This is a genomic window from Kribbella sp. NPDC055110 (assembly GCF_053607525.1).
In genome coordinates, this window is sequence record NZ_JBSGTS010000003.1 from 112,421 (window position 1) to 169,499 (window position 57,079).

A 57,079-nucleotide genomic window follows, 5' to 3' on the forward strand; every position below is an offset into this window, starting at 1 on the left:
TCCAGCAGGATCGGAATACTCATCGTGCAGCCTCCAAAGGACCCCAGACACCGCGGGGAACATCCGGTACGCCGAGACCGAGGTGATCGCGCAACGTCGTACCGGCGTACTCGTGGCGGAACAGACCACGCCGCCGCAGCTCCGGGACGACCTGCTCGACGAAGTGGTCGAAACCCGACGGCAGTACGTCGGGCATCACGTTGAAACCGTCCGCGGCGCCGGACAGGAACCAGCGCTCGATGTCGTCGGCGATCTGCTCCGGCGTACCGACCACGATCCGGTGACCACCGCCACCGCTGAGCTTCTTCAGCAACTGCCGCAGCGTCGGGTTCTCGCGGTCGATGATCCCCTTGACCATCCGGTAGAACGTCTGCGAGCCGCCCGCCTCGTCCGGCTCGACCAGCAACTCGGCCGGGATCGGCTTGTCGTCGTCCAGCCCGTCGAGCGAGAACCCGAGCTGCCCGGCCAGCCGGCCACGGGCATAGGCGTCCGGCAGCACCTCGTCCAACTGCTCACGTCGTTGCCGGGCCTCGGCCTCGGTGCTGCCGACGACGGTCGACAGCCCGGGGAGTACGACGACCTCCTCGGGCCGGCGTCCGAAGTCGACGGCACCGGCCCGGATCTCGTCACGGAACGCCCGTGCGTGATCGAGATCCTGGTCCGCGGAGAAGATCACCTCGCCGATCCGCGACGCCAGCCGCCGGCCGTCGCTGGACCCGCCCGCCTGAACAACCACCGGGCGACCCTGTGGCGACCTGTGCACCCTCCGCTCGGCCCACGTTGCGACCACTTGCTCCGCGAAGTCCGCGGCGCGGCGGTACCGCAGTGCGTGGTCGGGCTCGCCGTCCCGCCCGAAGTTGCGCGCGGCAACAGGTCCGGCGGTCGTGACGACGTTCCAGCCCACGCGGCCGCGGGACACGTAGTCGAGGTCGGCGACCCGGCGGGCCAGTTCGACCGGATCGTTGTACGACGACGAGAGCGTGCCGATGAGCCCGATCCGCTCGGTCCGGGCCGCGATCCGCGCGAGCACCGTCGTCGGCTCCAGGTTGTTGCCCGGCCGGTGCCGGACCTGCGGGTCGAGCACCGGCCCGTCGGCGAGGAACACCGCGTCGAGCTGCGCGTCCTCGGCCTTCTTCGCGATCTCGGTGTAGTGGTCGATCGTGTAGCTGGCGGTGGCGTCGGTTCCCGGGAAGCGCCAGGAGCCGCCGAACACACCGGCGTTCAGGATGTTCACGTTCAGATGCAGTTCACGGCTCATGGCTGGACTCCTTCCTCGCTGCGGTCGACGAGTACGCGGTCGAAGGTGCTGTCCGGTGGTGTGCCGTTGACGAGGTACGCACCGATCACCCGCGGCTTGTAGACGACCGGGTTGTGCGACGCGAGGGTGCGCGCGTTGCGCCAGTGGCGGTCGAGGTGCGTCCGCTCCCGGACGGCAGACGAGCCGCCGGCGTTGAACGCGATGGTCGCCGCGTCGAGGACCGCCTCGATGATCGCTACTTGTGCGGCCGACACGTCGGCGAAGTTGGCGGCGTACGCCTCGGGTGTGCCGTCGGCGTTGGCGGCCTCGAGCCCTTCCGCGGCGAGCCGGAGCAGGGTGCCGGCGGTCAGTGCGCGCGTGTGCAGGATGCCGATGACGCCGAGTACTTCCGGGTCTGCGGTCGCCTCGGTCGTGAGTGCGTGCAGGCTTGTCCGGTGCCGGGCGCGGACCACTGCGATGGTGTCTTCGCGGAGGCTGCGGGCGATTCCGGTCAGGTTTGCCAGATGGACGATCTGGAAGAAGGCCGGGAGCGACCGCAGTGCCTCGCGGACCAGTCCCAGCCGCCCGTGCTCGGCGACAGGTACCGCCTCGAAGTGCGTCGTACCGCTGCCGGTCAGACGCTGCCCGATGCCGTCCCAGTCGTCGGCGTGTACGACGCCCTCGTGGCGCGCCGGTACGACGGCGAACGCCCGCTGCCCGTCCTCGTCGAGCACCGCGACCCGGATGAAGTCCGCAAACAGCGAACCGGTCGAGTAGAACTTGGTGCCAGAGACAACCAACCGCCCATCAACCCGATGCAGCTTAGTGGTGATCTCGAACCCGGTGCCGCCGTGCACGGTCCCGGCCGGTTCGGATTGGGCGTTGCCGAAGATTGCTCCGGACGCGATGCGGCGGAGCCAGTAGGCGGCGCTTTCGGGGGCGTCGCTGTTGCGCAGGATCTCCACGGCCGAGAAGTGTCCGCGGAGGATCTGCGGAACGTTCGAGTCGGCCTGCCCGGCCTCGGCCAGCAGGTCGAACAGCGTCGGCAGATCGACGCCGTACCCACCGTTCTCGACCGGCACCCGCAACCTCCCGAAGCCCGCGTCCACGAGCTCCCGCACCAGCTCGTACGGGTGGGTCCGGGTGAGATCCCGCTCCCCGGCTCCCTCCGCCAGCCGCGCGAACACAGCCCGAAACCCGGGCAGTGCCTCGGTGAGCGTCGGCGGGCCCGCAACGCGCGGAAGCGTTGGGATGTTGGGGGTTGGGTTCGTTGAGGTGCTGTGGATGGTCATAGTGCTCCTTTCCCCGTGCCGGTGAGGTGTTTGCCGGCTACGGCGCTGAGCAGTTGGGCGGTGTAGTCGGCGGTTGGCGCGGCGAAGACCTGGGCTGCTGGGCCCTGTTCGACGATTCGGCCGCGGTGCATCACGGCGACCTGGTCGGAGATCGCGCGGACGACCGCCAGGTCGTGGGAGATGAACACGTACGTGAGCCCGAGCCGTTCCTGCAGCTCGCGCAGCAGTTCCAGGATCTGCGCCTGGACGGAGACGTCGAGTGCCGAGATCGGTTCGTCCAGTACGACGATCCGCGGCTCGAGCACCAGCGCCCGCGCGATCGCGACGCGCTGCCGCTGACCGCCGGACAACTCCCGCGGATGCCGATCGACGAAGTCCGCCGGCAACGCCGCCGCCGCCAGCGCCTGCACGACCTGTTCTTCGTGCGTACGGCGACGACGCCGCGGCGGCCACTGCCGTCCAGGCAGGAACGCCGCCAGCGGCTCGGCCACCACGTCGTACACCGAGAATCGGGGATCGAACGAAGCGTAGGGGTTCTGGAACACGATCTGTATGTCGCGCCGGAGCGGGCGGAAGTCCCGTCGGGACAACCCGGTGATCTCCTTCCCCAGAACCGACACGCTGCCGGAGGTGACGTCGGTCAACCCGGTGAGGATTCGTGCGGTGGTCGTCTTCCCACTGCCCGACTCGCCCACGATCGACAACGTCTGTCCCGCTTCGACGGTGAACGTCACGTCGTCGACCGCGACGAACCCGCCGTACTCCTTCCGCAGGTTCCCCACCTCGATCACCGGCTGTGGATCCGCGACGGCCGGGCGCGCCCGCGAGAACTCCAGTCGCGAGGGCACGCTGGCCAGCAGCTGCTGGGTGTACGGGTGCTGTGGATCGTCCAGCACCTGACGTGCCGGGCCGAGCTCGACCAGTTCGCCCTGTTGCATCACGCCGATCAGGTCTGCGCGGTCGGACGCGACGCCGAGGTCGTGCGTGATCAGCACGACCGCCGTACCGGTGCGGGCGCGCAGCTCGTCGATCAGGTCGAGCACCTGGGCCTGAACCGTCACGTCGAGACCCGAGGTCGGCTCGTCCGCGATGATCAGGTCCGGCTCGGCCGCGATCGCCGCGGCGATCAGCACGCGCTGCCGCATACCGCCGGACAGTTCGTGCGGGTACTGGCGGAACCGCTGCTCGACATCGGTGAAGCCGACCAGCTCGAGCAGTTCCAGCACCTTCGTACGCCGCTGTTGCGCGTCCAGCTCGGTGTGCAACCGCAGTACGTCCTCGACCTGGTGACCGATCCGCCGGACCGGGTCGAGGGAGACGGTCGGGTCCTGCGGGATCAGGCTGATCGCCGTACCCAGCAGGTCGCGCAGCTTGCGCGGTGGCAGGTCGTGGATCGGCTCGCCGCGGTACCGGATCGAGCCGCCGGTGATGACCCCGTTGTCCGCCAGCAGACCGAGAATCGCCTGCCCGGTCGTGGTCTTGCCCGAGCCCGACTCCCCTACCAGTGCGAGAACCTGACCGGGCCGTACCTCGAACGACACGCGTTCGACAGCAGGCTTGAGCCCCTGCTTGACGCGGTATCCGACACTCAGATTGTCGACAGTCAGCAACTGATCGGTCATGCTTCCCGCCTCCCCGAAAGCTGGTGAGCGATGTGGTTCGTCGCCAGGACGACGGCGACGACCGTCAACCCCGGCCAGAGCGTCAGGTAGCCGCGGGTCGCGATGTAGTTGCGTCCGTCCGCGACCAGCCGGCCCCACTCCGGGTCCGGCGGCTGGGCGCCGAGGCCGAGGAAACTCAGCGAGGCGATCCAGATGATCGCGATCCCGAACTGCACCGTGATCAGCGCGACCGTCGGTGCGATCGAGTTCGGCAGCACATGCCGGCGCAGGATCGAGTACGTCGACGCGCCGCTCGTGACGGCGGCCTCCACGTAGGCACTCGCCCGCGCCCGCAACACCTCCGACCGGATCAGCCGCGCGAAGGTCGCGGCCGACGTCAGCCCGACCGCGATCGCCGCCTGCACGATCCCGAACCCGAGCAACACCACGATGGTGATCGCGAACAGGAACCCCGGGATCGACAGCAGTACGTCGATCAACCGCATCACCACACTGTCGACCACCCCGCCGAACCACCCCGCCGACGCCCCGACCAGCGACCCGACCACGACCCCCACGAGCACCGCGATCGCCGACCCGCTCAACGAAGCACGCGCACCGTAGACCAGCCGGGCAAACTGATCCCGTCCCAACTGATCAGTCCCCAACCAGTGCGCCCCCGACGGCGGCTGCAACTTCCCCGCAGGATCAACCTGCGTCGGCCCGTACGACGTGAACAACCCAGGCACCACCGCCCAGAGCAGCACGAGCGTCACCACCGCCGCCGCGATCAAGAGACTCCAATGCGCACCAACCCACCGAAGCCAACCCCGCCCAACACCCGACTCGGTGCTCTTGGCAACAACCTCACTCATGGCATCACCACCTCCGCGGGGAGCCGGCGGCGGGCCGGGTCAACGGACTCGGTTGGCTCGTCGGGGCGGCGCCAGGTGGTTCGCTGGGATCGGCCGTCGACCAGGATCCGCGGATCCACCAGCGGGTACGCGAGGTCGACGACCAGGTTGACCACGACGTACGCCGCCGTGCTCAGCAGCACCACGCCCTGCACCACCGGCAGGTCCTGCGTGTTGACCGCGCTCACCGTGAGCTGACCGATCCCGGCCCGGGCATAGACCGACTCCGTCACGACCGACCCTGCGATCAGCTCACCGACCGCGAGACCGAGCAGCGTCAGCACCGGCAGCGACGAGTTCCGAAGAACGTCCTTCCGGAAGATGTACCTCTCCCCGGCACCCTTGGCCTGCAGCACATGCACGAAGGGCTGCCGGCGAGTGGCCCGCATCGACGTGGCCAGCACCTGCGCCAGCGGCGCAGCAACCACCAGACCCAATGTCGCCGCCGGCGCAACCAACGCGCGCACTGTGCCGTCGTCGACCGACGGAATCACATGCAACCGGAACGACAGGTACTGCAGCGCCACAATGCCCACTACGAACGTAGGCACCGAAGCGAACAGTGACGGCACCGCAGTGGTCAGCGAACGCAACCACCGCCACGGCCCATAGTTGATCAGCACCGCGACCACGCCCGCGAACAGAACACCGAACACGAGACCGAGCCCGGTCAGTTGCAGCGTGCTGGGCAGCGCATCGGCGACCAGCTGGCCAACGGACTTCCCGCTGCTCAAGGAGTACCCGAACTCACCCCGGAAGACACCCGCAAGCGAATGCAAGTACTGCTCGACCAGCGGTCGGTCGAGACCGTAGTACTCCAGCATCACCTTCGCGGCCTCGGGCGAGATCTGCGCCTCCGGGTTCTGGATCCGGTTGTGCACCGAGTCGCCCGGCAACGCGCTCAGCAGTACGAACGACAACGTGTACGCGGCCCACAGAACCAGAACGGCCTGCCCGAGCCGCTTCCCGACGTACCCCGTCACTTGGACAACCAGGTGTCGTAGAGCCAGGACCTGCCGGTCGATTCCGTACCGAACCCCTGCACCTTCGGACCGAGCCCGAACACCTGCGTCTCGTCGTACAGCGGGATCACGTACCCCTGCCCGAGGACGTAATCCTCGATCGCCTGGATCGCGGCCTTGCGCTTCGCCGTGTCGAACTCGAGTGCCTGCGCACTCAGCAGAGAGTCGAGCTTCGCATCCGGTGTCGGCCGGTGCAGCACGTTGTACCGATCGCTGCCGTACGACGCGCGCAGCACACTCGGCTCACCCGTCGAGGTCTGCCCTTGGGTGAACGACCACTTGTCGCCGCGTGAGGTCTCGAGGGCCTGGTACTCCGTCAAAGAAGCGCTGTTGATCTTGAGCTCAACCCCCGCCTTCTTCCACTGCGACTGCAGCAGCTCGAGCACCGACTGGGACACCTGGTAGTACGGCGAGACCCAGATGTCGAAGTGCAGGCGCTTGCCGTTCTTGCTGCGGATGCCGTCCGCACCGACCGCCCAGCCATCGGCGTCGAGCAACGACTTGGCCTTGTCCAGGTCGTACGTCAGGTACTTGCTCGAGTCGCCCCGCAACGGAGTGCCCTTCACCAGCAGACTCGTCGGAACCGGGTAGCTCGGCGACAGCACGGTCTTGTTGATCTCTTGCCGATCGGTGGCCGCCTGCAACGCCAACCGGATGTTCTTGTCCTGCGTCAGCGGGTTCGCGTCGAGCTGGAAGGCGAGCTTGTTGGTCTCGCCCTGCACCGGGATCGCGACGACCTTGCCGCCCCCGGTGGTCACGGTCTCCTCGTCGTACGGCGCGATGTTGCGGGCGATCTGCGCCTCGCCGGACTGCAACGCGCCGACCCTGGTGCCGGCCTCGGGAACCGTCTTGAAGACGATCCGCTCCAGGTACGCCTTGCCTTGGTGACCGGAGCCTTCCGGCGCCCAGTTGTAGTCCTCGCGCCGTTTCAGCGTGACCCCGGTGGTGCCGTCGACCTTCTCGACCACGAACGGTCCGGTTCCGACCCAGTTCTCCAGCTTGCCCTGACCGTTCAGGTCCTGCTTCAGGAACGGCTTGCCGAGGATCGAGCTGGCCCGGTAGTTCGAGAGCACCTGCAGGAAGCCCGCGTTCGGCTTGCTCAGCGTCACCCGCACGGTCTGCGGATCGACCGCCGTGGTCCCCTGGTAGTTCACCCAGAACGAGTCCGGCGGGATCGCCAGCTTCTTGTCACCCAGGCCGTGCTGGTCGAGGTTCAGCTTGACGGTCTCGGCGTCGAGCGGGTCGCCGTTGCTGAAGGTCACGCCCTTACGCAGGTGGAACGTGTACGTCAGATGGTCGGGGCTGATCTCCCAGCTCGACGCCAGCCAGGGCTTGAAGTCGCCGGTCGCGGGGTCCTGCCACACCAGCCGCTCGGCCAGGTTGTCGGACACCTGACTGTTCGACCAGATCGAGTTCGTCGGAACCCAGGCGGTGTACGAGACCGGGTCGTAGAACGTCAGCGTGCCGCCGTCCTGCGGGGCGCCGCCGCTCTCGCTGCCGGCGGACGATCCACCACAAGCCGACAGCAGCAAAGCTGCGACCGACAATGCGGCCGTGGCGACCACGGACTTCCTGGATCTGCTCATGGTGGAACTTCCTTAGCTACGGCCCCGAGTCTCACAATATGTCTAGTAAATCTATAGACATTAAGCAGTTAGTAGAGTCGCGTCTCACCAGGCGATCAACGGGCGGGAGAGCGGCAATGGGGACGATCAGCGACGAGGTCCAGGCGTACGCCGCCACGGTGCTGCGCCCTCGTGCATTGGAGACGGATCGCCTCGGCGTCAGCGAGCAGACCGTGCGCGAGCTGGGGGCACTCGGTGCGCTCAACCACCTGGCGCCCGCGGCGTACGGCGGTGCGGAGTTGGATCGCGCCGCGGATCGCCGACTGCACGAGATCATCGCGGGTGCGTGCTTCAACACCTGGCTGGTCTGGGCGCAGCACGGCCCGCAGGTCGGGCGGATCCGGCAGGCCGTCGAGGACCCGTGCCGGTCACTCGAGCCCCTCGATCCCGAGCTCACCGGCCGCATCCTGCGCGGCGAGGTCTTCCTCGGCGCGGCGTTGAGCGACGTACGGCGCTATCCCGACAGGTACGTCGCGGCGCGTCGTACCAAGGACGGCTGGAGCTTCGAGGGGACGATCTCGTGGGTCAGCGGCTGGGGCCTGAACGAATGGCTCGGCGTGGCCGGTGTCGACGACAGTGACCCGGCGGGGCCTCGAGTGGTGTACGGATTGGTCCCCGTCGGCGAGGGGATGGACGCGACGCCGTTGCGGCTCAGCGCGGCGGGCGGGAGCCGTACCGAACGCGTGACCCTGCGCGGGATCGCCGTACCTGAGTGTCGTGTCATCGCCGTGCAGGATCTCGAGGCGTGGCGTGCTGCTGACGTTGCGGCCGCGGCCGACGCGCGTCCACACCACTTCGGTCTCGCGGCGACGGTGCTGGACGAACTGCGCGCCTCGTCGCACCCGGCCGCGAACAGGGTCGCCGAGGCGTGGGCGCCACGGGTGGCGCGGATCCGCGAGCAGGCCTACGCAATCACCGACGAGGTGACCACGGCCGGGCCCGGCGCGCCGCAGCGCGTCGACGAGCGGCTCGCGCTCAAGGTCGCCAGCGGAGAGGCACTCGCGACCCTCACCCGGGCACTGCTGGTGTCTCGTGCGGGGCACGGACTGACCGACGACGACACCGCCCAGTTGCATGCCCGGTCGGCGCTCTTCGTCCTGGTCCAAGGCCAAACGGCCGCGGTCCGGGAAGCCCAGCTCAACGCGCTCGCCAGCTACGGCGTGGAACCATCAGACACCTTCTAGTGTGCGCTGCGCCGGAAGCTCGTGTCATAAGTCCGGAGTCGGGTAGCTGCCGACCCGTGCTTGCGGCCCCAAACCGGTTTGGGGAGTCCTACCTGCCCGAATCGGACTGTGGCACTCCCCAGTTGGCCGTGCCCCGCCTGGCGTCACTCGCCCCCTTTGGCGCATCTTTGCGGAGCCTGCGGCCGATTCCGATTGTTTGGGGAGGGTTACTGGCTGATTCGGGTGGGTACGGCTCCCCACACTGGTTCGGGGAGGCCCGAGCCTCCCCATACCGGTTTGGGGAGGCTCTAGCGCTGCGAATTCCTGGGCGTGCGTCGAAGCCAGCCGAGCTTATGGCGCTAAATTGCGGGCACGACACTAGGCCGACTGCTCGGTGGGGACGTCGTGCCGGCGTTCTCCGGGGATCGCGGCCAGGAGTTCTCGGGTGTACTCGTGGGCCGGCGATCGTAGTACCTGGTCGGTCGGGCCGGACTCGACGACGACGCCGTCCTTCATGACCGTGACATCGTCCGCGATCTGCTGGACGACGCCGAGGTCGTGCGTGACGAAGACGTAGCTGAGACGGAACTCGGCCTGTAGGTCGACGAGCAGCTGCAGGATCTGCGCCTGCACGGACACATCCAGCGCGCTGACGGCCTCGTCGAGTACGAGAATCTCCGGGTTCAGCGCCAGTGCGCGAGCGATCGCGACGCGCTGACGTTGACCTCCGGACAGCTGCTCCGGCAGCCGGTCCAGGTATTCGTCGTCGAGTGAGACTGCGTGGAGCAGTTCGCGAACTCGGGTTTGGATGCTCGCGAGCCGGAACGCGCGCAGCGGCTCGGCGACGATGCGGTTGACCGTGAACCGTGGATCCAGCGAGGTGAACGGGTTCTGGAACACGAACTGCAGCCGTCGGCGGAGCTCGCGCAGGCCACCGCGGCTGAGCCCGGTCAGCTCGTCGTCACCGACCTTCACCACGCCTGCGTCGGCAGCCACGAACCCGGCCAGAATGCCTGCCAGCGTGGACTTTCCAGCGCCGGACTCCCCCACAACCGCATGCGTCGTCCCGGTCCGAACGGCGATGCTGACACCGTCCAGCGCACGTACGACGTGCGCTCCGCCGCCGGCCCGAACGGTGTAGTGCTTGCTCAGACCCCGACCCTCGATCGCCACCTCCGACCCGACCTTGTCCTCGATCGCCGCCTCCGACCCGACCTTGTCCTCGATCGCCACCGGACGGACCACCTCCTCGCTCACCGCCGCGCGTCCGATCACAGCTGAACTGAGCTTTCGGGGGCGCAGGCGGCCTGGACGGTGTGCGGCGGCCAGCAGGCGGCGTGCGTACTCGCTCCGCAACGGCCGGTCGACCAACTCCTGCGCGGTGCCCTCCTCGACGATCTCGCCCTCGCGCATCACCAGGATCCGATCGGAGCGGTCGAGGGCGACGCCGAGGTCGTGCGTGACCAGCAGGACGCCGAGATCGAGGCTCCGGCCGAGTTCGCTCAGGTGGTCGAGGATCACCCGCTGGACCGTGACGTCGAGCCCGCTGGTCGGCTCGTCGGCCAGGATCAGCTTCGGCTTGCCGGCCAGCGCGATCGCGATCAACGCACGCTGCTTCATGCCACCGCTGAGCTCGTGCGGGTACTGCTCGAACAGCCGCTCGACGTTCTTCAATCCCGCGGTACGTAGGTAATCCAGCGCCTCGTCGCGAGCAGCCTCCCCGCGACCCGGCGAGTTGAACCGGACGGCCTCGACTACCTGGCGGCCGATCTTCTTCGTCGGGTTGAGCGCCGTCCCGGGGTCCTGCGGCACGAACCCCACGTAGTTGCCGCGGACCCGCGTCATCCGTTGGTCGGACCAGTTCGTGACATCGACCCCGGAGTACGAGATCGTGCCGCCGCGGATCCGCGCGGACGCCGGCAGCAGCCCGAGCGTGCCCTGGATCAGCGTCGACTTGCCGCACCCCGACTCCCCCACCAGCGACACGAACTCACCAGGTGCGATGCTCACGCTGACCCCGTCGACGGCGGGCGTCCAGTCGCGCCGGCCGCTCCGATAGTCGACGGCGAGGTCGGTGATCGCCAGCAGCGGCTCGGTCATCGGGCGTGGTCCTTCCGGAACGACGTGCTGATGCGGTGGGTGCTGATCACGACGAGAGCGAGCGCGAGGCCGGGCAGGATCGACACGTACGGGTGGACCGCCAGATAGTCCCGTCCCTCGGCGACGAGCAGTCCCCACTCGGGTTCCGGTGGTGGGGCGCCGTACCCGAGGAAGCCGAGCGAGGCGACGGCGAGGATCGCGGTGCCGACCTCGAGCGCGGCGAGTGCGAGCACGGAGTTGAGCGAGTTCGGTACGACGTGCCGCAGTACGACGGCGGGCCGCCGGACTCCCACGCCGTACGCCGCCTTGACGTAGTCCTTGCGGGCGACGGTCAGGACCTCCGCGCGCATCACCCGCGCGAACGCGGCGATCGACGAGATGCCGACGGCGATCGCGATGTTGTCGGTCGAGTAGCCGAGCACCGAGACGATCACCATCGCGAGCAGCAGGCTGGGAATCGACAGGAAGACGTCGATCACCCGCATTGTCGCGGTGTCGACCGCACCACCCAGGTAGCCCGCGACCAGTCCGATCACAGTGCCGATGCCGAAGGCAATCAGTACGGCGACCAGCGTCGCAGTCAGCGTGGTGCCGGCGCCGTACACCGCACGTGCGAACAGGTCGCGACCGAGCCGGTCCGTGCCGAACGGGTGCGCGAGGCTGGGTCCGGCGAAGCTCAGGCTGCTGTCGCCTTCGTACGGACTCGCGGACGTGAACAACCCTGGCACGACCGCCCAACCGACAGCGACCGCAACGATCACCCAGGAGAGCAACAGCACCGGCCGCCGCAGCAGACCGGCGAGCCGGCCGGCACCGGCCCGCCGCAAGAAGACGGCTAGACGGGCGGCCAGAGTTGCACGCAGTCGCGGGTCGAGGTCCTCCGGGCGGCTCATGCCGGAGCCCCGATCGCTTCTACCGGCGCGGTTCGCGGGGCGCGGCCCGCCAAGGTTGCACGCAGGCGCGGGTCGAGGAGGGGGTAGACGAGGTCGATCGCCAGGTTGATCAGGGCGAAGCTCGCCGCGACGAACACCACGATCCCTTGCACCAGCGGGATGTCGAGCGTGTTGATCGCGGTCTGGGTGAGTCGCCCGATCCCCTGCCGCGCGAACACCGTCTCGGTGATGACAGACCCGGCGATCAGGTTCCCGAAGGTGATCCCCGCGATCGTCAGCGCGGGCAGGCTCGCGTTCCGGAAGACGTCGCCGATGACGATCGCCGACCGCGGCGCGCCCTTCGCCCGACTCGTCGTCACGTACCCGGCGCGGAACTCGCTCGCGAAGCTCCGCACCAGCAGCTGGGTGATCGGTCCGGAGACCGGGATCGCCAACGTGACGATCGGCAGCACCAGACTCCTGACCCCGGAGTTCCCGAACGACGGGAACCAGCCCAGCCGGAACGAGAACACCTGCAGGAAGATCACTCCGAGCAGGAACACCGGAACCGATACCGATGCCGAGGGCAACGACTCGGCCGCCTCCCGGAGCCAACGCCGACGGGTCGTCGTCGCGACGACCGCGATCACGAACGCGAACACCACCGCGAGCAGCAGCGCCCCCGTCGCCAGTACCAGCGTGCTCGGCAACGAGTTGAAGACCGCCGCGTCGACAGCCCGCCCGGACTGCACCGACGTACCGAAGTCTCCGCGGACCGCATGCGCCAGCCGGTCGAGGTACTGCACGACGATCGGGCGGTCGAAGCCGTAGCTGTGCGCGACCTGCGCACGAACCTCGGGCGGAATGCTGTTGAGCTCCGCCGGGTCGAACAGCAGGTCGACCGGGTTGGCCGGCAGCACGAACAGCAGCACGAAGGTCACCGTGAACGCCGCCCACACCACGAACAACGCCCGCCCGACCTTGAGGGCGACGTACCGGATCACTTGCTCTTCCAGGCATCCACGAAGTGGTTCCGCGACTGCGCATCGAAGACGATGCCGTGCACGTACGGCGCCTGCGCGATCACCTGCGACGGGTTGTAGACCGGGTTCGCGAGCGCGTACTTGTCGACGATCAGGTCCTGCGCGGCCTTCGCGTACTCCTTACGCTTCGCCGGGTCGAGCGTCGAGTCGAGCTTGTCCAGCGTCGACACGATCTCGCCGTACCCGGGGAAGTCCTTCGGCAGGAACGAACCGTCGTCGGCCTGCGGGCTGTACGCCAGCCGCAGTACGCCGGGGTCGTTACGGGACCGGTTCGCGGCCTTCACATTCCACTTGGTCTTCGCCTTGGACTGCTCGGCGGCCCAGTCGGCGAGCGGCAGAACGGTCAACTGCGCGTCGATACCGATCTTGCTCAGGTCCTGCTGGATGGACTCGTACGCAGGCTTGTTCGCAACCAGGTTGTTGATCCCGACGAGTTTCACCACCAGGCGCTGACCGTTCTTCACCCGTACGCCGTCCGCTCCGGGCACCCACCCGTCCGCGTCGAGGAGCCGCTTCGCCTCGTCCGGGTCGTACTTCAGCGCCGTACTGCTGTAGTCCACGAAGCCGGGAACGGAGTCGGCGAGGATCGATCGCGCGATCGAGTAGGACTTCGTCAGCACGGTCTTCTCGATCGACTCGCGGTTCCAGCCGCGCTGGATCGCCTTGCGGACCGCGAGATCGTTGGTCGGGAACAGCGACGTGTTGAAGTCCCAGCGGATCGCCGTACCGGACACCTGCCGGGAGATGATCGAGTAGCCGGCCGCTTTCAACGGCTCTTCATCGGTCGTGCCGACGTCGAGCGTCGCGTCGATCGTCCCCGACTTGAGCGACCCGGTCCGCACACTGGCCTCGGGGATCGTGTTGAAGACGATCTTGTCCAGGTACGCCGGACCTTGGTGATGGAGCGCCGGCGGCGACCAGTTGTAGTCCTTGCGCTTCACCAGGACCGTCTTGACCTGCTCCTGCCACGACTCGTACACGAACGGTCCGGTGCCGATCACGTTCTTCGGGTTCGCCCGCTCGTCCGCGCTCTTCTTCAACGTCGACAACGCCAGGAAGCCCGGCTGGGCGTTCGCGGTGAACGACGACGCCTGCAGGAAACTCGCGTTGGGCTTGGAGAAACGCACCACGGCGGTGAACTCGTCCGGCGTCGACGTTCCGACGTACCCGTTGAACAGCGACGCACCGCTCGCGACGATGCCGAGCTTCGGATCGCCGTGCACGTACTGGTCGAAGTTCGCCTTCACCGCCGCCGCGTTGAACGGCGTGCCGTCACTGAACGTCACGTCGTGCCGCAGGTGGAAGGTGAACTCGGTCAACTCCTTGTTGTACGACCAGGACTCGGCCAGCCACGGCGTGATCTCACCGGTCTTCGGGTCCTGCCACGTGAGTTTGTCCGTGATGTTGTTGCCGATGATCGACTCGGCGTAGTTGGTGCCCCACTGTGGATCCGGGCTGCGCTGATAGTCGAGCAACGCGAACTCCAGCGTGCCGCCCGAGACAGGCTTCCCGTCGCTCTGCGCGGACGCCGTGTCACCACCACCGGACGCCACCGCCCACACCACACCGAGCGTCGCGACCAGCACCACGGCCACACCCCCAGCCACCCACGGCCACCTGCGCCGCGGCCCACCTGCCTGCTCGATCGAGGTCAATGAGTCGGTCATCGCGATCCTTAATGTCTAGTTCCTTAGTAGACATAGTAGGAAAGTAATGACGGCTCCCGACCGCTGTCCACACCTCGGACACGCCGTTCACTCGCAGGGTGCCGGGCAGACGAAATCGCCGGCCCGGCACCCTGCGCACGTCAGCCCTGGCGGACGACCGCGAGGGCGTTGGACCATGCGACAACCTGGTCGAGGAGCTCCCCGAGTGCATCCAGCTGCCGCGGCTCCGGCCGGAGCGTGGTGAAGTTCTCGAAGTCGGTGTAGAACGACAGCGCCACCTGACCGCGGACGGTCGCCAGCTGCAGCTCCGCGGCGATCAGCCGGAGATGCTCGACGGCGCGGGCCGCGCCGACCACGCCGTACCCGACGAAGCCGGCCGCCTTGTTGTTCCACTCCCGGTAGAGATAGTCGATCGCGTTCTTCAGTGCACCCGACGTCGAGTGGTTGTACTCCGGCGTCACGAAGACGTACCCGTCGTACCGGTCGATCGTCTCCGACCAGCGCTTGGTGTGCTCGCCGGCGTACTGACCGGCCGACGCCGGCACCGGCTCGTCAAGATGCGGCAGCGGGTGGTCGAGCAGATCCACCAGCTCGAACTTGGCGTCGCTCCGCGTCTGCGCCTGGTCGAGCACCCACTGCGCCACCGCCTCGCCGTACCGTCCCGGCCGGGTGCTGCCGACAATGATCGCGATGTTCGTCATGGCCTTTTCACCTTCTGTCATGATCGATCCCGAGCGGACCGTCGACAGATGCCAACCAGCGCGGACCGCCGTTCATACCGGCCTCGGCACCCGCACTATTTAGTGCGTCACGCACCTGGAGGGAAGAAATGGAAGACGGGCTGTGCACCTCCGAGGCGTCCCGGCAGCACACGCGAGACGTGCTGCGCCGGGTCGGCGACACCTGGTCGCTGGCGACGGTCTCGCGACTCACCGACGGCCCGCGCCGGTTCACCGAACTGATGAAGGACCTGCCCGGCATCTCCCACCGCATGCTCACGCAAACCCTGCGATCGCTCCAGCGCGACGGCCTGATCAGCCGCACCGCGTACGCCGAGGTTCCGCCCCGCGTCGAGTACGCCCTCACGCCTCTCGGCCGGTCGCTCCTCCAGCCCCTCACCGAGCTGACGAGGTGGGCCGAAGACACCCACCACGAGGTCAACGACCACCGCCGTACCTTCGATGCCTGAATCCGCCCTCAGCTGACCGAGAGGACCAGCTTGCCGCGCGTTGTCGCGGTGGCGAGACGGTCGAGGGCGAGCTTCGCGTCGGCGAGTGGCAGTACGTCGGTGACGTCGATGCGGACGTCGCCGGCCTCGAGCAGATCGAGGGCGGCACGGCCGAAGCGGCTGACGATCTCGGGTGCACGCCGGGCCAGGTCCCCGATGTTGAAGCCACCGACCAGGCGGGTGTTCTTCCACAGCGGCTGGACCGGCACCGTGAGGTCCGGATGACCACCCGCATCCCCGAACGCGGCAAGCCTGCCGAACGGCGCGAGCAACTCGATGCTCTCCGCCCGCACCGGTCCGCCGACCGGATCGAGTACGAGATCCACACCGCGACCACCGGTGAGCTCCCGGACCCGCTCCGCGAAGCCGTCGCGGAGGAACACCGCGTCGTACCCGAACTCCTCGGCGTACTGGACCTTGTCGAGCGACCCCACCGTACCGAGAACCGTGCCTGCGCCGAGCGTCCGGGCCAACTGCGCCGCGACCGTGCCCACACCGCCTGCGGCGGCATGAATCAGGACGGTGTCACCGGCAACGATCCGGCCCGTCCCCGCCAGTAACCCGTACGCCGTCGTCAGCACGGTCGGCGCACCCGCCGCAACGACCGGGTCGACATCCCGGATCAGATAGGTGAACGCCGCGGGTGCGACGACGTACTCCGCATAGCCGCCGAAGCCCGGCAGGTAGGCCGTCACCTCATTGCCTACCACAACGTTCTCGACGCCCGGACCGACCGCCGCAACCACACCTGCCGCCTCCAGCCCGGGCACATCGCCCTCGGGGTCCGGCGGTCCGAAGTCTCCGCGCCAATGCTGCAGCTCGGCGAAGTTCACACCCGCATGGGAGACCCGGACGAGCACCTCGCCGGCACCGGGCACCGGAACCGGACGCTCGAGCTCGACCAGGGCACCTTGGACACTCGTGAAGCCGATCGCACGCATACCGCCAAGGCTCACACCTCGCACCTCACCCCGAGCCAACCGTCCGGAACGCGAGACACGCATTCCTCCGCACACCGCCTGGACCGCCGCACGCTAGGGCGCGCCGAACGGAACCGAGGCGCGGGCCACGACCGGGGCCGGATGCTGCCAGCGGCCGCGGTGTGCGAGCTCGGGCAGGACGCCCTCGCCGAACCAGTAGGCCTCCTCGAGGTGTGGATATCCGGACAGGACGAACTCCTCGATGCCGACGGCGGCGTACTGCTCGATCAGGTCGGCGATCTCCTGATGGGAGCCGACCATCGCGGTGCCGGCGCCACCGCGCACCAGGCCGACGCCGGCCCACAGGTTCGGGTAGATCTCCAGGCCGTCCTTCGTGCCCTCGTTGAGGGCGAGCATCCGGCGCTGACCCTCGGCCTCGCTCCGCTTCAGGCCTTGCTGCACCTTCGCGATCTGCTCCTCGGAGATGCCGTCGAGCAAGCGGGCGGCCTCGGCCCACGCCGCTTCCGAGGTGTCCCGGGCGATGGTGTGCAGCCGTACGCCGTACCGGAGCTCACGGCCCGCGTCCGCGGCCAGCTTGCGCACTCGGGCGATCTTCTCCGCGACGGCTTCCGGCGGCTCGCCCCACGTCAGATAGACGTCCGCGTGCCGGGCCGCGACCCGCAGCGCCGCGTCGGACGACCCACCGAAGTAGATGTCCGGCACCGGATCGGGCCGCTGCGCCAGCGTCGCACCCTCGACCTGCAGATGACGCCCCTGGAAGGTGACCGTCTCCCCCGCCCACAGCCGGGTCACGATCTCCAGGAACTCGTCGCACCGTTCGTAGCGCGCCTCCTTGTCCAGGAAGTCGCCGAACATCCGCTGCTCGTGGCTCTCGCCACCCGTCACCACGTTCAGCAGCAGCCGGCCGCCGGACAGGTTCTGGAAGCTGCCCGCCATCTGCGCGGCCAGGAACGGCGAGATCAGTCCGGGCCGGAACGCGACCAGGAACTGCAGCCGCTCGGTCACCGTGCTGAGCATCGCGGTACTGATCCAGGCGTCCTCGCACCAGGCGCCGGCCGGAGTCAGCGCGGCCTCGAACCCGAGCTGCTCCGCGCTGCGCGCGATCTGCCCGAGGTACGGAACCGAGGCAGGACGGCCGGACGCGCCGGCGTTCACTCCGTGACCGCCGCCGACCACCTGCCGTCCGTCGCCGCCGTTGGTCGGCAGGAACCAGTGGAACTTCAACTGTTCCGACATGTATGCCCTCGTTCTGACTCGAGTCTCATTGTCGACAGGATGACTGGACAATGAGAACTGTTCAAGGCGATTGCTGCCAGGGCGCCCGCGGATCGCCTCAGGCGGGTTGTCCGCGATCCGGTCTGATACATACTTCGCGTCTTCCGCTACTTAAGATAGTGCTGTCGATACATAGCGGATATCAGGCAGGTGGCGAGGAGTGGGTCCGGTGGGCGTTGCGATCACCCAGGCGGTCGTCATCTCGGCGGAGCAGGTTGCGGCTCGGCTGCGGGACGGCTCGGAGACCGTCGTGCTCGAGGTCGGTCGTGACTCCGAAGCCGCGTACCTGACAGGTCATGTGCCGGGGGCTCGTTCGGTGGTGCTGGATCGGGACCTTGCCGGGCGTCGGACCGCGACCTCCGGTCATGCTCCGCTGCCGGAAGCCGGCGACTTGCAGACCCGGCTTCGGTCGTGGGGTGTGGACGGCGACAGCACCGTCGTCGTGTACTCCCGGGACAATCCGGCATTGGCTACGCGGGCATGGTGGACGCTGCGCTGGGCCGGCCTGGTGAGCGTGCACGTTCTCGACGGCGGGCTGCAGGCCTGGGAACAGGTCGGCGGCGCGCTGGACACCGAGATTCCCAAGGCCACCGAAGGTTCGGTGGTCGTCCGTCCTGGCTCGATGCCTACCCTTTCCGCCGCCGACACCGCCCGGATCGCCGCGAGCGGACACCTGCTCGATGCACGAGGTACGGCGGCGTATCTCGGCGACCCGCAACTGCCGGGGGTCGGCCACGTCCCCGGTGCACACAGCATCCCCGGCTCGGCCAACTTCATCGATGGCGACCTGCTCGACACGGAGTCGATCGAGCAGTTGTACGCCGCGTACCTGGACGGCCGTGAGATCGGTGCGTACTGCGGGAGCGGCGTCTCGGCGACCACGACGGTGCTTGCCCTGGCACGGATCGGGATCGAGGTGGCGCTCTACCCGGGGTCGTGGTCGCAGTGGATCACCGACCCGGCGCGCCCCTCCAGCACCGGCGACCAGCCGGGTGTCTTTCCGTCGTGAGGTGCAGCTAGCCCCGGTCGACCACGCCGGGGCCACCGGACAGGTCGCCGGAAAACAGGTCTCGTAGCTCGGCTTCCTCGTCGAACGTAGGAACCCAGTTCGTCGCGAGGACGTTCTCGTCCAGCTGTTCGGGGACAGTGATGCCCGCGATGACGCTGGTGACGGTCGGCTGGGCCAGCAGCCAGCCGAGGGCGGCCGTGCTCGGTGTGATGTCCCGGTCGCGGGCGAACTGCTCGAACTTGGCCAGCGCCTCCCACGGCGCCGACCGCAGCAGGTAGCGCTTGAGGTTGGTGATCTTGGCTTCGGCGGGTGCGTGCTCGGCGGAGTACTTGCCGGTCAGCAAGCCGTTCTGCAGCGGGAAGTACGGGATGAAGCCCAGCCCGTAGTGTTGCAGTGCCGGGACGAGTTCCTCCTCCGGCTTGCGCCACAACAGGTTGTACTCGTCGGTCGTCGACACGAACCGGGACAGACCGTTGTCACGGGCAACATGATCCGCGTCGGCCAGCTGCCAGGCCTTGAAGTTGGACGCGCCGACGTACCGGACCTTCCCGGTCCGGACGAGGGTGTCGAGCGCCGACAGCGTCTCCTCGATCGGGGTCAGCGGATCCGGGAAGTGGATCTGGTACAGGTCGATGTAGTCCGTGCGCAGTCGCCGCAGCGACTCCTCCACCGCGGCGATGATGTACTTCCGAGCGCCGGGCCGCGAGTACGCCGGACCGTGTTGCACCGCGAGGTTCCGCCCGAACTTGGTGCCGATGACAACCTTCTCGCGATGCTGGCCGATCGCCTCCGCGAACAGCTCCTCGCTCTGCCCCGGGTGATCGCCGTACCCCTCGGCCAGATCGAAGTACGTGACGCCGAGGTCGATCGCCCGGTCGACGATCGCGGTGACGGTTTCCTGGCCGGTCGCCCGCATCCCCGACCGGCCGAACGTACTCGCGCCGACCCCGATCTCGGACAGCACCAGTCCCGACGTACCCAACTGTCGATGACTCACGGTTCTCCTCAGTAGTCGTCGGTGTCGAGCAGGCCCTGGAACGTGGACGCCTCGTACTCGGTCCGGAAGATCCCGCGCCGCTGCAGCTCCGGCACCACGAGGTCCACGAACAGGTCGGCCGGCCCGCGGTGGTACGGCGGGAACAGCTGCACCCCGTCGAGCACGTTCTCCTCGAGGTTCTCCTCCAGCCAGTCCGCGATCTTCGCCGCATCGCCGACGACCGCCGGCTGCTGCTCGTGCCGCGACCGCTGCACGTACTGGTACAGGTCCCGCAGGGTCGCGTCCTCACCGATCTGCGTGATCAGGATCAGCCGCAGCAGCTCTCGGTCGTTCTTCACGTCCCGCGCGCGGTCGCTGATGAACGGCTTCAGGGCACCGTCGCCGATCGACTCCACGTCCACGACGTCGAGCACCCGCTCGGTGTCCCGAACGCGCGACAGGTCGACGCCGAGCGCCTCCGAGAAGGCGGCCGGGATCTCCTCGGTCAGCTGCAGCGCGTTGATCTCGTTGAACTTGGCAACCGCCTCGCGCGTCGTGCCGGCGAGGTAGAACGTAATGCCCGGGATGATCTTGAACTTCTCCGGGTCCCGCCCGTTCGCCGCCACCCGCTCCTTGAGCTTGCGGTACTCCTCCTTGCCGCGGCTGATCCCGAAGTACGGCGAGAACCGCACCTGCGCGAAGTCCGCGCCGAACCGCAGCGACTCCTCCGACAGCCCGACCTGCACGACCGGGATATGCGACTGCACCGGCGGCGGCACGTTCAGTGGACCGCGTACGTCGAAATGCTCGCCGTGGTGATCGATCTGGTGCCAGGACCCGGGCTGGAGCAGCGTGCCGCCCGTCTTGTCGTCGAGCAGCAGGTCGTCGTCCCAGCTCTCGTACAGCAGCCGGTTCACGACCGCGGTGAACTCGCGGGCCCGGTCGTACTTCGTCGCCTCGGTCGGCACCGGGTTCTTGCCGTAGTTGCCGATCGGATCGCCGTCGCGGTCGATGCCGAAGACGACGTTCAGCGCGGTCCGGCCGCCGTTGAAGTTGTCAAGCGTCGCGAGCTGCCGGGCGATCGCGTACGGGTGCTCGAAGGACGAGTTCACCGACATCAGGAAGCCCAGGTTCTTCGTGATCGCGGCGGCGTACCCGGCGTACACGAAGTTGTCCCAGCGGTAGACCCGGTTCAGCCGGTCGGGTTCGCTGCCGAGCGCGCTGCCCGCGAAGACGTAGTCCAGCTTGCCGCGCTCGGCGGTCCGGGCGATGTCCAGGATCACGCTCGGGTCGCGCAGACCGGTGTTGGTTGCTTCCGGCAACCTCCAGGCGTCCAGGTCCCAGCCGGTGCCGTACGCCGCCAGGCCGAGGCGCAGCTTCCGTCGATTCGACATGTCACTCCTGTCCGGATGCAAAGGTGTTGGGCGGGACCTCCAGGCCGAAGTGCCCGCGGAAGGTGTCGGTGGTGTACTCGGTGCGGAACACGCCGCGCTCCTGCAGGATCGGCACGACCTCGCCGGTGAACCGTTCGAGCTGGTTCCACAGGTACGGCGAGTTCACGTTGAAGCCCTCCGCGGCGCCCCGGTCGAACCAGTCGATCAGCGTGTCCGCGACGTGTTCCGCCGTACCGATGACCAGCGGGAACCCGTCCGCGACGGCCGCATGCAACAGGTCGAGAACCCGCACTCCGCCGCTGTCGACGGTCCGGTCCGTCCGATCGGCCAGCGCGCGCAACAAGCCGGCGCCGTACTCGTTGAATCGATCGGCGATGTCCGGCTTGATCACGCCGTCCAGACCCAGCGGCCGCAGATCGGCTCCGATCCGCTCGGACAATGAGCGGACACTCCGGATCCCCTTCGGCAGCGGGAACCGCGATGACGCGATCCGCTCCCAGTCGGGGCTCGACCAGAACGATTCGTCCTGGTCGCCCTCGATGAGGTCGTCGTCGAACGGCAGGAGCGTGTTCAGCTCCTCGTACAGCTCGATCGCGTCGGCGCGGGTGTCGCCGATCAGCGGGGCGATTCCGGGCAGGAAGAAGATCGGGTCCTCCCGCCCACGCAGGCGTACGGCGCGTTGCCGGACGTCGGCGTTGAACGCGATCGACTCCTCGGGCGTCGCGGGACCGGTGAAGTTCACGTCGGCCCACTTCGCGGTCAGCTCGCGGGACAGCTCCGACGCACCGGCGTACAGCAACGGGATGTGGCCTTGCGGCGGACGTTCCACCGGCAGCGTGCCGGCGACCTGGAAGTGCTTGCCCTGCCAGTTCAGGCGATGGATCTTGCTCTCGTCGACGTACCGGCCGGTGGTCTTGTCCTGCAGGTACGCCCCCTGTTCGATGCTGTCCCACAGCCGCTGGATGACCGCGATGAACTCGTCCGCCCGCTCGTACCGGTCGGCTCCCCCGAGGTCCGGCAGGCTGAAGTTCTGCGCGGCGAGGTCGTTCGCGCCGAGGACGACGTTCCAGGCCAGGCGGCCGCCGCTGAGGTGATCGAGCGACGCGGTCAGCCGGGCCAGGATGTACGGCTCGTAGAACGTCGGGTGGGCCGTGACGACGAGGCCGATCCTCGACGACTGCAGAGCGAGCTGCGACGCGAGGGTGAAGGGTTCGAGCCGGCCGGTGTTGTGGGTGGTGATCCACTGCTCGCGGACGATGTCGCCGGGCAGCGTGTCGCCGAGGAAGAAGAAGTCGAACTTCGCGTCCTCGACGATCTTCAGTGCCTTGGTCGCGTACTCGAGCTCGAACGCGTGCGCGGTCGGCGCGTCCGGATGCCGCCAGCCGCCCCAATGGGTGCCGTTCAGCCAGTACATGTAGCCCAGGTGGAGCTGGCGCATGGATCTCCTCATGAGGAAAGAGCCGACGATGGTTCGGCGGCGCCCGGGATCGACGCCAGCAGCTGCTTCACGTAGTCCGTCCGCGGCTGGGTGAGGATGCCGAGTGCGGCGCCGTGCTCCACGATCCGGCCGTGCTGGAGTACGACGATCTCGTCGGACACCTCGGCGATCACCCCGAGGTCGTGCGAGATGAACAGGTAGGTCAACGCGAACTCGCGTTGCAGCGAGCCGAGCAGATCGAGGATCTGCCGCTGCACGGTGACATCGAGGGCGGACACCGGCTCGTCGAGGATCACTACTTCCGGGCGCGGCGCGAGGGCGCGGGCGATCGCGACCCGCTGCCGCTGGCCGCCGGAGAGTTCGGCGGTGTACCGGTCGGCGACGGACGACGGCAGGCCGGTCACGTCCAGCAGCTCCGCGATCCGGTCTGCTCGCTGACTCCGATCTGCTCGCTGACGCGAGCGGGCCCGCGCGCTCGAGCGTTCGGCCGTGGTGCCGATCTTGTGCCCCTTGAGCGGTTCTTCGAGGATCGCGCGGACGGTGGCGCGCGGGTTCAGCGACGCGAACGGGTCCTGGTAGACCAGCTGCACCTTGCGGTACAGCTCGGCGAGACCGGCGCCGCGCCGGTGGTGGACGACGGGCGCGGCATCGATCTCGACGGTGCCGGCGTCGGCCGGGGTCAGGCCGGCCAGGATCCGTACGAGCGTGGTCTTGCCGGATCCCGATTCGCCGACGATGCCGAGCGTCGTACCCTTGCGCACCTGGAAGCTCGCGTCTGCGACCGCGGTGACGTCGCGGAAGGTCTTCGTGATGCCCTTCGCCTCGACGACGACAGGCGAGTCCGCCGGTACGGTCCGCGAGTACTCCAGCCGCTGGTTCGCCGCCCGTACGCCGGAGAAGCCGAGCGACGACGCGCGCAGCAGCCGCGCGGTGTACTCGTCGCCTGGGTCGGCGATGACCTCGTCGGTGCGGCCGCCGCGGACCAGCCGACCGTCCTTCAGCACGGCGATCTCGTCCGCGCGCTCGCCGGCGACGCCGAGGTCGTGCGTCACCAGCAGGATCGCGAGGTCCTCGGTCTCCACGAGGCTGGACAACAGATCGAGGATCGTCTTCTGCACGGTCACGTCGAGCGCGGTCGTCGGCTCGTCGGCGATCAGCAGGCGCGGCTGCGTGCTCATCGCCGCCGCGATCAGCACGCGCTGGCACATGCCTCCGGACAGCTCGTGTGGGTAGCGCGAGTACAACTGCTCCGGGTTCCGCAGACCGACTTTCGCGAACAAGTCGATGACGCGCTCGCGACGCTCCGCCTTCGAGGCCAGACTATGTGCGCGCAACGGCTCACCCGCCTGGACACCGACCGGCACGAGCGGGTTCAGGCCGAGCAGCGCGTCCTGCGGGATGTAGCCGATCTCCTTGCCGCGGATGCCCCGGTACTGCCGCTCGGACAGCCCCGTCAGGGTGCGGCCGCCGAGTACGACCTGCCCGTCGGTGATGCGGCCGTTCTCCGCCAGCGTGCCGGTGACGACACGGCCGAGGGTGGACTTCCCCGACCCGGACTCGCCCACGACAGCGACCACGGAACCGGCGGCGACGCTCAGACTCACTGCGTCCAGCACCCGCGCCGCCGGCCGGCCCGGCAGGCTGAACTCGACGCCGATGTCGTCCAGGCTGAGCAACGGTTCAGGTTCAGGCGATGACACTGGTCCTCCCGCGGTTGAACGACCGGCCGATCCGGTAGACGGCGAGCACCGTCAGGACGATGACGAGCCCGGGCAGCAGGCTCAGCCACCACTGCACGCCGATGAAGGTGCGGCCCGCGGCGACCAGCAGCCCCCACTCCGGGGTGGGCGGCGGCGCGCCGAGGCCGAGGAAGCTCAGCGCGGCGACGGTGAGAATCGCCGTACCGATGTCCATCGTCGCGGCGGCCAGGACCGAGCGAGACGCGTTCGGTACGACGTGCCGGAACAACCGGTACACGTATCCGTGGCCCGCGAACACCGACGCCTCGACGTACTTGGCGTTGCTGACCTTCAGCACCTCCGCACGCATCAGCCGCGCGAACCCCGCCGTACTGTTGATGCCGATGGCAACGGCGATGTTCAGCGTGCCGCGGCCGAGCGCGGAGATGATCGCGAGCGACACGATCAGGCTCGGCACCGCCAGCATGATGTCGACAACCCGCATCAGAACGCTGTCGAGCTTGCCGCGCAACGCACCGGCGACCAGGCCGAGCAGCGATCCGCTGACCAGCCCGATCAGGACCGCGACCACCGCCGCCTGCAGCGACAGCCGCGTGCCGTAAACAGTCCGGGTGAACTGGTCGCGGCCGAAGTCGTCCGTGCCGAACAAGTGGTGGGCGCTCGGCGGCAGCAGCATCTGCGACGCGTCCTGCTGCAGCGGGTCGCCGGACACGAACAGGCCCGGGTGGATGGCGGCGATCAGGATCACCAGGACCCACAGGTACGACGCGAGCAGGCCGGGCGACCGCAGTACGGCGGCCAGCCGACTGGGGATCGTCGACGCGTTGAGCTCGAGGGTTGCCATCTCAGGCGTCCAATCGGATGCGCTTGTCGATCAAGGGGTAGACCGCGTCGACGACGAGGTTCACGACCACGAAGATCACCGCGCTGATCGTCACCGCGACCAGGACGAGCGGCATGTCCCGGCCGTTCACGGCGTCGACGACCAGCCGCCCGACGCCGAGCCGGGAGAACACCGTCTCGGTGAGCACGGTCCCGCCGACCATCACGCCGACTGTGGTTCCGAGCGACGTGATCACCGGGAGCGCGGCGTTCCGCAGCGCATGCCGTACGACGATGTCGAAGCGGCTCAGTCCCCAGTTGCGCGCGGTCTCGACGTACGGCGACGTCAACGCACCCCGCAGGTTCGCGGTCAGCAGCTGCGAGATGCTGCCACCGCCCGCGACAGCCAGCGCGATCGACGCGACCAGCAGTCCGCCGAACCCCTTGTCGCCAACGGCTTTGATGAGGTGCAGCTGAAACGCGAAGATCTGGAGCAGTACGAGGCCGACGAGGAACGGCGGCAGCGAGACCGCGACCGGCGGCAAGGAGATCAGCAGCTCCCGGGCCCACCGCCAGTTCGTCAGCTCGATCACGACCGACAGCGTCACGCCGAGAACGACCGCCAGGAGCAGTCCCAGGAACGCGAGCTTCAGCGTCTCGGGAAACGACTCGAAGTACACCTGCACGGCCGGCCGCCGCTGATAGACGCTCTGCCCGAAGTCACCGGTCAACGCTCCCGTCAACGCGTCCCAGTACTGCACCAGGACTGGCCGGTTGAGGCCGAGCAACTCGCGCTGCTCGGCCAGCAACTGCTTCACGTCCGCCCCGTCGGCTCCCGCGGTGAGACCGCCGGCCGCGTCACCGGAGACGATGTAGAGCAGGAAGAACGCCCCGGTGAACGCGCCCCAGATCACGATCACGCCGTACAGCAGCCGACGTACGCCGTACCTCAGCATCTGGCTACTTCTTCTCGAGCCAGGCGTTGATCAGGTACTGGTCGAGACCCACCGGCTTGATGTCGTGCAACCGCGGCGAGTACGCCCACACGTCGACGTCGTTGGACACCGGGATGTCGTAGGCCTGCTCGACCAGGATCCGCGACGCCTGATCGACCAACTGCTGGCGCTTGGCCTTGTCGATCGTCTGGTTCTGCTCCTGCAGCAGCCGGTCCAGCTCCTGACCCTTCGCGTCGTCCTTGGCGATGAAGCTCCGGTTCGAGCCGGTCGTGGTGCCGTAGTTGGCCCGCAGTACGTCGGGCTCCGGCGAGGACGCGTACCAGTACGCGACGTCGTACGTGCCGCTCAGCAGCTTCTCGTTCGCCTCCGCCGCGAGCGGCGGGTCGAGCACCAGCTCGATGCCGAGCTTCCTCCACTGGTCCTGCAGCACCTGGAACGCAGCGTCGTCGCGAGGCGCCCGCAGCGACAGCCGCTGACCGGCAGCGTTCAACCGGATGCCGTCGGAACCGATCTTGCTCCAGCCGGCCTCATCCAGCAGCGACTTCGCCTTCTCCGGGTCGTACTTCAGCAGCGCACTCTGGTCGGAGTAGAACGGATTGTCCTTGCTCAACGGGCCAGTGGCGGGCTGATCGATACCGCCCGAGGCGATCTTCACGAGCTCGTCCCGGTTCACGCCGACCTGCAGCGCCTGCCGGACCCGGACATCCTTCAGGAACTTCGACGACGAGTTGATCGGAAGCTCCAGACCGGTCGCCGGGTTCAGCGTCTTCGAGATGGTCAGACCAGCACCCTGCAACTGCGGGACGTACTTCGCGTTCACCCAGTAGATGAACTGCAGCTCGTCGTCACCGATCACAGCGCCGTTGCGGACCGAGTCCTCCGGGATGATCTTGTAGACGACCTCGTCCAGGTACGCCGGGCCGTCGTGCTTGAAGTACTTCGGCGCCCAGTGGTAGTCGGCCCGCTTCTTCAGCACGATCCGCTGGTTCGGAACATACTCCTGCAGATAGAACGGGCCGGATCCGTCGATCGACTTCTGCCGCTCCTCGACCGGGAGTTTCGCGGTCTTCTCCGAGACGATGCCGACGTACGCGCGCGACAGCGAGACCAGGAACGCCGCGTTCGGCTTCGCGAACTGGACGGTGATGTCGTGCTCGGTCGGCGTGGTGATCTTGCTGATGCCCTGGACGATGGTCTTCGCGCTGGAGTGGATCCCGGGACGGTTGAGGCTCTCCAGGTTCGCCTTGACCACCGCGGAGGTGAGCTTCGTGCCGTCGTGGAACGTGACGTCGTCGCGCAGCTTGAACGAGTAAGTCTTCGCGTCGGGGCTCTCGGTCCAGCTGGTCGCCAGCCACGGCTCGAGCTTCTTGGTGTCCGGGTTGTAGAACACCAGCGAGTCGGACAGCGCGCGGGCGACGGTCCGCCACACCTGGTTCACCACGGCCGCGTCGATACCGTTGGGCTCCGCGCTCAGCCCGATATTGAGCGTGCCGCCGTTGCGATCCGCCCCGGCCACCTGGGCACCGGCGGAGGTCTCGCCGCCGTTCCCGGAGCAGGCCGCGGTGGCGAGCAGGGCGAACGTGGCGACCACTCCGGCAAGCCGGCGGAAACTGGACACGGCGGGATTCCTCTCGTAAAAGATCGCCGCGCGCTATATAGCGGAACATCTGCGCGGCGTGACTTCGCTATCGTGACACGCGGTCGACGACCCACTTCACATGTCTCATATGTCGAGCAACTTAGTCGACTTTGAGACGCTGGATCTCCGCTGTCACGCGGAATCTGCTGGGCCTGGTCGGCAGATCTAGCTGTGATAGCGGATACCATAACGACTGGTACTCGCGTAGTATCACGCTGTGGTGTTCGACAAGAAGTACAGCGACGAGGTCCGCGAACGCGCCGTCGAGCGGGTCCTGCAGCGCCGCCGCGACGAGCCCGACAACCGCTCCATCGTCCGCGAGGTCTCCGAGGAGTTCGAGGTGGGCCCGCAGTCGCTGCGCAAGTGGGTCGCGCGCTACGACGACGGCAGCTACGACTACGACTCCGACGGGTGGGACGCGTCCCCCACGTCGGCGCCCAAGCAGCGCAAGGGCGGCCGACGAGAGCTCGAGGCGAGGATCGCGGAGCTCGAGCAGCAGATCGCCGTACTGCAGGAGGACAACCGATCCCTGACCAGGGTGGTTGCGCTGCTCGCCGACGAGCTGCGCACCACGACCACCCGCACCGTCCAGCATCCGGAAGCGCTGACCCTCGAAGCCACCCGTTCATAGACTCGACGGATGACCGAGCGCATCACCGTCGTCAGCAATCTGCACGGGCAGACCACCGACGTTCGCGGGCGCTACACGATCGGCGGCCCGGGCTTCGAGATCGTCTCCGACGGATCCGTCCGCAGCGGCGGTCCGGGTGAAGAGGCCAGTTCACTCGACCTCCTCGTCGCGTCGCTGGTGTCGTGTGCTCTGAACGCCTTCCGGTACGACTTCGTCGAGCGCGGTCAGCCCGAACGGCAAGTCGAGATCTTCGCCCGGATCGAACGCAAACTCGAGGGCGACTACCTCGGCACGCTGATCATGGAGTGCTTCATCGACGGCGTCGACGACCTCACCGCCGACCAGCTCGTCGCCGAGTACAAGAAGCGCTGCCGGATCTACAACGCCTTGAAGGACAGCCTGCCGGTCGTCTTCGTCCCGCACACGCCCGAAGTGCGCCCATGACGTCGTACCTCGTCGACGCCGCCACCGCGCGCCGTGACGCCGGGCACCTCGTCTTCCTCGAAGTCGCTCCGTGGCGGGTGATGGCCGACGGACCGGACCCCGTCGACGGCAGCATCCCCGCCGCTGTCGTCACGTCGATCAAGGCCGATTTCGCCGGTACGCCGACCACGACCAGCGGTCACCTGCCGCTCCCCTCCCCCTCGAACCTGCACGCCGCGCTCGGATCGCGCGGGGTCCGTCCGAGCGACGAACTCGTCGTCTACACCCGGCGCATCGAGGAACTGTCATCGGCCACTCGTGCCTGGTTCACCCTCACCTGGGCCGGCTTCCGATCCGTCCGTGTCCTCGACGGCGGTCTCCCCGCGTGGGTCCACGCCGGCGGGCAGACACAACCGCCGGCCGGCCCACCTGACGATCCGCGGGGCCACTCGGTGGATGCCCAAGAACCGCCGACCGCGGCCGAGGTCCGCGGCGCCGGAGAGCCGCGGGTCCTCGACGCCGCACAGGTGCTCGACATCTCGGCGTACGGCACCTTGCTGGACGGCCGCCCCGCCTCCGCGTACAACGGCTTCGCCGACGACCCACGCAGCGGGCACGTACCGCACGCCGTTCACGCACCATCGAACGAACTCATGGCACCGGACGGCCGGTTGCGCTCGGCAACAGAACTCCGTAAGTGGTTCCTCCAGCGACGGGCCATCGGCAGCCACGAAGTCGGCGCCTACTGCGGCGGCGGAGTCTCCAGCTCACTCCTCGTCTTCGCCGCAGCCCTCATCGGTCAACCGATCGGCCTGTACGTCGACTCCTGGTCAGCCTGGTCCGCCGACACCGCACGCCCCGTCGAACAAGGAGCGACCCTCAGCCACTCCCCTCTCGTCGACACCGACTGCACCTGACCCGCAACCGCGAACCCCCTTTACCCCCGCCCGTTGTCCGGCTGAGGTTTGAAGTGGGAACGGCGAGCTGGCGTCGTGCGCCGCAAGTTCGTGCCACAAGTTCTGCCGGGGTCGACGCACGCCCAGGATTCCCGGCGCCCAGGCCTCCCCAAACCGGTTCGGGGAGCCGTTCCCACCCGAATCAGCCGGTAACCCTCCCCAAACAACCGGGATCGGCCGCAAGGCGCCATCTTTGAGAAGCCACCAACCATTCTCGCGGCCCGATCATGGTCGCTAGGCTCCCAAAGATGCAATCCGCGGGTCGATTCGCTCCGATTGGGGAGTGTTACAGGCCGATTCGGGTGAGTTTTGCTCCCCAGACCCGATGGCGGGGCCTTGGCTGCGCCGATCACTAGCGAGTGAGGCGGAGGTCCAGGGCCTGGACCTCGTTGTCGGTGCTTTGGTAGGAGACGAGGAGTCGGCCGTCCTGGAGCAGTTTCGTGCGTTGGGACGGGGTGATCGGGATGGACAGGTGACTGCTCGTCCGGGTGATCGACGACGTCGAGTGCTTGACGACGTGGCCGCTCATGTCGGGTGACCAGGGCGGGGTGCCGCCGTCGGTGATCGCGCACGGGGTGAGGCCGTAGTCGGGTGCGGGGTCGGCCGCCGGCGAGCAGCTTGAACGTGTTCGCCGTGTCCATCAGGTCCTGGGACGCGGTGCCGCGCGGGTCGAGCAGGATCTCGACCGAGTCGGCCTGCCAGTGACCGACGCATTCCTCGGGCGTCACGGCGTACGACTGGTAGTCGTCGCGGACGTGGATGAAGAAGTACAGCGCGTCGTCGGACCAGCTGACCTTCGCCGTGCTGCCTTCTCCTGTTGACGAAACGCCGCAGTCGTCGACGCCGGTGCAAGTGCTCGCGCCCTGCCAGATCCGGCCGGGGCGCTGTACGTCGTGGTGACCGGGATCGACACGTTCTGCACGGCGGGCAGCGCGGTGTCGGTGTTCGTGACCTGGAAGGTCGCGGTCGTCTCGGCGCCTGGTGCGAGGTCGCCGTACGGCGCTGAGACCTTGTCGGCGGTGAAGTCCGTTGGCTCAAGACGAAGAGCTCGCACATCAACTGTGGAACGTCAGCGCCAAGCTGGTGAGCTAGGGCCTTGGGTGGCTCGGTGCTGAGCCGCCCAAGGCCTCTGGTCAGGCGCTGATCTTGAACTTTGGTGAGGTCACCAGTTCGGCCAGTTGGCTGGGGGTGAAGACCGGTTGCTTCAGCGGCGATCGGCCGTCGCTGTCGCTCTTCTTGGCCTGGGCGAAGTACACGACGGTGCCGTCGTCGTACCGGTAGGCGGCCCACTGGTCGTAGCTGCCGCGACCGTTGGTGGTCAGTACGCCGACCTTCTTGCCGCCGACGTCCACGACGGTGCAGGTCCCGGTCCCGCCCCAGAACTTCTGCGCCAGCTTGCACGGGTCCGTCGCCGGTTTCCCGTCGGGCGTGGTCGACTGCACCAGCAACTTCCCGACCTGGTTGTCCTTCTGCACCGGGATGGAGGCCTTGTACTCCCAGTAGTCACGCTCCCCGTCGCTGGACGCGTACTGGCTCTGCGGCCACCTCATCGGGCTTCCGTCCGGGTACTTCAGGTCCGGCGAGCTGAATCCAGCCGGCACCACCGAGCTCAGGTCGTTCATCAGCGTCACGGCCCGAGCGGCGCGGGGACCCGCGCTCGCCGTACGGTCGACCTGGCCCTCCGGCCACGGGTCACCGGACTTCCGCGTCGTCGGCGCCACGGTGGAGACCGGTGGCCGCGTAGATGTTGCCCGCGAAGTTGCCGGCGGCGGAGTAGCGAACGGCTGCGTCGTGCCGGTGCCGCCCGCCACCATCTGGCCTGCCGACCGGTTGCCGGCGAGGTTCGCGACCAGTGCGGGACCGGCCGTGACGCCAACCACCAGCGGTACGACGGCGACCCCGGCCCACACCGCCGTACGCCGCTTGCGCACCCGGCGGGCCTGCTCGAGAGCGCGCGCGGGATCCATCGACGGCGGCGGGCTGCTGCGCACGATCACGTCATGCAATGCCTCGTTGAGATCCTCTTCGTTCATCGAACCTTCTCCTCTTCAAGCAGACCGCGCAGCGTCGCCAACCCGCGCGAGGCCTGGCTCTTGACATTTCCGGTCGAGCAGTCGAGCAGCGCGGCCGTCTGTTCGACGGACTGGTCCTCCCAGTACCGCAGGACCAGTACGGCGCGTTGCCGCGGCGGCACCTTCACGAGTGCGTCCAGCAACAGGAGCCGCTCGTCGGCACGGTCGGCCGACGGGGCTGCCCGATCGGTCGCCTCGGACTCGACCGACTCGTGCCGGAACCACCCCCGGCGCCGCTCGGACAGGAACGTCCGGACGAGTGTCTGCCTGGTGTAGTTGTCCATCGCCTCGTGCCGCTGGATCCGGCGCCACGCCAGGTAGATCTTCGTGAAGGTCTGCTGCACCAGGTCTTCCGCGCGATGCCAGTCGCCACACAGCAGGTACGCCGTGCCACGCATGGCGTCGGAACGTGCCGCGAAGTACGCCTCGAACGCCGCGTCCCGATCACTCATCTGATCTCCCATCCTTGATACCGGGTTAGACACGCCTACGAGGCCGAAGTTGGTTGCATCCGTCATAACGGCGGTATCAACCGAGCTGACGGCTCGGTCAGAGAAGTGTGACCAGCCATCAGACCAAGTACCTGATCGCCGCGGCAGCTCTCTCGATCGCGACGCTGCTGCCGGCCGGAACGACCGCCGCAGCCGTTTCACAAGAGACCTGCGCCGGCCACTGGGCCCTCACGCCGTCGAGCCCTCCTCCCGGCGTCCTTGGCCAATCGGTCGAAAGTGCAGCGGCGAGTCTCCGAGCCGACGGCTACGACTGCAAGGTGGTGAACGACAAGCCCACCACGGTCGACGAGGGGGTCGTCGTCGTTGCCGCGCAGAACACACGCACCGAGAACGACCCCGACGGGAGCATTTCGCTCGTTCACCTCTCGCTCGGCGTGGTGATGCCCGACCTCGCGGGGAAGACCCTGCGCGTCGCCAGAGAGACCGTGACGCAACTCGGCCTCGCCGTACGAACGTCACCGTCCGACGGAACTGCCGGCTGGACAGTCCGCCTGCAGCGACCCGGTGCAGGCGACTACGTGGCGTTCGGGCGAGCCGTCACGTTGATCCTCGAGAAGTCCGCCCAGCCGGCGCTTGTGCCGGTGCCAGACCTCATCGATCGCACCGAGGACGAGGCCGCGGCCCTGGTCAAAGATGCCGGCTTCAACTACAAGCCCCGGATCCTCAAGGACGGCAAACGTCCCGGGCGGGTGGTCAGCCAGCAACCGCAACCAGGCGACCTGGTCGAACCCACCGCCACCGTGACAGCCGACATCCGCCGGGTGCCCACGCCACCACCGACACCACCACCAACCACCGTCGTCCCGACGACTCCGCCTGCCGTGGTCCGCACAGTTGTGCCAGAGTTCGCCGCCGATGAGTCGGGCTGGCCGTCGTGGCTGGTGCCGCTGCTGCTCGTCACGGCCGTCGTGGCAGCCGGGACCGTCAGCCGGATCAGGCACCGACCGCGTACGCACCCGAAACCAGTGCCTCAGATCCGCGTCACTGCTCGCCTTGGCCAAGGGCGCCTGTACCTGCAGGAGAAGATCGATGAACACCAATAGCAGCCACCAGATCACCATCGCCTCGCACTTCGGCCGGACCACCCCGGACGCTTCCGCCGAGCTGAAGGACCTGATCACCAGGAGCAAGGTGCTCGAACTGGCGCCTCACCTCGGTCCGGTCGCCTGGCTGGCGACGGCTCCGGTGACCCGCGCGCTCGCCGAGACCTTCGATCGCGATCTGGGTGAGCCGATCCTGTGGGCCTGGCAGACGCATCGGGAGCTCCAGGAGGCGGCGCGCGCGACGCTCGCGGGCACCGGGTCGCCCGAGTACGTCACGCTGGCCAGGCACGAGATCTCGTCGATCTATCACCCAGAGGTGGACGTGACCGTCGACCGGCAGGCTCCGGTCACGATCACCTTCGATCTCACGTTGCTCTTCAGGCTGGAGGCTGTCCGGCTGACCGTCCAGGGCGGCCGGATCATCGGGCTCAGTCCAGGCGCTTGCACGGTCGAGGTGACCCTCGGTGCGCACGGCTTCGATCTCAAGCGCTCAGCGACGTACGCGCTCGAAGAATTGGTGACTCTGCACAGTGGCCTGCGGCTCCTGCCGGCCTCGGCCTACGCAGTGCAACCGGTCTGAAGCTGGATTGGCATGTATCTGCGGGGCCTCCCGCGTGGTCCGTTCAGTAGGACACGCAGCAAGGGGGCGCCGGAATGGAAGACGAAGTCTCGCCGGTCACCGCTCTGGTGGCCGCCGCTGCCGACGGCGATCAGCAGGCATGGAGTGAGCTCGTGAGCAGGTACGCGCCGCTGCTCGTGTCCGTCATCCGGCGGTTCCGGCTGACGCCGAGCGAGACCGAGGACGTCGCGCAAACCGTGTGGCTGCGGCTCGTCGGGCACCTGGACCACTTGCAGGAGCCGCGAGCGATGCCGGGGTGGATCATCACGACCGCCCGCCGCGAGGCGCTCCGGTACCTGTCGTCCGGGCGCCGCCTGCAGCCCAGCGACCCGTTGGATCCCGAGTTCCAGGCGATCGCGGCGGACCTCGACGAACCCGAAGAAGATCTGTTCCGGGCCGAGCGGCACGAGGTGCTGCTGGCCGGGCTGGCCGAGCTGCCAGGCCGGCAGCGCGATCTGCTGTTGCTGCTGCTGGAGGATCCGCGACCGTCGTACGGCGAGATCACCGAGCGCACCGGGATACCGGCGGGCAGCATCGGCCCCACCCGCTCACGCGCGCTCGAACGGCTTCGCAGATCTCCGCGGATCCGGGCGTACGTCGAATCCACCGAGCGATCGGAGCGATCCGGGCCGTCCGGAGGTGATCGGCATGACGCGGCCACCCTGGGATGACGATGACCGCCTCCTCGAGGATCTCGCCGAGGCGGTCCGCGGTACGCAACCACTGGCCGACATGATCGCCGCGCGGGCCGAGGGCGTGCTGTCCTGGCGGACGATCGACGAGGACCTCCTGCAGGCGAGCCTGACGTTCGACTCGTCACTCGAGGCGGTGACCGGGACCCGGGCCGAACCGGGACAGACCCGGCTGCTGGTGTTCAGCTCCACCCCGCTGTCGGTGGAGCTGGAGGTGACTCAGGACGAGGTGGTCGGCCAGATCCTGCCGCCCGGCCCAGGCGAGATCCACGTCGAGACCCAGGACGGCATCGAGTACTCCGTCAGCGCCAACGAGTCCGGCTTCTTCGAACTGCCGTCGTTGCCCACCGACGCGGTCCGGTTGCGCTGCGATACGCCGACCGGTCGAGTGGTCACCGACTGGGTCCGGCTATGACTCAAGCCCCCAGTGCGATGAAGGACTGCCCAGCCGTGCGTGCCGACCGGTCGTCGCCGGCCGACACCCGTGCCTGGGCAAGCGCTTCGGCAAGATCGTCTCCGGCCCGCAGCCTGTCGTGCAGGCCGAGCATCAGCGGCACCGTCGCCGGGTCGTTCACCGGTACGACGCTCGCCACCACGCCGGATGACCCGAGGGCCACCAGCGCACTGACCAGACCGAGCAGCTCGTCTGCACCACTGGGTCCGCCCAGCGCGGAGCTGCAGCTCGACAGCACTACTCGGTACGGCGCACGGTCCAGCCGTTCGAGGTCGTACACGGTGAGCGGCCCGTCATCTAGTTGGAGCGCCGAGAACAGCGGACTGTCCGCGCGGAAAGTGCCGTGCGCGGCGACATGCACCAACGACGCCCCGTCCATCGCTTGCAGGACTGCCTCTGCCGTCGCATCGCCTTCGGTGAGTACCACCGCATCCGGATATACCTCGGACAGTCGTCGTACCTCCTCCGGTCCGGTCGACAGCTTCGGACCACCGATCAGCACCACCCGCTCGGTCGCGGGCGGTACGGCGCTCTGTGCGCGCAACCACGCGGCCGCCGAAGGGGCCACCGAGGTCGGCCGATGCCGCAACGACGGCAGCAGACTCCACGGAACGGCGTGCAGCCGGCCAGTCGGTACGACGACCACCGGGCCGTCGGCCAGGTGGTTGGCCACGTCGCCCAGGAGTGCCGTCTCCAGGCGGGCTCCGATGGCGTCCAGGTCGAGCCGGTCCTCGCCGCGTCCGGTCGCCTCACGTCGCAGCGCGAACAATGCGTGGGACAGCCGACGCGTCGCCTCTTGCGTGGGACCGATCAGCTCGAGGTGGACCCGACCGCGCGCCGCCGTCATCGCGTACAGCTGGTCGTCGACGTCGGTGAGCTCGACCAGACTGCGGTCTCCGAGATGAGTGAGCAGGTCGGTACTGCGGAACTGGTCGGGCCGGTCGCCCGTGGTGCCAGGCGTCACCAGAACTCTGCGTCGTACGGCGGCTTCGAGGCGCCGGCGTTCGCGGTGCAGCGGGGCGGGTCCGACTCGCCGGTCGTAGCTGGTTTCCAGCCGGATCGTCAGGCTGCGCAGCGCCGCGAGGTCGGCGACCAGGCCGTCGTCCTCCTGCGGCCGGACCGGCGGGATGGCGAGCACGGTGGCGCGCCAGCGTTCGCTCCACTCGAGGACTTGGCGGGCGTTGCCGCGCTGGACGGCGTACCGGAGCGCGATCGCGGCGAGCTCGGCTCCCTGAGCAGTGGCCAGGACGCGAAGTTCGGTGGCGCCGAGGGTGTGCACGTAGACCTCGATCAGGCTCAGGCCCTGCCGGCAGGCGGCCAGCATCGCGCGCGCCCGGCCGTCGCCTTGATGCAGCGTGGCCTGAGCGAGCCAGCCGGCGCCGCGCGCTCGCAGGCCGCGGTTCCGGGCACCTGCCGCGATGCTCAGGTGGTGTCTGGCCTCGGCCGGCTCGGAACGGGCGAGCGCGAGCCTGCCCGTCAGCAGATGCGCTTCGACCGCGAGGTCCGCGTCGAGCCCGTCGAGTTCGGCGCTGAGGCGTTGGCCGGTGTGCAGCAACCGCGCCGTACGATCACCACCCGCGTAACGGGACTGAAGCAACGCAAGCTCAGCACGCGCCGCCCACCACGGTCGCTGCTGGCGGCGGAGCAGCTTCATCGCGGCGCGGCTGCGGCTCTCGGCCAGCTCCAAAGCACCGGCGGCATGCGCTGCCAGTCCGGCGCAGTACAACAACTCCGCGCGTCGAGCCGTGGAGCCGCGCTGGTGCTCGAACCGCTCCAGCGCACTGTTGATCTCGGTGAGTGCGTCACGCGTCAGACCGGCTGCAAGCAGTACCACGCACTTGTTGACGAGCAGATCCGGCTCGAAGACCCCGAGCTCGTCGACCACCCGTTCTGCGTCGTCGAGGTACAGCAGAGCCGTCGGCAGGTCGCCGCGGGCGAAGGCCGCGGCACCACGCGCCTGCCGGGTATCGGCGTACTCGACCTGTTGACCGCACTTCGCGAACAGCTCCTCACTGCGGGCGTAGTCCACGTCGGCGCGCTCGATCGCGCCCATGGCGAGCAGCACCATCGCCCGGTGGGTCAGCGCCCGCGCCTCCCACATCAGGTCACCGGTGCCACTCAGCAGTTCGACGGCCTGTTCGGCGTCCGCCAGCGCTTCGGCGTACCGGCCGAGCAGCGCCCCGCGCACCCAGACCCGGCGGATCAGGATCCGGCCGGCGAGCACACCGGTCCGGCCGGGGACGATCGAGTCGAGAACGGCCAGCCCACGTCCGGTCTGCCCGGCCATGACCAGAGCCACGCCGAGGCTCGCCAAGATGTCCGCCTCGCTGTCGGGATCCGCTGCCTTGCGAGCGTGCCGGTACGCCGCCGTGAGCTCGGTCACCGCCTCGTCGATGTCACCGAAGTCGCGATGGACGACACCCGCCGCTTTGTGTGCTGCCGCGGCGTCAGCGTCGGACGGGGAGTTCGCGAGAACTTGACGGGCGATCTTGAGGGCGTCAGCAGGCCGCGACAGTGCGAGCGCATGCAGCGCGTCGGCGTCCACAGCCCACCCCCTCACCCGGCCCGTGTTCCGATCGTAGTACGCCGTACCACCTTGTTTTTGGAAGGTTTCTGACCAACTAGGGGGACGAAATGCCAGCAGACCAACGCCTCAAGGACGCACTACGCCTGATCCTGGACGACGACGAAGAAGGTGGGCCGGAGCGGTGGCACGCTACGACGGCGGCGTATCCACATGATTGGGAGGACCGCGGGTACGTCGAGTACTTCTACCGCCGGGACACCATCCTCGTCCGCACGGAGCAGCTGGACCTGGTCCTCGAAACGCTGCGCGAAGCGCCGATGCCCGGCGACGACCGCGGTCCGATCATTCCCGAGAACGTAGCCATCGATCGGCTGACCGTGATCGGCGGTGTCACCGGTCTGGTCTGGCGCTATGGCAGGACCTTCGGTTCGGTGAAGGGTGGAGAGCCCGGGAAGTTCGGTGGGAAGGAGTTCGGCGGCGAGCGCGACGGCCGCCCCGACGACACCGATGCGCTGTCGACACCGAACGTACTGGCTCGATTGGAAGAGAAGCTCGGTCCCGACGTGGCGACTCCGGACACCGCGCTGTCGCTGAACGGCAACGGGCATCCATGCCCGGCGACCGAGCCGGCGACTGTGCCCGGTAAGGCGGCGTGGCCGGAGCCGCCGGTGAGCACCGGGATCTGTTGCGGTACGCGCGGATGGGACGGTCGCGATGTCTTCGTCGGTGTCGTCGACGGCGGCCTTGTCGACGGTGTGCAGGTGTGGCCGTGGATGGCCGGCGTCACCGGCGATGCCGAGGACCCCTTCAATGCGGGCAGCAGCACACAGATCAAGCCCTACGCGTGCCACGGGACGTTCGTGGCCGGCTGTGTGCGCACGGTGGCACCGAAGGCGAAGGTGCACGTCAAGAAGGCGGAGTACATCGACAACCGGCCGAACGCGGGGATGGCGTACGAGCACGAGATCATCCAGAAGCTGAACGAACTGACGGACTGCGGAGCGGAGGTGATCGTCTGCGAGTTCGACGGCTTCACCCGCTTCCATCGGCCGCTGCTGACCTTCAACGTCTTCTACGACACGCGTTTGCGCCACCTGAACGTCGTCATCGTCGCGCCGGCCGGCAACGACACGACGTACCAGCCGACCTTCCCCGCGGCGTACTCGTGGGTGATCGGCGTCGGAGCTCTCTCCGCCGACGGCACCTCCCGCGCATGGTTCTCCAACTACGGCGGCTGGGTCGACGTCTACGCACCGGGCGTGGATCTGGTCAACGCCTTCGCAGTTGGCGACTACGAGTGTTTCGAAGATCCAGTTCCCCATGAGCAGCGGCACTTCAAAGGGCTGGCCAGCTGGAGTGGTACGTCGTTCTCCACGCCGCTGGTCGCCGGCATGATCGCCGCACGAATGTCCGCAACCGGCGAAAACGCCACACTCGCCGCAGAATCCTTGCTACGCCTGGCCCGCAGCCAAGCAATCCCAGGCGTCGGCGCAGTCCTCCATCCACACGAGGTCTGCGCCACTCCCCGGAAACCCTGCCACCGGACCTGCGATTGCGGCTGCGCTCGCTAGATCATGCGTTCCAGATCTGGACCTCGGAGAGTTGAGCCGCGGGCCAGCCGGTGTTTGCGGTGACGTTCAGCCGGAAGTAGCGCTGGGCCGTCGGTGTGAAGGTGATGGTGACCATGTTGTTGTTGCCAGGGGCAAAGGAGTAGCCGGCGGCGCCGACGATCGTGGTGAAGGTCGTACCGTCGGTGCTGCCGAGGACGGACAGGGTCTCAGTGCGGGCTCCCCAGGAGGCCGGCAACTGCAGGACGATGCGGCCGGCGGTGGCCGCGGCGCCCAGGTCGACCTGAACCCACTGCGGGAAGGCGTTGTTCGCGCTCTCCCAGTACGTCGATTGGTTGCCGTCGGTCACGTTGCTCGACGGGTAGACGTCGTTGTGGCTGGACTCGCTGGTGGGCTTGCCCGCTGCGAGGTTGGTGTTCGTACCACCGGCGCCGGTCCCGGACAACGCAACGGTGGCAGGGCTGTTGGTCGCGTTGCTGTTGATCGTCAACGTCCCCGCGCGGGTCCCGGACGCGGTCGGCCGGAAGCTGACGTTGACCGTGCACGAGGCGTTGACGGCGATGGTGCCGCAGTTGTTGGTCTGCGTGTAGTCGCCCGAGGCGGTGACGCTCGAGACCGAGGCTGCCAGGCTGCCCGTGTTCGTCACGGTGACGGCCTGCGCGGCGCTGGTCGTGTTGAGCGCTTGGGACCCGAAGGTGAGCGACGAAGGGCTGGTGCTCAAGACCGGAGCGTTGATCGGCGACCCGCCGCTCGGGTACACCTCGAACTCGGACACCTGCCCTGCAGGCCAACCGCTGTTACCCGTGATGTTGACCCGCACGTAGCGGGCATTGGTCGCCGGGACGGTGATGTTCACGACGTTGGTGGGCGACGTGAACGTGTATGTCGCCGACGCAACCGGCGTACTGAACGACGACCCGTCGGTGCTCGTCTGCACCGACAACGTCTGCGTCCGCGTACCCCACGCCGACGAAGGCGGCAGCTTCAGCGTCACCTTGCCGATACTCTGCGCCGTACCGAGGTCGACCTGCAACCACTGCGGGAAGGCGTTGTTCGCGCTCTCCCAGTACGTGTTCGCGTCGCCGTCCGTCGCCGTCGCCGGAGTCTGGGTGCCGTTGACCTGGCTGCTGGCCGACGCAGGCTTCCCGCGCGCGAGGTTGGTGTCGGTCCCGATCCCGTTACCGGTAAGGGAAATCGACGTCGGGCTGTTGTTCGCGTTACTGGTCACGACCACGGAGCCGGCCCGCGCTCCCGACGCGGTCGGGCGGAAGGTGACCGTGACCGTACAGGACGCGCCCACAGCAAGCGTCGTGCAGTTGTTGGTCTGGCTGTAGTCGCCCGTGGTGGACACGCCCGAGACCGACGCCGACGCCGTACCCGAGTTGGTGATCGTGACGGCCTGCGTCGACGACGCACCTCCGACCGGAGTGTCCGGGAACGACAGGCTGCCCGGGTTCGGGTTGAGGATCGGACCGGGCGCGACGCCCGTACCCGAGAGGGCGACGGTGCTGGCGACGCCGGCGGCGGTCACCGTGAGGTTGCCAGACCGGCTGCCGGCCGCGGTCGGGCTGAAGGTCACGTTGACCGTGCACGACCCACCGGCCGCGATGCTCGAGCCGCAGTTGTTGGTCTGACTGAAATCACCGGTGACCGCGACGGAGCTGACTGGTGCCGCCGCGGTCCCGCTGTTCGTGACGGTGACGGCCTGCGGCGCACTCGACGTACCGGTCGCGACCGAGCCGAAGCTCAAGGAACCAGGGCTGATCGAGATCTGCGACCCGTTGTCCGGCAGGTACGGCGGGAACGCCGGCGAGGTGATGTTCTGGCACTGCCCGGGCGCGAAGATGCCCGAGTTGCCGCCGCCGTCGGTGAGCGTGAAGCCGACGCCGCAGTTGTAGATCGGTCCGGGCGCCTGGGTCCCGGTCGCGGTGCTGTTGGTGATGGTCGCCGCGCCGCCGACCTGCTCCTGGACCACCCAGGTCCCGGTGTTCTGGATCGTCGCGTTGTTGATGTGCACGTTGCTGATGTTCGAGCCCGAGACGAACTGGATCGCCTCGAACGGGCTCTGCTGGATCAGGATGTCGTCGACGTTGGTCAGGCCGGTCATCGCGCCGTCGCGCGCGTCGAACCACAGCGCCCCGACGCCGAAGTTCCAGTTCGGATCCAGTCCGCCGGACCGGATGATCGTGTTGCGCAGAACGTCGGTCCGCCCGAGCGTTGTCGAACCGAAGCGCTGCGCGACGTGGATCCCGCCGCCCTGCGTGAGGCCTGCGTCGATCACCCGGTTGTCGGTGACGAAGTTGTCGTGGCCGCCGTAGATGGCGATGCCGTTGGCAAGGATCGGGTACTGCACCGTGTTGTGGTCGAACGAGTCGTTCGCGTCGGCGTTCTGCTCGGCCCAGGTCGCCAGGCCGTCGTCACCGAGGTTGCGCAGATCGCTGTTGGTGACCTTGGAGTTGGTGACGCCGTTGTGGAAGTTCACGCCGTCGGCCGTCACGTTGCGGATCCGCATCCCGCTGAAGACCAGGTTGGTGAACGGGCCGTCCATCCAGGCCCCGACCTTCTCGTGCTCGATCCACACCCGGTCCACGGTCGAGTTGTTCAGCGCGCCGCCGATGCCGTTCACCTGGGCGCCGTCGTTGCGCTCCTGGACGTCGCCGAAGATCGCGAAGTCGGACAGGTGTACGCCGCTGCTCGCGTTGGGCGCGTAGTTGCCGTAGAAGCCCGGCGCCGCGCCGACGACGGTCGAGCGCCACATGCCCGCACCCTTGAAGGTGATGTTGTTCAGGATCAGGTGCCCCGGGATCTTGAACGTCCCTTCGGGGATCCACACAGTGCCGCCCGCGCCGGCCGCGGCCATCGCCGCGTTGAACGCGTTGGTGGAGTCCGCGGCACCCGTCGGGTCCGCGCCCTGACTCGTCACCGAGACCGAGCCGGCAGGCTGGGGCAGCGCGCCCGCGACGTTCTCGAAGTCGGCGAAGTCGATCGTGTACGACGAAGCGGTGTCCTCGGCGTCGACCTGCAACCGGAACTTCGTACCCGCCGGGTACGTCGTCGTGAACAGCCGGTGGACCTCGTCGTAGAAGTGGTGCGGGTTGCTGCCTGGCGAGTTCGTGAACGGGTAGCCGCCGTAGTACCAGCTGTACGCGTTGGTCAGGGTGAAGTTGGGCTGCTTGGTCCCGTTCACGTACAGGGACAGCTGCGGCGTGTAGACCGAGCCGCCGCCGGTGTCCGGGATGCTGTAGCGGAAGACGATGGAGTTCGTCGCTGAGGGCGTCGTGAACTCGACGAACTTGCCGGTGCCCTGCAGCGTCACTGCCTTGCGGTACGACGCCTCCGCGGCCAGCGTGTTGTAGGCAGCGCTCGGGCCGATGACGGTCCCGTTGGTAGCTGAGTTCTCGGCCTGCACCTCGACGTACGGCAAGGTCGCGCCGACGCCGCCGGACGCGGCGGCCCACGCCTGCACGGGTGCCAGCACAGCCAGACCGGCGGCGACCAGCGCGCCGGCCGTGGCGAGGACGCCGACGCGAGTCCTCCAGGACTTGATTGACCGGAACATGCGCTGCTCTCTCTCGACGGGGGCGGATAGTCGAGCTCACAGCCTTCAGCGACTGCGATGCGTGGCCAGACCGTAACGCGGGAGACACATGCATGCAATATCTCAATGGATCTTTGCAAGAAACGAACTGAGCTCGAGCTCAGTGGAGGGTGTAACCGCCGTCGACCACCACGACCGATCCGGTCATGAAACTGGAGGCCGGTGAGGCGAGGAAGACGACGGTCGGGGCGATTTCTTCGGGTACGGCGAAGCGCTGCATGGGAGCGTCGTCGATCCAGCGGGCCTTGAACCGTGGCTCGTCGACCGGGGCCATCTCGGTCTTCACGTAGCCGGGGGCGACGGCGTTCACACGGATGTTCAAGGGAGCCCACTCCGCGGCCAGGGACTTGGTCAGCTGATGGACCGCGGCCTTCGAGGCGTTGTACGCCGGTTGCCACTGTGGGCGGTTCACGATCTGCGCGGAGATCGACCCGATGTTGACGATGGTGCCACCACCGACCGTCGTGAAATGCCGGGCCGCCTCCTGGCTGAGCTTCCACAGACCGTCGACGTTCGTGGCGAAGACGGTGTCCCACTCGTCGTCAGGTACGTCGAGCGCCGGCCGGTGAACGCACGCGCCGGCGTTGTTCACCAGGATGTCGAACCGGCCCGTCGCGTCCAGCGCGGCCTGGATCGCCGCCCGGCCCGAGGCCCGGTCGTTCACGTCGAGGCCGACGCCGACGACTGTCCGTCCGGTCTCGCCCGCGAGCGCTTCGGCCGCCTGCCGCGAAGCCGCGGCGTCGCGCGCCCCGATCACCACGTCCGCACCGGCCTCGGCCAACCCGGTCGCGAAGGCACGACCGAGCCCCCGATATCCACCGGTCACCAGAGCCGTCCGCCCAGCCAGCGAGAACTTGTCGAGAACCCCCATCAGACAACAACCGATTCGATAGTCATCCCACCATTGTCGCCCGAGGCAGCGGATGACCGGCTCTTGTGTTGGATGCGTGGGTCAGTGTGACCGAGGGGCCGGGGGTGTTGGCCGTGGGTGCTGCTGGATCGGGCTCGCGCGGTGGATTTTGTGCAGGTCGACAGTACGTATACGTCCACTGACCGGCGATCCAGCCCGCCGCCCGGCGCGCGGTGGCAGGTAGTAGACGTATACGTACTGTCGACCTGCAGCTTTCGGCGGGCTGCGTCCGCACGGTGAGTACCGTGAGCACGGGCGGACGGTTGCCGAGGGGGAGACACCTTCTCGGGGCTGCGGGGAGGGAATACCAGGTTCCGGCCCACCAGAACCTGTCTCACGGGCCTGCAATTCACCCACACATCGGACAGGAGAGCTGTATAGCCTGTTCGTCATGGCGACCACCCGACAGACGACATCGCGCACCCCGGACAGCTGGCTGATGCTGATCTACAAGGTGCCCAGCGATTCGTCCCGGGCGCGCGTGGCCGTGTGGCGGGAGCTCAAGCGCCTCGGCGGGTTCTACGTCCAGCAGGCGGTCTGCGTACTGCCGGATCGCGAAGATCTGCGCACCGGTCTGGAGAAGGTGCGCGGGCGGGTGACCGAACTCGGCGGCTCGAGCGTGTTCCTCACCCTCACCGACGTCGAGGACGACGTCCGCGACCAGTTCGTCGAAGGATTCCGGAGCCAGTCGGCCAAGGAGTACGCCGAGATCGTCGAGGAGTGCGACACCAAATTCGTCAAGGAGATCGAGTTCGAGCGCTTCCGGGAGAACTACACCTTCGAGGAGACCGAGGAGATCCGGCAGGACCTGGAGAAGCTCCGCCGCTGGCTCGCCAAGGTGGAGGGCCGCGACTGGATGGGAGCCGACGGCAGAGAACTCGCCCGGAGCAAGGTCGCGGACTGCGAGCGGCTCCTCGAGGAGTTCGAGGCCGACGTGTACGAACGCACCGAGGGCCAAGCCTGACCCACCGGAGCGGTCCGTTCCCCGGGCCGTTGACACCCACCCATGGATGTAACTAGCGTTTCATGTAGCATGTGCTTCATCGGCTTCCGAGAGGCTAGGTAGATGAACGCGGCAACATGGGGTCTGATCATCGCGACGTTCGTCGCGTGTTTCGTCGAGATGGTGGAAGCCACCACGATCGTGATGGCCATGGGGTACACCCGCGGCTGGCGGTCGGCGCTGGCCGGGACATTCGCAGCACTCGGCCTGCTCGCAGTGGTCACGCTCGCCGCCGGCTACGCGCTGACGAGCTGGCTTCCGGAGGCGGCCCTGCAGCTCGCGATCGGCGGTCTGCTGCTGATCTTCGGACTGCAATGGTTGCGCAAGGCAATCCTCAGATCGTCGGGACGCAAGGCGGTTCACGACGAGGACGCGATCTATCGCGACGAGGTCGAGGCGGCCAAGGCGGCCGGCGATTCGAAGGGCAGCCTGGATCTGTTCGGGTTCATGGTGTCGTTCAAGGGCGTCTTCCTCGAAGGCATGGAGGTCGTGTTCATCGTGCTGACCTTCGGCCTGAACGCGAACAACATCCCGGTCGCCGCCGCGGGCGCCGCGGCCGCGGTCGTCGCCGTACTGGGCATCGCCGTCGCACTCCGCCGACCGCTGTCGATGATCAACGAGAACCTGCTCAAGTACGCCGTCGGCCTGCTGCTCGCCTCGTTCGGCACGTACTGGTCGATCGAGGGCATCGGCATCTTCCGCAACGGACGCGAGAGCCTCGCGTGGCCGGGCCACGACCTGATGATCCTGGTCCTGCTGGCCGCCTGGCTGCTCCTCAGCCGCATCCTGATCGCGGTCCTCCGTACACCGGCCGTCGCGACACCCGCCGTACCCGTGGAGGTCCAGAAGTGAAGTATCTCAAGGCTTTCGGCCAGTTCTGGTACGACTTCATCATCGGCGACGACTGGAAGCTCGCCGCCGCCGTCGTCACCACCCTCGCCGTCCTGACAGCCGTCATGCTCACCACAACCCTCAACGACACCGCCCTCACCCTGATCGGCGCCGTCGCAATCCTCACCGCCTTCACCATCACCCTCGCGATCGACGTCCGCCAGAAACGCTGACCTCGTCACAGGTGGCTGTTAGCCGACGTACCGCGGTTGCCGTTGGGGGCGATCGGGACGAGTTGGAAGGTGCGGCCCTTGGTGAGGTCGACGGATTCGGCGAAGAAGGCGTCGCGGTGGACGCGGCCGAGCCAGCGGTTGCCTTGGAGTACGTCGTACGCCGTGGCGTCCGGTTGGCTGGACCAGGTGAAGCTCAGGTGGCGGGTGGTGCCGGTGCCGGGTCCTTCGTCGGCTACGGCGAAGGATCGTGGACGGGCGGGGGTCTTGTTGAGGGACTGCGCGTCGGTGAGCAGGACCTTGCCTAGGTGGCCGGATCCGCTGGTACGCAAGGAGATCCGCGCGATGCGGTCGTCGTCGCAGGGCACCCGCCCGCCGTACTCGGTCCAGCCCGACGCTCGCCGGATCGGGGTCAGCCGAGTCCAGGAGATGCGGTCCGGTGCGGTACGGCGGGTGACGCCGAGCTCGATCGTCGACAGGCCTTGCGCGACGATCCGGACCTCGGTGTGGTCGGCCTGCGTGATGTCGGTCTTGAAGAGGTGGACGACGCCGCTGCCCGTAAGCGCGAGACTGTGCGCGCCCTCGTACGCCGTGCTCTCGTCGAGGGTGACCGTGACGCCTTCGGTCCAGTACTGCCACGTCAGCGCCCGGTCAGCGCAGCCCTGGTTGTCCCAGCCGCCGTCGCGAACACGCTTTCCGTCCAGGTAGAAGGTGCTGCCGACGCCGACGTTGAAGGTGGTCACGATCGGGAGCGCGCCGTACGGCGACCGCTCGACGATGCCGTGCGCGATGCCGTCCCAGCGTTTGTAGTTCAGGACATCCGTCCGGTACGGCGGTGTGCGTGGCTCGATCCGCCCGGATGTCGCCGGGTTGCCGGTCGGGCCGGACCAGAACCGCTGCTCGAGGTCGCGGTACTTCGCCCGTCCTTCGGGGTTTGAGGTAGCACCGGAGTTCGCGGCGGTGGCCCAGTACTGGTCCTCGACGAACAGCGCGACGGAGGTCGGACCGGGGTGGCCCGGGTACGCGTAGTCCGTGAAGCTCTCCTCCGGGTTGAAGCCGCCCTGCTGGTGCTCGACGCCGGCGAACGCGACCTGACGCGGGTCGAACCCGGCAGCGGTCGCGGTCGTCGCGCTGCCGCTCAGATCCGCGTCGACGTACGGCCAGCCGTAGTTGATGAAGATCGAGTCGACGATCGGATCACCCGGCGTGCCGAGCCACGGGACGTTCTTGTGGTTCAGCGTGTTCTGGTAGTCGAGGTTGCCGTTCGGCAGGTCCGCGTCGTAGTACTGCAGGTAGAAGTCCGGGTCCTGGGCCTTGAGGTAGCGGAACAGGTCCCGCAACTTCCCGGCCTGCGCGGCGGTGATCGACGCCTCCTGGTTGATGAACAGGCCGTCGAAACCGAAGTACTGGCGGATCTCGATCAGCTTGTCGCCGACCGGGAACGATCCGTCCGCGGCCTGGACCAGGAACTCGCCGAAGTCGACGCCGGTGCGCGGCCAGAACCAGCCGCCGATCGTCTTCACGCCGTTCTTGTGGGCGGCCTCGGTCCAGCCCGGATTCGGGATGTCGATGACGCCGTAGTTCCGGCCGGGCGCACTCGGGTCGGCGACCACGTCACTCGGCACCGACGGCAGCACCTGACCGTGCCACGTGCCCCAGACGTCGATGTACGGCCAGAACCGCTGCGTGTACACATGTCCTTCGAGCCCGATCGGCTGGTTGCGGCCCTCGTAGATCGTGCCGGCGTCGTCCAGGCTGAGCGTCGACAACCGGACGCCGGGATCCAGGTCGGGATGCGCCTGGGTCGGCGCGAACGGTGCGATCCGCGGCGCCAGCGGAACCAGGCAGCGCAGGTGCCGCGCCCACGGGTGGGTCTTCGGGTCGAAGTCGAGCAGGTCCGCCGGATTCCATCCGTACGTCGACGGTCCCGGCGGGATCCCGCCCGACCCGGGCTTCGGCGCTGCCGATCCGGCCGCCGCAGCGGAAGCCGTCGTACCGACCCCACCCAGCGCCGCCACCAGCCCGGCACCTCCCACCGTGATCAGCGTCCGCCGGGAAACCTTGGTCATCGCCGCTCCTCAGATATACCGGTTTAGTTTGCCCAGCATCATAGGAGCGAGATCCCTTCAACAAAAGAGCTGAACTGGTTTTGCGGACCGTCAGTCGATCTCCGGATGCCAGCGCGCGCCGGCGTGCCGGTCGAGGGCTTGGGTGAGCTCGTCGTGCGGCAGCTCGTCGATCGGGCCCAGGATGCACAGGGCCTTCCACCCGTCGTTCATGGAGGGTTGCTTGAACCTCGAGTAGCCCCAGCCTGCGGGCTGGCTCGTGAACGAGTGCGCGGTCTCGGAGGCGAACCGGACGCACAATGCAGGGTGTTGGTTCCCGGGCTGGCCCGAGACCGTGACCCGTTCGAGAGTGACTGTCTCAATGTCGGTCCAGCGGAAGCGGCGGCGTCCGGACGGACCGGAGGCCGGGGTCGCGAAATCGACGTCCGCGGTCGTGATGCCGTCCGCGTCGATCCGGAGCGACCACGGACGAGCGCGGGCGATCCGCCGGCGTTCGAAGATCGAACCGAGTGTGGTCGGAAGCGCCGCCACCAACGCGATGAATCCGGACGCAGCGAGGGCGATCTCCCGCGGGCTGGCGTCGTTCGGGGTGTCACCCGCGCTGTCCGGGAGGTAGTACGCGGCGACCAGCGCGATCACCACCAGGCTCCACAGGATGACCAGCGCCACGGCGTACCGGGTGTGCTTGTGCCGCACCTCTCCCGGCCAGGTGATGTCGAACGCGTCCTCCACGGGGAGTCGCCTCGTCAGCAGCGGTTCGGACCTCGGGTCGACGACGGTTTCGGTGTCGGACAGGTCCAGGGTGTCGAGGGCCGAGCGGAGGCGTGCAATGCGGTCGTGGACCTCGGCGGCCGACTGCGGGCGTTCACCGGGATCTCGGCGGAGCAGGTCGTCGACCAGTCGGCAGACCGCGGGCGGCAGGCCGGGACGGAGTTCGGCGACGGACGGGGCGTCTTCGGCGAGTTTCCGGCGTACCACGGCGAACCCGTTCGGACCGCCGTACGGCGGTTGGCCGGTGAGCAACGTGAACAGCACGCCGCCCAGCGCGTACAGGTCGGAGCGCTCGTCGCCGCGGTCGGTGCTGAACTGCTCGGGAGCGCCGTACTCCGGGGTGCCGGCGATCGGCAGATCCGCGGATCGCGCGACCGTGAACGTGGTCTGGACGAAGCCGGCGATGCCGAAGTCGACGACCTTCACCCGGCCGTCCGCCGTGAGCATCACGTTCAGCGGCTTGATGTCGTAGTGGATGACGCCGGCCTTGTGCGCGGCGACCAGTGCAGCGCAGATCTCCTGCGCGATCTCGAGTGACCGGCCGGGCGGCAGCGGCCCGGAATCACGCAGCTGTGCGGTGAGCGTCGTACCGTCGACGCGTTCCATCACCAGGAACAGGTAATCCTGGTCGACGCCGCGGTCGTGCAAGGCGGCGACGTTCGGATGGTTGATCTGCGCCGCGGCGACGGCCTCCCGCACGAAGCGCTCCGCCGCCCCGTCGGGCACGGATTCGTCGAGCGCAAGCAACTTGACCGCGACCTCGCGGTGCAGTTCGCGATCCCGGCAGGTCCAGACCTCACCCATACCACCGCGCCCGAGCCGCTCGATCAGCTCGTACCGCCCGGCGATCAGCTCACCACTTCTCACACTTCACCCCAGCACAACGCGACAGACCGAGCGGCTCACACTACTGGCGGTAAGGGCCGCCGCCACCAGATGACCGCTTTTACCTCACGTCCTGCCGAACGCCCCGCCCTGCCCGCGATCACCTCGCCGACCGACAAGGCCCCCGCCTCGTACAGACGCTGGGTTATCCCGCGCTCCGGTCAGATGTGCAGGCGTCGGTGGCGCCATCCGAAGACTCGCAACAGGCCGTGGAGACCCGGAACCCGACATTTCCCGCCTCCGCCCACCAGCTCCTGTCTCCAGTCCCACCGCAGCACACCACCGCCCGCACCACCGCATGCACCGCACCGCACCACCGCATGCACCGCACCGCACCACCGCCCGCCCGCACCACCGCCCGCACCGCACCGCACCACGCACCGCACCAGGCATGCACCGCCCGGTCCATCCCGTCGGCCGACCCCCGAGGTGGGCGCGACAAGAGCCCTCGCACACGAGGGGATATCCGATGGTGTTGTGGCTTCTCTGTTGGTGTTAGAGGGGAGAACCCACAACGCCAGGGGATATCCGGTCTCCTGCCGGACGGGTGGATGTTGTCTTGCCGGCTGGGTGATCGGGTGGTGGCGGGACGGCTGCTCGCGGCGGGGTGATGTGCACGCTCGACAGGTAGTGCACCCGCGAGACGGTGTACGCACGGACGCGTTCACGCTCAGGTGCACTACCCGGCCACCCGACACCTCCTGTCGAGCGTGCACATCACACCAAGCCCGGCACCGCCCCGGAACCCGTCGACCACCCACACACCAGTCACAAGAGCCGGATAGCCGGCGTCGTTGGCCGACTCGGACCTGTTACGTGGAGATTGTGAGTTCTGCGAGGTTGGCTGTGCCGTCGGTGACGAAGAGGGCGACGTGGGCTGCGGCCTGTTCGTAGTGGCGGAAGGTTAGGGCCACTCGGTTGTCTATGACGACCTGGGCGGTGGTGTCGTTGAGTAGGACCTGCACGGTGTGGCGGCCGGGTGGGAGGGGGCAGGGGCGCTCGAGTTCTACGAGGTGTGGGATGTCGCCGTCTACCTGCCATTGGGCTGGGCCGGTGCGGCCGCGGGGCCAGTGGTCCAGGACGATGCGGTTGCGTTGGGGCTCTAGGCGTACGACGGTACCGTCCTCGCCGTCGGCGCTGGCGTGCAGTAGCAGCCCGAACGCTTGCGTGCCGGCCGCAACGTCGACCGTCAACGAAATCAGGCACCGCTCCGGCGCCACCTCCCCGATCCAGGCGGCGTACCGGTCGATCGCTCCCTGCCCCGGCTCGGGGTCTGCGCCGTCCAGCGGTGACAGCTTGACGTCCTGTACGTCGTCGTACGCCGCCACAACCTCCGCGGGCAGCCCGAAGGCCAGCGTCCCGTCGTCCTCCTGATGTGCTTCGAGTACGGCGAGATCGCCTGCCCACTGCCACGGGCCGGCGTCCGAATCACCTTGTTTTGTAGGGATCCAGCCGATGAAGAACCGGCATCCTTGGAACGAGACCGACTTCGCCGCGTAGAACGCCCGTCCGTCGACGGTGTCGCGACCCGGCGCGAGCCACGGACCGTCCGGACCGCGCGCGATCCGGTAGCGGGTCTGGAAAGCATCGGTGAACTCGGAGTACACCAGGTACCACCAGTCGCCCCACTGGAACACGTCCGGGCACTCCTGCGTGATGAACCGGTGCGGCTCCCACAACGGCTCAGCGATCGTCCACTGCTCCAGGTCGGTCGACGTCAACCGCGCGACGACGCCACACCGGCGATCCGGCGTATCGACGTACCGCGCCGCCAGCACCATCTGCCACGGCTGATCGGCTGCGGTCCGGTAGACGAACGGATCCCGCCAGTCCTGCGGCACATAACCAGGCGGTGCACCGAAAGTGTGCGAGGCGAGCTTCGTCCAGCGCGTCGGATCGCCGTCGCTGACCGCGTGGCACACCACCTGGAAGGCGCCGTCCGCGTCCCCGCGCCGCGGGTTGTGCCCGGTGTAGAAGAGGTGCAGCTGTGAACCGTCCGCCACCACACTGCCCGTGTAGCAGTCGAAATCGACAGCATCGCGATCCCCGGCCGGCAGTACGACGCCGTGGTCCGTGTACTGCACGAAGTCCGTGGTGGACACCAACGCCCACGGCATCCCGCTCGCACCGGCGGCCGGATCCTCCGGACGCTCGTCCAGCAGGTAGAACAACCAGATCCGCCCGGCGTGACTGAACGGGATCACATCGCCGACGAAGCCCGACGACGGGCGCCAATGGATCATTTCGCGGTCGCCCGGGGCCGCGGTCGCCGGCGTGGCGGGTCGCCGACCGACTCGCGCTCGATCAGCTCGCAGTCGACGATCACTCGCGAAGGCGCGTCCTCCTGCGGGGACAGCACCAACTCGCCCGCCCGTCGACCCAGCATCAGGTGCGGCAGCGCAGCGGTCGTCAGGCCGGGCCGGACCTGGTCCGCGACGTCGGGCTGGTCGTCGAAGCCGACGATGCTGACGTCCCGCGGACACTCGAGCCCGAGCGCGTGCAGGGCGAGCAGTGCGCCGATCGCCATTCGATCGTTCCCGCAGACCAAGGCCGTCGGGGCGTGCTCGGCCATCACCTCGGTCGCCAGGTCGTACCCGTTCCCGATCTGGTAGGTGCCGTACCGGTGCGCGAGGTCGGCCGGGCGCAGACCGGCCGCGCGGGCGGCGTCGTCGAATCCGCGCCGACGTTCCTTGCAGGCGTAGTCGTTCCGCATGCCGCCGAGGAAGGCGACCTCGCGATGCCCGCGTTCGAACACGGACGCTGCCGCGGCGCGCCCACCGGCGTACTCGTCGGCCAGCAGGATCGTGTCGGCGTGGCCCTCCTCGGGCCAGCAGTTCACGAAGATCGTCCGGATCCCGTCGAGGCGGGGGCTGCGGTGCAGCGGCTTGGGCGCGAGTGACGCGTACACGATCGCGGCGACGCCTTGGCCGACCAGGCTCGCGACCGCGTCGTCGCCCTGACCCGGGTCGTCGGTGGTGTCGACGACCATGCACACGTAGCCGGCCGGCTGGACGACCTGTTGCAGGCCGAGCACGATCAGACCGGCGTACGGCTGGGAGACGATTCCGCTGGTCACGACGCCGACGGTGAACGACTTGTTCGACCGGAGCAGCTGGGCCGCGCGGTTGGGGACGAAGTCGAGCTCGGCCGCGGCCTCGAGCACCCGCCGCCGGGTCTCCTCGGCGACCGCGACGTCGCGGCGGTCGTTGAGCACGAACGAGACGGTCGGTTGGGACACCCCCGCGCGGCGGGCGACGTCGGTCATCGTGACGCGTTTCGGCCGGCCGGCCGGCTGCTTCGCCATGGTCCCCCCTTTACGGTGCGCGGCCTGACCGCCGCAGCTAATTTACTATCACAGTTCGGCCCAATACGTATTGCGTCCCACCGTACACCGCTGCTACCGTCCCGGGTCAATACGTATTGGGCGGCACGCTGGGCCGCCCGAGCGGTCAAGGAGGAACCGTCATGACAGGTATTCATCCGCCCGGAGGCTCGCTCGCCCGCCGTACGCTGCTGAAGGCCGGGGCCGGTGGTCTCGGGCTGGCCGCGCTGGCCGACCTGGCCGCCTGCGGCAAGGACGGCGGCAGTTCGTCGAAGTCGCTGAAGATGCTGTACTTCGGCGAGCAGGCGCAGGCGACCCAGCTGCAGAACCGGTTGCAGCCGCAGATCGCCAAGCTCGATTCGACTATCAAGTTCGAGATCTCCGCGATCAACGGCACCGACTGGAACGACTTCCTGGCCAAGGTGCTGACCCAGATCGCCGCCGGGACCCCGCCGGACATCATCAGCGTCGCCACCGAGGGCCTGCAGCTGATGGCGTCCAAGGAGCTGGCGGTCCCGCTCGACGACTACGTCACCAAGGATCTCGGCGCGCTGAAGGAGTACTTCGCCGACATCCACCCGGCCCTGGTCGAGTCGATGATGTACCAGGGCCACCTGTGGGAGCTCCCGGACAGCTTCAACGCCGGGAACATGTTCTACAGCACGGAGCTCTTCCAGCGCGCCGGCGTCGTACCGCCGAGCGCGGACTGGACCCTCGACGACTTCGAGGCGGCGGCCACCAAGATCGCCAAGTTCAAGGGCATCAACGCCTTCGGCTGGGTGGTCCGGCTGTGGGGCAGCTGGACCTCGTTCATGTACGCGAACAACGCCAACCTGCTCGAGGAGGGCAAGTACGACGGCGGCGACTGGCTGTGGAGCAAGGCGTACGCCGGTGACGCGGCGGCCACCGGCCGCAAGGGCGGCTGGAAGTGGGGCGCACCGACCGCGAACTCCGACGCGACCGTCGAGGCGCTGAACTACATGATCGAGCTGACCAAGAAGGGCCTGTCGCCGTCGCCCGACGTCGGTGGTGGCGGCACGCTGCAGGGCCTGTTCGCGTCGAACCGGATCGGGATGTCGATCGGCGGCGGGTTCTGGGCCGGCGGCCTGACCAACGCCGGGATGAAGAACGGCAGCTTCGACGTCACGATGTTCCCGAAGTGGAAGAGCCAGCGGCACCTGTTCGGCGCCGGCGGGTACGCGATCTTCAAGTCGTCGAAGAAGAAGGACCTGGCCTGGGAGGTCCTGAAGCTGCTGGTGAAGCCGGAGACCTTCGACCTGGTCTTCCCCGGCAACGTGACCACGCCCGGCCGCAAGTCCCTGGTGACGGCCGCGCGGTACGCGAAGACCGGGCCGAAGCACTGGTCGGTCTTCTACGACACGCTGACCAAGCACCCGGACACGGCCCCGATCCCGGCGCCGCCGTACTACAACGCACTCGCGACCGCGCTGAACCAGCGCACCACCCAGGCGATCTCGTCCGGTAACGCGAAGGCTGCGCTCGACGGGTTGCAGTCCGACCTCGAGAAGGCTGCAGGAGCGAGCTGATGACCGCCGTCACCGCGGAGGTGCGCGAAGCCGTCGTGAAGCGGCGCGGTCACCCGTCGTCGCACGGAGAAGCGCGGTTCGGGTTCGCGATGATCGGGCTGTCGGTGCTGTTCGTCGCGATCTTCACCGCGATCCCGATCGTCGCCTCGCTGGGGCTGTCGTTCTTCTCCTGGGACGTCATCTCGACACCGGAGTACGTCGGGCTGAAGAACTACCAGCGGCTGTTCACCGACGGACCGGTGCTCAAGTCGTTCGGCGTGACGCTGGGGATGGCGCTCGCGATCGTCGTACTGCAGCTGACTATCGGGCTCGGGCTCGCCGTCCTGGTCAACCAGCGCAAGCTCGTCTGGGTACGGACGTTGTTCCGTACGGCGTTCTACCTGCCGCTGCTCGCGTCGACGGCGGCCGTGTCGATCTTCATGGGCTACCTGTTCGACTACAAGTTCGGTGTCGTCAACTACTACCTCAGCCTGCTCGGGATCCCGAACGTACCGTGGCTGACCAGCGGTTTCGGGGCGGCCGCGACGATCGTGCTGATCGCGGTGTGGCAGCAGATCGGGTTCACGTTCGTGCTGTTCGTCGCGTCGCTGATGTCGGTGCCCACCGACGTACTGGAGGCCGCGCAGATCGACGGCGCCGGCGCGTTGCGGACGCTGTTCCGGATCAAGATTCCGTTGATCAGCCCAACGATCCTGTTCGCTGCGGTCGTTGCCCTGATCAACGCGATGCAGCTGTTCGACCAGCCGTACATCATGACCAAGGGCGGCCCGGGATCGGCCACCACGACGGTGACGATCTCGATGTACCAGAAGGGCTTCCAGAACCTGCAGTTCGGGTACGGCTCCGCGATCGCGATCGTGCTACTGGTGGCGATCCTGGTCATCACCGGGCTGCAGTTCCTCGCGGCACGAAAGCTGGTGTTCTACCAATGACAGATTCCACCGGAACACTCGCCCGGATCGGCCGGATCGGCGGCATCGCGGTACTGGTGATCGCCGCGATGATTGCCCTCGGCCCGTTGTTGTGGACCGTCACGACCTCGCTGCGGACACCGGCCGAGGCGTTCAGCAACCCGCCGCAGTGGATCCCGCTGCACCCGGACTTCTCCAACTACGCCGCGGTCTTCGACCGGATCCCGATCGGCCGGTTCTTCTTCAACAGTGTGATCGTCACCGGGCTGATCGTGGTCGGCCAGACCATCACCTGCACGTTGTCCGGGTACGCGTTCGCGATGATCAGCTTCCCGGGGCGCTCGGTGATCTTCGGGATCTTCCTGGCCACCATGATGGTGCCGCTGCAGACGATCATCATCCCGGTGTTCGTGATCATCCGGTACCTCGGACTCTCCGACAGCCCGTTGTCGCTGGTGGTCTCCGCACTCGGCAGCGCGTTCGGGACGTTCCTGATGCGGCAGTACTTCATGCAGATGCCTCGCGAGCTCGGCGAGGCCGCCAGGATCGACGGCGCCGGTCATTTCCAGACGTTCCTGATGATCTACGCCAAGATGGCCGGTCCGGCGATCGCGACGCTCGCGATCCTGAACTTCTCCGGCTTCTGGGCGGAGTTCTACCGGCCGCTGATCTTCCTGCAGTCGCAGGACAACTTCACCCTGCCGCTCGGGCTCGTCGGTCTGCAGGGGAACCTCGGCACCGGATCGATCTCGGTCGTGCTGGCCGGCGTCGTACTGGCGATCCTGCCGAGCGTGCTGCTGTTCATCTTCGCCCAGAGATACTTCATCGCAGGCATCACGGCAGGAGCATCCCGGTGACCCAGACCCAGTCCGCAGCCCGATCGGCCGATGCGGTGGCGCACCTGCGCCCCGCGTTCCACCTCCGGCCGCCGCGCGGATACCTCAACGACCCGAACGGGCCGATCGAAGTGGGCGACGACGTACATCTCTATTTCCAGTCGCGGCCCACACTCGATCAGCACGTTCCCGTCGAGTGGGGGCACGCGACTTCGCCCGACTACGTGCGCTGGACGTTGCACCGGCCCGCGATGGCGCCGCGTCCGGGCGGGCCGGACACCGACGGGTGCTGGTCCGGCAACACGGTCCTGGACGACGGACGGGTCCGCGCGTTCTACTCGGGCCACATCGAGACGCACCCGTACCAGTCGGTGCTCACCGCCGTGTCCGACGACGGCGGTGCCTCGTTCGGGCCGCCGCACCAGGTGGTTCCTGATCCGTCCGAGCCCGCGATCATGTTCCGCGATCCCTTCGTCTGGCGGGAGAACGGCACTTGGTGGATGGTCGTCGGCGCCGGGTACGTCGACCGCGGGGCGAGCCTCCCGTCGTACCGGTCGACCGACCTCGAGAACTGGACGTACGCCGGTCCGCTCGCCGAACTGCCCCGTGGCATCGCGGACGGCCACGACACCGGCGCCGCGTGGGAATGCCCGCAGATGCTGACGATCGACGGCCGGCGGATCGCGGTGGTCGCGTCCTGGTCGCCCGAGGGTGGACCCGCTGACGTGCTGTCGTTCGATGTCGACGTACCCGTGGTT

Annotated in this window: 50 protein-coding genes and 1 pseudogene (2 of these 51 cut by a window edge); 19 read left to right on the top strand and 32 right to left on the bottom strand. The window is 67.9% G+C overall.

The genetic code is table 11. From position 1 onward, the window contains the following. The 7 genes in view from ACWF0M_RS06540 to ACWF0M_RS06570 are tightly spaced (each overlapping or abutting the next) and all read right to left on the bottom strand, a layout consistent with a single transcriptional unit that may run on beyond the window. Positions 1-23: the 5' end (the start) of an LLM class flavin-dependent oxidoreductase gene (locus ACWF0M_RS06540; protein ID WP_452234598.1), read on the bottom strand. It extends 991 nt beyond the left edge of the window; the window shows 23 of its 1,014 coding nt (coding positions 1-23); its start codon is at positions 21-23; its stop codon lies beyond the left edge, outside the window. Next, entirely contained in the window at positions 20-1,258 is a 1,239-nt protein-coding gene (locus ACWF0M_RS06545; RefSeq protein ID WP_452234599.1) for an LLM class flavin-dependent oxidoreductase, read from the bottom strand. Before ACWF0M_RS06545 ends, ACWF0M_RS06540 begins: the two co-directional genes overlap by 4 nt. After that, entirely contained in the window at positions 1,255-2,529 is a 1,275-nt protein-coding gene (locus ACWF0M_RS06550; RefSeq protein ID WP_452234600.1) for an acyl-CoA dehydrogenase family protein, read from the bottom strand. The genes ACWF0M_RS06545 and ACWF0M_RS06550 overlap by 4 nt, the downstream gene beginning before the upstream one ends. Then, a complete protein-coding gene (locus ACWF0M_RS06555) occupies positions 2,526-4,151 on the bottom strand; it encodes a dipeptide ABC transporter ATP-binding protein (RefSeq protein WP_452234601.1) in 1,626 nt (541 codons plus the stop codon). Before ACWF0M_RS06555 ends, ACWF0M_RS06550 begins: the two co-directional genes overlap by 4 nt. Continuing rightward, the gene (locus ACWF0M_RS06560) at positions 4,148-5,005 is read right to left on the bottom strand and encodes an ABC transporter permease (RefSeq protein WP_452234602.1); all 858 of its coding nucleotides are present in this window, start codon (positions 5,003-5,005) and stop codon (positions 4,148-4,150) included. Before ACWF0M_RS06560 ends, ACWF0M_RS06555 begins: the two co-directional genes overlap by 4 nt. Further along, a complete protein-coding gene (locus ACWF0M_RS06565; RefSeq protein ID WP_452234603.1) occupies positions 5,002-6,027 on the bottom strand; it encodes an ABC transporter permease in 1,026 nt (341 codons plus the stop codon). The genes ACWF0M_RS06560 and ACWF0M_RS06565 overlap by 4 nt, the downstream gene beginning before the upstream one ends. Continuing rightward, positions 6,024-7,652 (bottom strand): ABC transporter substrate-binding protein, encoded by a 1,629-nt coding sequence (locus ACWF0M_RS06570; protein ID WP_452234604.1) that lies wholly within the window; start codon positions 7,650-7,652, stop codon positions 6,024-6,026. Before ACWF0M_RS06570 ends, ACWF0M_RS06565 begins: the two co-directional genes overlap by 4 nt. Positions 7,653-7,768: 116 nt before the next feature. On the opposite strand from ACWF0M_RS06570, the gene ACWF0M_RS06575 reads away from it, so the two are divergent. Next, entirely contained in the window at positions 7,769-8,875 is a 1,107-nt protein-coding gene (locus ACWF0M_RS06575) for an acyl-CoA dehydrogenase family protein (protein WP_452234605.1), read from the top strand. A gap of 357 nt (positions 8,876-9,232) precedes the next feature. Here the strand turns inward: ACWF0M_RS06575 and ACWF0M_RS06580 are convergent, their stop codons facing one another. From ACWF0M_RS06580 to ACWF0M_RS06600, 5 genes are all read right to left on the bottom strand, one after another. Continuing rightward, entirely contained in the window at positions 9,233-10,954 is a 1,722-nt protein-coding gene (locus ACWF0M_RS06580) for a dipeptide ABC transporter ATP-binding protein (RefSeq protein ID WP_452234606.1), read from the bottom strand. Further along, positions 10,951-11,847, bottom strand: coding sequence for an ABC transporter permease (locus ACWF0M_RS06585; RefSeq protein WP_452234607.1), 897 nt, complete (start codon positions 11,845-11,847; stop codon positions 10,951-10,953). Before ACWF0M_RS06585 ends, ACWF0M_RS06580 begins: the two co-directional genes overlap by 4 nt. Beyond that, a complete protein-coding gene (locus ACWF0M_RS06590) occupies positions 11,844-12,830 on the bottom strand; it encodes an ABC transporter permease (protein WP_452234608.1) in 987 nt (328 codons plus the stop codon). The genes ACWF0M_RS06585 and ACWF0M_RS06590 overlap by 4 nt, the downstream gene beginning before the upstream one ends. Continuing rightward, a complete protein-coding gene (locus tag ACWF0M_RS06595) occupies positions 12,827-14,536 on the bottom strand; it encodes an ABC transporter substrate-binding protein (RefSeq protein WP_452234609.1) in 1,710 nt (569 codons plus the stop codon). The genes ACWF0M_RS06590 and ACWF0M_RS06595 overlap by 4 nt, the downstream gene beginning before the upstream one ends. Positions 14,537-14,676: 140 nt before the next feature. After that, entirely contained in the window at positions 14,677-15,258 is a 582-nt protein-coding gene (locus ACWF0M_RS06600) for an NADPH-dependent FMN reductase (protein ID WP_452234610.1), read from the bottom strand. 107 nt (positions 15,259-15,365) lie between these two features. On the opposite strand from ACWF0M_RS06600, the gene ACWF0M_RS06605 reads away from it, so the two are divergent. Further along, entirely contained in the window at positions 15,366-15,725 is a 360-nt protein-coding gene (locus tag ACWF0M_RS06605) for a winged helix-turn-helix transcriptional regulator (protein ID WP_452234611.1), read from the top strand. Between the two features lie 8 nt (positions 15,726-15,733). Here the strand turns inward: ACWF0M_RS06605 and ACWF0M_RS06610 are convergent, their stop codons facing one another. Both ACWF0M_RS06610 and ACWF0M_RS06615 read right to left on the bottom strand, forming a co-directional pair. After that, positions 15,734-16,720, bottom strand: coding sequence for a quinone oxidoreductase family protein (locus ACWF0M_RS06610; protein ID WP_452234612.1), 987 nt, complete (start codon positions 16,718-16,720; stop codon positions 15,734-15,736). A gap of 78 nt (positions 16,721-16,798) precedes the next feature. Beyond that, positions 16,799-17,941 carry an LLM class flavin-dependent oxidoreductase gene (locus ACWF0M_RS06615; RefSeq protein ID WP_452234613.1) on the bottom strand — a complete coding sequence of 381 codons (1,143 nt, stop codon included), beginning with the start codon at positions 17,939-17,941 and terminating at the stop codon, positions 16,799-16,801. Between the two features lie 208 nt (positions 17,942-18,149). Between ACWF0M_RS06615 and ACWF0M_RS06620 the strand changes: the two genes are divergently transcribed. Beyond that, positions 18,150-18,989, top strand: a complete 840-nt coding sequence (locus tag ACWF0M_RS06620; protein WP_452234614.1) for a sulfurtransferase — start codon at positions 18,150-18,152, stop codon at positions 18,987-18,989. Between the two features lie 7 nt (positions 18,990-18,996). Here the strand turns inward: ACWF0M_RS06620 and ACWF0M_RS06625 are convergent, their stop codons facing one another. From ACWF0M_RS06625 to ACWF0M_RS06655, 7 genes are read right to left on the bottom strand one after another with little or no spacing between them, the layout of a single operon-like run. Next, positions 18,997-19,986, bottom strand: coding sequence for an aldo/keto reductase (locus ACWF0M_RS06625; RefSeq protein ID WP_452234615.1), 990 nt, complete (start codon positions 19,984-19,986; stop codon positions 18,997-18,999). Positions 19,987-19,994: 8 nt separating this feature from the next. After that, on the bottom strand, positions 19,995-21,359 hold the full coding sequence (locus ACWF0M_RS06630) for an NtaA/DmoA family FMN-dependent monooxygenase (protein WP_452234616.1): 1,365 nt from the start codon (positions 21,357-21,359) through the stop codon (positions 19,995-19,997). Position 21,360: 1 nt separating this feature from the next. Beyond that, the gene (locus tag ACWF0M_RS06635; RefSeq protein ID WP_452234617.1) at positions 21,361-22,797 is read right to left on the bottom strand and encodes an NtaA/DmoA family FMN-dependent monooxygenase; all 1,437 of its coding nucleotides are present in this window, start codon (positions 22,795-22,797) and stop codon (positions 21,361-21,363) included. Positions 22,798-22,805: 8 nt separating this feature from the next. Continuing rightward, on the bottom strand, positions 22,806-24,497 hold the full coding sequence (locus tag ACWF0M_RS06640; protein ID WP_452234618.1) for a dipeptide ABC transporter ATP-binding protein: 1,692 nt from the start codon (positions 24,495-24,497) through the stop codon (positions 22,806-22,808). Beyond that, entirely contained in the window at positions 24,484-25,341 is an 858-nt protein-coding gene (locus ACWF0M_RS06645; protein ID WP_452234619.1) for an ABC transporter permease, read from the bottom strand. Before ACWF0M_RS06645 ends, ACWF0M_RS06640 begins: the two co-directional genes overlap by 14 nt. 1 nt (position 25,342) lies before the next feature. Then, a complete protein-coding gene (locus tag ACWF0M_RS06650; protein WP_452234620.1) occupies positions 25,343-26,275 on the bottom strand; it encodes an ABC transporter permease in 933 nt (310 codons plus the stop codon). A 4-nt stretch (positions 26,276-26,279) separates the two neighbouring features. Beyond that, positions 26,280-27,893 (bottom strand): ABC transporter substrate-binding protein, encoded by a 1,614-nt coding sequence (locus ACWF0M_RS06655; protein ID WP_452234621.1) that lies wholly within the window; start codon positions 27,891-27,893, stop codon positions 26,280-26,282. A 238-nt stretch (positions 27,894-28,131) separates the two neighbouring features. Between ACWF0M_RS06655 and ACWF0M_RS06660 the strand changes: the two genes are divergently transcribed. Genes ACWF0M_RS06660 through ACWF0M_RS06670 form a run of 3 tightly spaced genes read left to right on the top strand, consistent with a single transcriptional unit; the run spans position 28,132 to position 29,885 of the window. Beyond that, positions 28,132-28,545 carry a transposase gene (locus ACWF0M_RS06660; RefSeq protein ID WP_452234622.1) on the top strand — a complete coding sequence of 138 codons (414 nt, stop codon included), beginning with the start codon at positions 28,132-28,134 and terminating at the stop codon, positions 28,543-28,545. 9 nt (positions 28,546-28,554) lie between these two features. Beyond that, positions 28,555-28,989 (top strand): OsmC family protein, encoded by a 435-nt coding sequence (locus tag ACWF0M_RS06665; RefSeq protein WP_452234623.1) that lies wholly within the window; start codon positions 28,555-28,557, stop codon positions 28,987-28,989. Further along, positions 28,986-29,885: a sulfurtransferase gene (locus tag ACWF0M_RS06670; protein ID WP_452234624.1), complete on the top strand. Its 900-nt coding sequence runs from the start codon at positions 28,986-28,988 to the stop codon at positions 29,883-29,885. Before ACWF0M_RS06665 ends, ACWF0M_RS06670 begins: the two co-directional genes overlap by 4 nt. Positions 29,886-30,276: 391 nt before the next feature. On the opposite strand, the gene ACWF0M_RS06675 is transcribed toward ACWF0M_RS06670, so the two are convergent. Both ACWF0M_RS06675 and ACWF0M_RS06680 read right to left on the bottom strand, forming a co-directional pair. Further along, complete coding sequence (locus ACWF0M_RS06675) at positions 30,277-30,453, bottom strand: hypothetical protein (RefSeq protein ID WP_452234625.1); 177 nt, start codon at positions 30,451-30,453, stop codon at positions 30,277-30,279. A gap of 178 nt (positions 30,454-30,631) precedes the next feature. Continuing rightward, a pseudogene (locus ACWF0M_RS06680) lies at positions 30,632-30,697 on the bottom strand (hypothetical protein); the annotation flags it as partial. On the opposite strand from ACWF0M_RS06680, the gene ACWF0M_RS06685 reads away from it, so the two are divergent. Then, positions 30,684-30,824 (top strand): hypothetical protein, encoded by a 141-nt coding sequence (locus tag ACWF0M_RS06685; protein WP_452234626.1) that lies wholly within the window; start codon positions 30,684-30,686, stop codon positions 30,822-30,824. The pseudogene ACWF0M_RS06680 and the gene ACWF0M_RS06685 overlap by 14 nt on opposite strands. Positions 30,825-31,057: 233 nt before the next feature. Here ACWF0M_RS06685 and ACWF0M_RS06690 read toward each other — a convergent pair whose 3' ends face one another. Next, positions 31,058-31,957, bottom strand: a complete 900-nt coding sequence (locus ACWF0M_RS06690) for a hypothetical protein (protein ID WP_452234627.1) — start codon at positions 31,955-31,957, stop codon at positions 31,058-31,060. Beyond that, the gene (locus ACWF0M_RS06695; protein ID WP_452234628.1) at positions 31,954-32,448 is read right to left on the bottom strand and encodes a SigE family RNA polymerase sigma factor; all 495 of its coding nucleotides are present in this window, start codon (positions 32,446-32,448) and stop codon (positions 31,954-31,956) included. The genes ACWF0M_RS06690 and ACWF0M_RS06695 overlap by 4 nt, the downstream gene beginning before the upstream one ends. A 107-nt stretch (positions 32,449-32,555) precedes the next feature. Between ACWF0M_RS06695 and ACWF0M_RS06700 the strand changes: the two genes are divergently transcribed. From ACWF0M_RS06700 to ACWF0M_RS06715, 4 genes are all read left to right on the top strand, one after another. Next, complete coding sequence (locus ACWF0M_RS06700) at positions 32,556-33,551, top strand: PASTA domain-containing protein (protein ID WP_452234629.1); 996 nt, start codon at positions 32,556-32,558, stop codon at positions 33,549-33,551. Beyond that, entirely contained in the window at positions 33,538-34,131 is a 594-nt protein-coding gene (locus ACWF0M_RS06705) for a hypothetical protein (protein WP_452234630.1), read from the top strand. The genes ACWF0M_RS06700 and ACWF0M_RS06705 overlap by 14 nt, the downstream gene beginning before the upstream one ends. Before the next feature lie 74 nt (positions 34,132-34,205). Then, complete coding sequence (locus ACWF0M_RS06710) at positions 34,206-34,841, top strand: RNA polymerase sigma factor (RefSeq protein WP_452234631.1); 636 nt, start codon at positions 34,206-34,208, stop codon at positions 34,839-34,841. Beyond that, positions 34,819-35,277 carry a hypothetical protein gene (locus ACWF0M_RS06715; protein ID WP_452234632.1) on the top strand — a complete coding sequence of 153 codons (459 nt, stop codon included), beginning with the start codon at positions 34,819-34,821 and terminating at the stop codon, positions 35,275-35,277. The genes ACWF0M_RS06710 and ACWF0M_RS06715 overlap by 23 nt, the downstream gene beginning before the upstream one ends. 1 nt (position 35,278) lies before the next feature. On the opposite strand, the gene ACWF0M_RS06720 is transcribed toward ACWF0M_RS06715, so the two are convergent. Beyond that, positions 35,279-37,861, bottom strand: coding sequence for a CHAT domain-containing protein (locus tag ACWF0M_RS06720; RefSeq protein WP_452234633.1), 2,583 nt, complete (start codon positions 37,859-37,861; stop codon positions 35,279-35,281). An 89-nt stretch (positions 37,862-37,950) separates the two neighbouring features. Here ACWF0M_RS06720 and ACWF0M_RS06725 point away from each other — a divergent pair, with 89 nt between their 5' ends. Then, entirely contained in the window at positions 37,951-39,414 is a 1,464-nt protein-coding gene (locus ACWF0M_RS06725) for a S8 family peptidase (RefSeq protein WP_452234634.1), read from the top strand. A 1-nt stretch (position 39,415) separates the two neighbouring features. Here the strand turns inward: ACWF0M_RS06725 and ACWF0M_RS06730 are convergent, their stop codons facing one another. Then, positions 39,416-42,970 (bottom strand): choice-of-anchor D domain-containing protein, encoded by a 3,555-nt coding sequence (locus ACWF0M_RS06730; RefSeq protein ID WP_452234635.1) that lies wholly within the window; start codon positions 42,968-42,970, stop codon positions 39,416-39,418. Between the two features lie 139 nt (positions 42,971-43,109). After that, positions 43,110-43,880, bottom strand: coding sequence for an SDR family NAD(P)-dependent oxidoreductase (locus tag ACWF0M_RS06735; RefSeq protein ID WP_452234636.1), 771 nt, complete (start codon positions 43,878-43,880; stop codon positions 43,110-43,112). Positions 43,881-44,310: 430 nt separating this feature from the next. Here ACWF0M_RS06735 and ACWF0M_RS06740 point away from each other — a divergent pair, with 430 nt between their 5' ends. From ACWF0M_RS06740 to ACWF0M_RS06750, 3 genes are all read left to right on the top strand, one after another. Further along, positions 44,311-44,883: a Chromate resistance protein ChrB gene (locus tag ACWF0M_RS06740; RefSeq protein ID WP_452234637.1), complete on the top strand. Its 573-nt coding sequence runs from the start codon at positions 44,311-44,313 to the stop codon at positions 44,881-44,883. A 102-nt stretch (positions 44,884-44,985) separates the two neighbouring features. Next, positions 44,986-45,774 carry a COG4280 domain-containing protein gene (locus ACWF0M_RS06745; protein WP_452234638.1) on the top strand — a complete coding sequence of 263 codons (789 nt, stop codon included), beginning with the start codon at positions 44,986-44,988 and terminating at the stop codon, positions 45,772-45,774. After that, a complete protein-coding gene (locus ACWF0M_RS06750) occupies positions 45,771-45,986 on the top strand; it encodes a hypothetical protein (RefSeq protein ID WP_452234639.1) in 216 nt (71 codons plus the stop codon). The genes ACWF0M_RS06745 and ACWF0M_RS06750 overlap by 4 nt, the downstream gene beginning before the upstream one ends. Before the next feature lie 5 nt (positions 45,987-45,991). Here the strand turns inward: ACWF0M_RS06750 and ACWF0M_RS06755 are convergent, their stop codons facing one another. From ACWF0M_RS06755 to ACWF0M_RS06770, 4 genes are all read right to left on the bottom strand, one after another. Beyond that, positions 45,992-48,052, bottom strand: coding sequence for an endo-beta-N-acetylglucosaminidase (locus ACWF0M_RS06755; protein WP_452234640.1), 2,061 nt, complete (start codon positions 48,050-48,052; stop codon positions 45,992-45,994). Between the two features lie 90 nt (positions 48,053-48,142). Continuing rightward, positions 48,143-49,687: a serine/threonine-protein kinase gene (locus tag ACWF0M_RS06760; RefSeq protein WP_452234641.1), complete on the bottom strand. Its 1,545-nt coding sequence runs from the start codon at positions 49,685-49,687 to the stop codon at positions 48,143-48,145. Between the two features lie 830 nt (positions 49,688-50,517). Next, positions 50,518-51,948 (bottom strand): glycoside hydrolase, encoded by a 1,431-nt coding sequence (locus ACWF0M_RS06765; protein ID WP_452234642.1) that lies wholly within the window; start codon positions 51,946-51,948, stop codon positions 50,518-50,520. Continuing rightward, complete coding sequence (locus ACWF0M_RS06770; protein ID WP_452234643.1) at positions 51,945-53,009, bottom strand: LacI family DNA-binding transcriptional regulator; 1,065 nt, start codon at positions 53,007-53,009, stop codon at positions 51,945-51,947. Before ACWF0M_RS06770 ends, ACWF0M_RS06765 begins: the two co-directional genes overlap by 4 nt. Positions 53,010-53,170: 161 nt before the next feature. Between ACWF0M_RS06770 and ACWF0M_RS06775 the strand changes: the two genes are divergently transcribed. The 4 genes in view from ACWF0M_RS06775 to ACWF0M_RS06790 are tightly spaced (each overlapping or abutting the next) and all read left to right on the top strand, a layout consistent with a single transcriptional unit that may run on beyond the window. After that, complete coding sequence (locus tag ACWF0M_RS06775) at positions 53,171-54,574, top strand: ABC transporter substrate-binding protein (RefSeq protein ID WP_452234644.1); 1,404 nt, start codon at positions 53,171-53,173, stop codon at positions 54,572-54,574. After that, positions 54,574-55,506 (top strand): carbohydrate ABC transporter permease, encoded by a 933-nt coding sequence (locus tag ACWF0M_RS06780; RefSeq protein WP_452234645.1) that lies wholly within the window; start codon positions 54,574-54,576, stop codon positions 55,504-55,506. Before ACWF0M_RS06775 ends, ACWF0M_RS06780 begins: the two co-directional genes overlap by 1 nt. Next, positions 55,503-56,342 (top strand): carbohydrate ABC transporter permease, encoded by an 840-nt coding sequence (locus ACWF0M_RS06785; RefSeq protein WP_452234646.1) that lies wholly within the window; start codon positions 55,503-55,505, stop codon positions 56,340-56,342. Before ACWF0M_RS06780 ends, ACWF0M_RS06785 begins: the two co-directional genes overlap by 4 nt. Next, a protein-coding gene (locus ACWF0M_RS06790; RefSeq protein WP_452234647.1) for a glycoside hydrolase family 32 protein crosses the window boundary here: on the top strand, positions 56,339-57,079 show its 5' portion. Its footprint extends 615 nt past the window's final position; the window shows 741 of its 1,356 coding nt (coding positions 1-741); it begins with the start codon at positions 56,339-56,341; its stop codon lies beyond the right edge, outside the window. The genes ACWF0M_RS06785 and ACWF0M_RS06790 overlap by 4 nt, the downstream gene beginning before the upstream one ends.

Bases quoted from the DNA above. Each gene is read 5' to 3' on its own strand.
- ACWF0M_RS06715 (WP_452234632.1), top strand. From the start codon at position 34,819: ATGACGCGGCCACCCTGGGATGACGATGACCGCCTCCTCGAGGATCTC.
- ACWF0M_RS06575 (WP_452234605.1), top strand. From the start codon at position 7,769: ATGGGGACGATCAGCGACGAGGTCCAGGCGTACGCCGCCACGGTGCTG.
- ACWF0M_RS06635 (WP_452234617.1), bottom strand. From the start codon at position 22,797: ATGCGCCAGCTCCACCTGGGCTACATGTACTGGCTGAACGGCACCCAT.
- ACWF0M_RS06730 (WP_452234635.1), bottom strand. From the start codon at position 42,970: ATGTTCCGGTCAATCAAGTCCTGGAGGACTCGCGTCGGCGTCCTCGCC.
- ACWF0M_RS06695 (WP_452234628.1), bottom strand. From the start codon at position 32,448: ATGAGTGATCGGGACGCGGCGTTCGAGGCGTACTTCGCGGCACGTTCC.
- ACWF0M_RS06545 (WP_452234599.1), bottom strand. From the start codon at position 1,258: ATGAGCCGTGAACTGCATCTGAACGTGAACATCCTGAACGCCGGTGTG.
- ACWF0M_RS06555 (WP_452234601.1), bottom strand. From the start codon at position 4,151: ATGACCGATCAGTTGCTGACTGTCGACAATCTGAGTGTCGGATACCGC.
- ACWF0M_RS06755 (WP_452234640.1), bottom strand. From the start codon at position 48,052: ATGACCAAGGTTTCCCGGCGGACGCTGATCACGGTGGGAGGTGCCGGG.
- ACWF0M_RS06670 (WP_452234624.1), top strand. From the start codon at position 28,986: ATGACGTCGTACCTCGTCGACGCCGCCACCGCGCGCCGTGACGCCGGG.
- ACWF0M_RS06690 (WP_452234627.1), bottom strand. From the start codon at position 31,957: ATGAACGAAGAGGATCTCAACGAGGCATTGCATGACGTGATCGTGCGC.
- ACWF0M_RS06785 (WP_452234646.1), top strand. From the start codon at position 55,503: ATGACAGATTCCACCGGAACACTCGCCCGGATCGGCCGGATCGGCGGC.
- ACWF0M_RS06630 (WP_452234616.1), bottom strand. From the start codon at position 21,359: ATGTCGAATCGACGGAAGCTGCGCCTCGGCCTGGCGGCGTACGGCACC.
- ACWF0M_RS06600 (WP_452234610.1), bottom strand. From the start codon at position 15,258: ATGACAGAAGGTGAAAAGGCCATGACGAACATCGCGATCATTGTCGGC.
- ACWF0M_RS06725 (WP_452234634.1), top strand. From the start codon at position 37,951: ATGCCAGCAGACCAACGCCTCAAGGACGCACTACGCCTGATCCTGGAC.
- ACWF0M_RS06550 (WP_452234600.1), bottom strand. From the start codon at position 2,529: ATGACCATCCACAGCACCTCAACGAACCCAACCCCCAACATCCCAACG.
- ACWF0M_RS06740 (WP_452234637.1), top strand. From the start codon at position 44,311: ATGGCGACCACCCGACAGACGACATCGCGCACCCCGGACAGCTGGCTG.
- ACWF0M_RS06650 (WP_452234620.1), bottom strand. From the start codon at position 26,275: ATGCTGAGGTACGGCGTACGTCGGCTGCTGTACGGCGTGATCGTGATC.
- ACWF0M_RS06580 (WP_452234606.1), bottom strand. From the start codon at position 10,954: ATGACCGAGCCGCTGCTGGCGATCACCGACCTCGCCGTCGACTATCGG.
- ACWF0M_RS06770 (WP_452234643.1), bottom strand. From the start codon at position 53,009: ATGGCGAAGCAGCCGGCCGGCCGGCCGAAACGCGTCACGATGACCGAC.
- ACWF0M_RS06765 (WP_452234642.1), bottom strand. From the start codon at position 51,948: ATGATCCATTGGCGCCCGTCGTCGGGCTTCGTCGGCGATGTGATCCCG.
- ACWF0M_RS06775 (WP_452234644.1), top strand. From the start codon at position 53,171: ATGACAGGTATTCATCCGCCCGGAGGCTCGCTCGCCCGCCGTACGCTG.
- ACWF0M_RS06710 (WP_452234631.1), top strand. From the start codon at position 34,206: ATGGAAGACGAAGTCTCGCCGGTCACCGCTCTGGTGGCCGCCGCTGCC.
- ACWF0M_RS06605 (WP_452234611.1), top strand. From the start codon at position 15,366: ATGGAAGACGGGCTGTGCACCTCCGAGGCGTCCCGGCAGCACACGCGA.
- ACWF0M_RS06645 (WP_452234619.1), bottom strand. From the start codon at position 25,341: ATGGCAACCCTCGAGCTCAACGCGTCGACGATCCCCAGTCGGCTGGCC.
- ACWF0M_RS06735 (WP_452234636.1), bottom strand. From the start codon at position 43,880: ATGGGGGTTCTCGACAAGTTCTCGCTGGCTGGGCGGACGGCTCTGGTG.
- ACWF0M_RS06675 (WP_452234625.1), bottom strand. From the start codon at position 30,453: ATGAGCGGCCACGTCGTCAAGCACTCGACGTCGTCGATCACCCGGACG.
- ACWF0M_RS06585 (WP_452234607.1), bottom strand. From the start codon at position 11,847: ATGAGCCGCCCGGAGGACCTCGACCCGCGACTGCGTGCAACTCTGGCC.
- ACWF0M_RS06745 (WP_452234638.1), top strand. From the start codon at position 44,986: ATGAACGCGGCAACATGGGGTCTGATCATCGCGACGTTCGTCGCGTGT.
- ACWF0M_RS06560 (WP_452234602.1), bottom strand. From the start codon at position 5,005: ATGAGTGAGGTTGTTGCCAAGAGCACCGAGTCGGGTGTTGGGCGGGGT.
- ACWF0M_RS06665 (WP_452234623.1), top strand. From the start codon at position 28,555: ATGACCGAGCGCATCACCGTCGTCAGCAATCTGCACGGGCAGACCACC.
- ACWF0M_RS06595 (WP_452234609.1), bottom strand. From the start codon at position 14,536: ATGACCGACTCATTGACCTCGATCGAGCAGGCAGGTGGGCCGCGGCGC.
- ACWF0M_RS06705 (WP_452234630.1), top strand. From the start codon at position 33,538: ATGAACACCAATAGCAGCCACCAGATCACCATCGCCTCGCACTTCGGC.
- ACWF0M_RS06570 (WP_452234604.1), bottom strand. From the start codon at position 7,652: ATGAGCAGATCCAGGAAGTCCGTGGTCGCCACGGCCGCATTGTCGGTC.
- ACWF0M_RS06780 (WP_452234645.1), top strand. From the start codon at position 54,574: ATGACCGCCGTCACCGCGGAGGTGCGCGAAGCCGTCGTGAAGCGGCGC.
- ACWF0M_RS06685 (WP_452234626.1), top strand. From the start codon at position 30,684: ATGAAGAAGTACAGCGCGTCGTCGGACCAGCTGACCTTCGCCGTGCTG.
- ACWF0M_RS06615 (WP_452234613.1), bottom strand. From the start codon at position 17,941: ATGTCGGAACAGTTGAAGTTCCACTGGTTCCTGCCGACCAACGGCGGC.